The sequence below is a fragment of the Caballeronia sp. RCC_10 genome, assembly GCF_041360715.1.
In the GTDB taxonomy this organism is placed as follows: Bacteria; Pseudomonadota; Gammaproteobacteria; order Burkholderiales; family Burkholderiaceae; genus Caballeronia; species Caballeronia grimmiae.
In genome coordinates, this window is record NZ_JBFUPT010000005.1 from 100,481 (window position 1) to 147,860 (window position 47,380).

General features: G+C 64.3%; 46 protein-coding genes and 2 tRNA genes. 33 read left to right on the forward strand and 15 right to left on the reverse strand.

From position 1 onward, the window contains the following. From AB6804_RS12000 to fdxA, 3 genes are all read right to left on the reverse strand, one after another. Positions 1–68, reverse strand: a tRNA-Asn gene (locus AB6804_RS12000). 78 nt (positions 69–146) lie between these two features. Then, a tRNA-Asn gene (locus tag AB6804_RS12005) sits at positions 147–222 on the reverse strand. A gap of 132 nt (positions 223–354) precedes the next feature. Then, entirely contained in the window at positions 355–678 is a 324-nt protein-coding gene (gene fdxA, locus AB6804_RS12010) for a ferredoxin FdxA (RefSeq protein ID WP_035959621.1), read from the reverse strand. A 253-nt stretch (positions 679–931) separates the two neighbouring features. On the opposite strand from fdxA, the gene pncB reads away from it, so the two are divergent. The 5 genes from pncB (at position 932) to AB6804_RS12035 (ending at position 6,775) form a co-directional block, all read left to right on the forward strand. Continuing rightward, positions 932–2,122 carry a nicotinate phosphoribosyltransferase gene (pncB, locus tag AB6804_RS12015; protein ID WP_244794333.1) on the forward strand — a complete coding sequence of 397 codons (1,191 nt, stop codon included), beginning with the start codon at positions 932–934 and terminating at the stop codon, positions 2,120–2,122. 122 nt (positions 2,123–2,244) lie between these two features. Further along, entirely contained in the window at positions 2,245–2,916 is a 672-nt protein-coding gene (locus AB6804_RS12020) for a lactate utilization protein C (RefSeq protein ID WP_370886647.1), read from the forward strand. A 5-nt stretch (positions 2,917–2,921) separates the two neighbouring features. Next, complete coding sequence (locus tag AB6804_RS12025) at positions 2,922–4,331, forward strand: sodium:proton antiporter (protein WP_370886648.1); 1,410 nt, start codon at positions 2,922–2,924, stop codon at positions 4,329–4,331. A 9-nt stretch (positions 4,332–4,340) separates the two neighbouring features. Further along, complete coding sequence (locus AB6804_RS12030; RefSeq protein ID WP_370886649.1) at positions 4,341–5,321, forward strand: 2-hydroxyacid dehydrogenase; 981 nt, start codon at positions 4,341–4,343, stop codon at positions 5,319–5,321. Further along, positions 5,318–6,775, forward strand: a complete 1,458-nt coding sequence (locus AB6804_RS12035; RefSeq protein WP_244794337.1) for a DNA recombination protein RmuC — start codon at positions 5,318–5,320, stop codon at positions 6,773–6,775. The genes AB6804_RS12030 and AB6804_RS12035 overlap by 4 nt, the downstream gene beginning before the upstream one ends. 7 nt (positions 6,776–6,782) lie before the next feature. Here the strand turns inward: AB6804_RS12035 and AB6804_RS12040 are convergent, their stop codons facing one another. The 6 genes from AB6804_RS12040 to AB6804_RS12065 form a co-directional block, all read right to left on the reverse strand. Next, complete coding sequence (locus tag AB6804_RS12040; protein ID WP_370886650.1) at positions 6,783–7,271, reverse strand: N-acetyltransferase family protein; 489 nt, start codon at positions 7,269–7,271, stop codon at positions 6,783–6,785. Next, a complete protein-coding gene (locus AB6804_RS12045) occupies positions 7,268–7,543 on the reverse strand; it encodes a hypothetical protein (protein ID WP_035959615.1) in 276 nt (91 codons plus the stop codon). Before AB6804_RS12045 ends, AB6804_RS12040 begins: the two co-directional genes overlap by 4 nt. A gap of 70 nt (positions 7,544–7,613) precedes the next feature. Next, on the reverse strand, positions 7,614–8,918 hold the full coding sequence (gene glp / locus AB6804_RS12050; protein ID WP_370886651.1) for a gephyrin-like molybdotransferase Glp: 1,305 nt from the start codon (positions 8,916–8,918) through the stop codon (positions 7,614–7,616). Positions 8,919–9,007: 89 nt separating this feature from the next. Then, positions 9,008–9,562, reverse strand: coding sequence for a molybdenum cofactor guanylyltransferase MobA (gene mobA, locus AB6804_RS12055; RefSeq protein WP_370886821.1), 555 nt, complete (start codon positions 9,560–9,562; stop codon positions 9,008–9,010). Between the two features lie 81 nt (positions 9,563–9,643). Next, the gene (gene moaA, locus AB6804_RS12060; protein WP_370886652.1) at positions 9,644–10,750 is read right to left on the reverse strand and encodes a GTP 3',8-cyclase MoaA; all 1,107 of its coding nucleotides are present in this window, start codon (positions 10,748–10,750) and stop codon (positions 9,644–9,646) included. Positions 10,751–10,946: 196 nt separating this feature from the next. Beyond that, a complete protein-coding gene (locus AB6804_RS12065) occupies positions 10,947–14,426 on the reverse strand; it encodes an Rne/Rng family ribonuclease (protein WP_370886653.1) in 3,480 nt (1,159 codons plus the stop codon). A gap of 893 nt (positions 14,427–15,319) precedes the next feature. Here AB6804_RS12065 and rluC point away from each other — a divergent pair. Genes rluC through AB6804_RS12085 form a run of 4 tightly spaced genes read left to right on the forward strand, consistent with a single transcriptional unit; the run spans position 15,320 to position 18,382 of the window. Beyond that, positions 15,320–16,315, forward strand: coding sequence for a 23S rRNA pseudouridine(955/2504/2580) synthase RluC (gene rluC / locus AB6804_RS12070; RefSeq protein WP_035959608.1), 996 nt, complete (start codon positions 15,320–15,322; stop codon positions 16,313–16,315). Beyond that, on the forward strand, positions 16,316–16,975 hold the full coding sequence (locus AB6804_RS12075; protein ID WP_244794341.1) for an HAD-IIIA family hydrolase: 660 nt from the start codon (positions 16,316–16,318) through the stop codon (positions 16,973–16,975). Then, positions 16,972–17,367, forward strand: a complete 396-nt coding sequence (locus tag AB6804_RS12080; protein ID WP_370886654.1) for a Rieske (2Fe-2S) protein — start codon at positions 16,972–16,974, stop codon at positions 17,365–17,367. The genes AB6804_RS12075 and AB6804_RS12080 overlap by 4 nt, the downstream gene beginning before the upstream one ends. Positions 17,368–17,413: 46 nt before the next feature. Next, positions 17,414–18,382: a S49 family peptidase gene (locus AB6804_RS12085; RefSeq protein WP_370886655.1), complete on the forward strand. Its 969-nt coding sequence runs from the start codon at positions 17,414–17,416 to the stop codon at positions 18,380–18,382. A 3-nt stretch (positions 18,383–18,385) separates the two neighbouring features. Here AB6804_RS12085 and AB6804_RS12090 read toward each other — a convergent pair whose 3' ends face one another. Both AB6804_RS12090 and AB6804_RS12095 read right to left on the reverse strand, forming a co-directional pair. After that, positions 18,386–19,105: an SAM-dependent methyltransferase gene (locus tag AB6804_RS12090; protein WP_370886656.1), complete on the reverse strand. Its 720-nt coding sequence runs from the start codon at positions 19,103–19,105 to the stop codon at positions 18,386–18,388. Beyond that, positions 19,102–19,737, reverse strand: a complete 636-nt coding sequence (locus AB6804_RS12095) for a Maf-like protein (protein WP_370886657.1) — start codon at positions 19,735–19,737, stop codon at positions 19,102–19,104. Before AB6804_RS12095 ends, AB6804_RS12090 begins: the two co-directional genes overlap by 4 nt. 366 nt (positions 19,738–20,103) lie before the next feature. Here AB6804_RS12095 and AB6804_RS12100 point away from each other — a divergent pair, with 366 nt between their 5' ends. From AB6804_RS12100 to nagZ, 22 genes are all read left to right on the forward strand, one after another. Continuing rightward, positions 20,104–20,724 (forward strand): DUF177 domain-containing protein, encoded by a 621-nt coding sequence (locus AB6804_RS12100; protein WP_244794346.1) that lies wholly within the window; start codon positions 20,104–20,106, stop codon positions 20,722–20,724. 133 nt (positions 20,725–20,857) lie between these two features. Further along, positions 20,858–21,037 (forward strand): 50S ribosomal protein L32, encoded by a 180-nt coding sequence (rpmF, locus tag AB6804_RS12105; protein ID WP_035959600.1) that lies wholly within the window; start codon positions 20,858–20,860, stop codon positions 21,035–21,037. 138 nt (positions 21,038–21,175) lie between these two features. Continuing rightward, complete coding sequence (gene plsX, locus AB6804_RS12110; protein ID WP_035959598.1) at positions 21,176–22,324, forward strand: phosphate acyltransferase PlsX; 1,149 nt, start codon at positions 21,176–21,178, stop codon at positions 22,322–22,324. Continuing rightward, entirely contained in the window at positions 22,324–23,313 is a 990-nt protein-coding gene (locus AB6804_RS12115) for a beta-ketoacyl-ACP synthase III (RefSeq protein WP_370886658.1), read from the forward strand. The genes plsX and AB6804_RS12115 overlap by 1 nt, the downstream gene beginning before the upstream one ends. Before the next feature lie 132 nt (positions 23,314–23,445). Continuing rightward, positions 23,446–24,378 (forward strand): ACP S-malonyltransferase, encoded by a 933-nt coding sequence (gene fabD / locus AB6804_RS12120; protein WP_370886659.1) that lies wholly within the window; start codon positions 23,446–23,448, stop codon positions 24,376–24,378. Positions 24,379–24,391: 13 nt separating this feature from the next. Then, the gene (fabG, locus tag AB6804_RS12125) at positions 24,392–25,132 is read left to right on the forward strand and encodes a 3-oxoacyl-ACP reductase FabG (RefSeq protein WP_035959595.1); all 741 of its coding nucleotides are present in this window, start codon (positions 24,392–24,394) and stop codon (positions 25,130–25,132) included. A 240-nt stretch (positions 25,133–25,372) separates the two neighbouring features. After that, positions 25,373–25,612, forward strand: coding sequence for an acyl carrier protein (gene acpP, locus AB6804_RS12130; protein ID WP_004197638.1), 240 nt, complete (start codon positions 25,373–25,375; stop codon positions 25,610–25,612). 146 nt (positions 25,613–25,758) lie between these two features. After that, positions 25,759–26,997: a beta-ketoacyl-ACP synthase II gene (gene fabF / locus AB6804_RS12135; protein ID WP_244794350.1), complete on the forward strand. Its 1,239-nt coding sequence runs from the start codon at positions 25,759–25,761 to the stop codon at positions 26,995–26,997. 308 nt (positions 26,998–27,305) lie between these two features. Further along, on the forward strand, positions 27,306–27,494 hold the full coding sequence (locus tag AB6804_RS12140) for a hypothetical protein (protein WP_370886660.1): 189 nt from the start codon (positions 27,306–27,308) through the stop codon (positions 27,492–27,494). Positions 27,495–27,589: 95 nt separating this feature from the next. Then, positions 27,590–28,189: an RNA polymerase sigma factor RpoE gene (gene rpoE, locus AB6804_RS12145; RefSeq protein WP_035959593.1), complete on the forward strand. Its 600-nt coding sequence runs from the start codon at positions 27,590–27,592 to the stop codon at positions 28,187–28,189. Between the two features lie 84 nt (positions 28,190–28,273). Beyond that, entirely contained in the window at positions 28,274–28,912 is a 639-nt protein-coding gene (locus tag AB6804_RS12150; protein WP_370886661.1) for a sigma-E factor negative regulatory protein, read from the forward strand. A 57-nt stretch (positions 28,913–28,969) separates the two neighbouring features. After that, the gene (locus AB6804_RS12155; protein WP_370886662.1) at positions 28,970–29,956 is read left to right on the forward strand and encodes a MucB/RseB C-terminal domain-containing protein; all 987 of its coding nucleotides are present in this window, start codon (positions 28,970–28,972) and stop codon (positions 29,954–29,956) included. A 22-nt stretch (positions 29,957–29,978) separates the two neighbouring features. After that, positions 29,979–31,517 carry a DegQ family serine endoprotease gene (locus AB6804_RS12160; RefSeq protein ID WP_370886663.1) on the forward strand — a complete coding sequence of 513 codons (1,539 nt, stop codon included), beginning with the start codon at positions 29,979–29,981 and terminating at the stop codon, positions 31,515–31,517. Positions 31,518–31,526: 9 nt separating this feature from the next. Further along, the gene (locus AB6804_RS12165; RefSeq protein ID WP_370886664.1) at positions 31,527–31,787 is read left to right on the forward strand and encodes a glutaredoxin family protein; all 261 of its coding nucleotides are present in this window, start codon (positions 31,527–31,529) and stop codon (positions 31,785–31,787) included. Positions 31,788–31,909: 122 nt separating this feature from the next. Beyond that, the gene (lepA, locus tag AB6804_RS12170) at positions 31,910–33,700 is read left to right on the forward strand and encodes a translation elongation factor 4 (RefSeq protein WP_035959587.1); all 1,791 of its coding nucleotides are present in this window, start codon (positions 31,910–31,912) and stop codon (positions 33,698–33,700) included. 60 nt (positions 33,701–33,760) lie between these two features. After that, on the forward strand, positions 33,761–34,654 hold the full coding sequence (lepB, locus tag AB6804_RS12175; RefSeq protein WP_370886665.1) for a signal peptidase I: 894 nt from the start codon (positions 33,761–33,763) through the stop codon (positions 34,652–34,654). Between the two features lie 141 nt (positions 34,655–34,795). After that, positions 34,796–35,860 carry a ribonuclease III gene (rnc, locus tag AB6804_RS12180; protein WP_370886666.1) on the forward strand — a complete coding sequence of 355 codons (1,065 nt, stop codon included), beginning with the start codon at positions 34,796–34,798 and terminating at the stop codon, positions 35,858–35,860. 61 nt (positions 35,861–35,921) lie between these two features. Next, positions 35,922–36,821, forward strand: coding sequence for a GTPase Era (era, locus tag AB6804_RS12185; RefSeq protein ID WP_244794358.1), 900 nt, complete (start codon positions 35,922–35,924; stop codon positions 36,819–36,821). A 16-nt stretch (positions 36,822–36,837) separates the two neighbouring features. Beyond that, positions 36,838–37,740, forward strand: coding sequence for a DNA repair protein RecO (recO, locus tag AB6804_RS12190; protein ID WP_370886667.1), 903 nt, complete (start codon positions 36,838–36,840; stop codon positions 37,738–37,740). After that, positions 37,737–38,510 (forward strand): pyridoxine 5'-phosphate synthase, encoded by a 774-nt coding sequence (pdxJ, locus tag AB6804_RS12195; RefSeq protein WP_370886668.1) that lies wholly within the window; start codon positions 37,737–37,739, stop codon positions 38,508–38,510. Before recO ends, pdxJ begins: the two co-directional genes overlap by 4 nt. A gap of 10 nt (positions 38,511–38,520) precedes the next feature. After that, positions 38,521–38,925, forward strand: coding sequence for a holo-ACP synthase (gene acpS / locus AB6804_RS12200; RefSeq protein ID WP_370886669.1), 405 nt, complete (start codon positions 38,521–38,523; stop codon positions 38,923–38,925). A 39-nt stretch (positions 38,926–38,964) separates the two neighbouring features. After that, positions 38,965–39,993: a beta-N-acetylhexosaminidase gene (gene nagZ, locus AB6804_RS12205; protein WP_370886670.1), complete on the forward strand. Its 1,029-nt coding sequence runs from the start codon at positions 38,965–38,967 to the stop codon at positions 39,991–39,993. Positions 39,994–40,068: 75 nt separating this feature from the next. Here the strand turns inward: nagZ and AB6804_RS12210 are convergent, their stop codons facing one another. The 4 genes from AB6804_RS12210 to earP all read right to left on the reverse strand — a co-directional run bounded on the left by AB6804_RS12210 (position 40,069) and on the right by earP (position 44,192). Further along, entirely contained in the window at positions 40,069–41,457 is a 1,389-nt protein-coding gene (locus tag AB6804_RS12210) for a sigma-54-dependent transcriptional regulator (protein WP_370886671.1), read from the reverse strand. Positions 41,458–41,641: 184 nt separating this feature from the next. Further along, positions 41,642–42,208 (reverse strand): BON domain-containing protein, encoded by a 567-nt coding sequence (locus tag AB6804_RS12215; RefSeq protein WP_370886672.1) that lies wholly within the window; start codon positions 42,206–42,208, stop codon positions 41,642–41,644. 77 nt (positions 42,209–42,285) lie between these two features. After that, positions 42,286–42,843, reverse strand: coding sequence for an elongation factor P (gene efp, locus AB6804_RS12220; protein ID WP_370886673.1), 558 nt, complete (start codon positions 42,841–42,843; stop codon positions 42,286–42,288). A 182-nt stretch (positions 42,844–43,025) separates the two neighbouring features. Continuing rightward, entirely contained in the window at positions 43,026–44,192 is a 1,167-nt protein-coding gene (gene earP, locus AB6804_RS12225; RefSeq protein WP_370886674.1) for an elongation factor P maturation arginine rhamnosyltransferase EarP, read from the reverse strand. A gap of 110 nt (positions 44,193–44,302) precedes the next feature. On the opposite strand from earP, the gene uvrC reads away from it, so the two are divergent. Both uvrC and pgsA read left to right on the forward strand, forming a co-directional pair. Then, positions 44,303–46,513 carry an excinuclease ABC subunit UvrC gene (gene uvrC, locus AB6804_RS12230; protein ID WP_370886675.1) on the forward strand — a complete coding sequence of 737 codons (2,211 nt, stop codon included), beginning with the start codon at positions 44,303–44,305 and terminating at the stop codon, positions 46,511–46,513. A 114-nt stretch (positions 46,514–46,627) separates the two neighbouring features. Then, complete coding sequence (gene pgsA, locus AB6804_RS12235) at positions 46,628–47,224, forward strand: CDP-diacylglycerol--glycerol-3-phosphate 3-phosphatidyltransferase (protein ID WP_035959573.1); 597 nt, start codon at positions 46,628–46,630, stop codon at positions 47,222–47,224. Positions 47,225–47,380: the final 156 nt, after the last annotated feature.

A 47,380-nucleotide genomic window follows, 5' to 3' on the forward strand; every position in this document is an offset into this window, starting at 1 on the left:
CCCGACCTGGGCTCGAACCAGGGACCTACGGATTAACAGTCCGGCGCTCTACCAACTGAGCTATCGGGGAACATCTACCACATGAAACTGATTAAAAAGCCCAGCAATCCGACTGGGCTTTTTGGAAACTGCGTGCTGGAGTTTTTTGGCTCCCCGACCTGGGCTCGAACCAGGGACCTACGGATTAACAGTCCGGCGCTCTACCAACTGAGCTATCGGGGAACATCTACAGCAGAGAAGCGGAATTATAGGGAGCGTCTGCTACCCTGTCAACGGCGAATCTTCACTCGATACGACTTGTTTCATTGCGTCGAACTTCTCCCAAGACCATTCCCCTGGCCGACGCACAAGCCCTCAACGCTCGAGCAGATTCAGCTTGTCCTTCACGTCCTTGAACTCTTCGGCTTCGGGCAGCGGCGCCTTCGTCTTGGTGATGCTCGGCCAGTTGCGCGCAAGTTCGGCGTTCAGCTCGGTGAAGTGCTGCTGGTCGCCCGGCACGTCTTCCTCGGCGTAAATGGCATTCACCGGGCATTCGGCCACGCACACGGCGCAGTCGATGCACTCGTCCGGATCGATCGCGAGAAAGTTGGGACCTTCACGGAAGCAATCCACCGGGCACACATCCACACAATCGGTGTAGCGGCACTTGATGCAGCTTTCGGTCACAACGTGAGTCATTCAGGCTCCTGCATGCGAAATTCGTGGGGGCGCCGCCGGGCGGGCTGCATGGGCGCGCCGGGTCGTTCGTCGAAACGCATATTGTAGCGTAACGGTAAAAAGCGGCGCGAGGGCCACGGCGTATGGCTTATATCGATTCGCAATGTATGTATGCCCGGTTCTTAAAAAGGGCGCGCATTCGGGTAACATGGACCAAAGGCTCGCGGCGCGTCGTCGCGCGGTCTGCTCGCTTCGATGTGTCCTAGTCAGAACCATGATCATCAATTCGCTGCTCGATACCGACCTCTACAAGTTCACGATGATGCAGGTCGTGCTGCATCACTTCCCGGCCGCGCATGTCGAGTATCGCTTTCGCTGCCGCACGCCCGAGGCCGACCTCGTGCCGTATATCGACGAGATTCGCGATGAAGTGCGCCAGCTCTGCAGCCTGCGCTTCAGGGAAGAAGAGCTCGACTATCTCCGGCGCATGCGCTTCATGAAGAGCGATTTCATCGACTTCCTCGCGCTCTTTCATCTCAACGAGAAGTCCATCCGTATCTCGCCGTCGCCGAAGAACAATGGTGAGATCGACATCATGATCGAAGGGCCGTGGCTGCATACGATTCTCTTCGAGATTCCGGTGCTCGCGATCGTCAACGAGGTGTACTTCCGCAACACGCAGCGCAAGCCGGAGTACGAAACCGGGCGCGAGCGCCTGCGAGACAAGATCAAGCTGCTCGCCACGCCGCCCGAATACTCCGATTGCAAGATCGCCGATTACGGCACCCGCCGCCGTTTCTCGAAGCAGTGGCACGAGGAAGTCGTGCTGACGCTGAAGGAGCGGCTCGGCGAGCAGTTCGCGGGCACGAGCAACGTCTTCTACGCGATGAAACACGGCCTGCGTCCGCTCGGCACGATGGCGCACGAATATCTGCAGGCGTGTCAGGCGCTCGGCCCGCGCCTGCGTGATTCGCAGATCTTCGGCTTCGAGATGTGGGCGAAGGAGTATCGAGGGGATTTGGGTATCGCGCTGTCCGACGTGTACGGCATGAAGGCGTTTCTGCGCGACTTCGATATGTACTTCTGCAAGCTCTTCGACGGCGCGCGCCACGATTCGGGGGATCCGTTCGACTGGGGCGAGCGCCTCATCAAGCACTACGAGGAGAATCGCTGCGATCCGCGCACGAAGGTGCTCGTGTTCTCGGACGCGCTCGATATCCCCAAGGTGCTGCAACTGTACGAACGCTTCCGCGGGCGCTGCCAGCTCGCGTTCGGCGTCGGCACGAACCTTACGAACGATCTGGGTTATCAGCCGCTGCAGATCGTCATCAAGATGGTTCGCTGCAACGGGCAGCCGGTCGCCAAGCTCTCCGATTCGCCGGGCAAGAACATGTGCGACGACAAGGCGTATCTTGCCTATCTGCGTCAGGTGTTCGGCATCGAGCAGCCCGTCGGGGAAGGCTGAAGCGCACGCGGCCTATGCCGTTCGGCCGAGGTCCGCGCGCGCGGACCGGTCGATATAATCGGCTCCTCATCGCGGATTCATCGCCGCGAACGTTTCCCCGCACGCAACATGAGGACGGCACCATGGATACATCGGCCGCGCGCCGCAACATTCTCGCGCGCATTCGCAGCGCGCAGGGCAGAAAAGGCGCGCCGACGGACGCCGAACGCGCCGCCGCCGACGACTACGTGCAGCGGCATCCCGCCGGTCCCCGTTCGCCGCTTCCCGCTACCCGCGACGAACTGATCGCGCGTTTTACTCTGGAGGCCGAACGGCTTGCGACGACCGTGGCCGAAGTCGGCACGCTCGACGAAGCACCGGCCGAAGCGGCGCGCTATCTCCACGCGCTCGATCTTTCCTGCGATGCCGTCGCGTGGCCCGCGCTCGCCGAATTGCCGTGGGCGCAGGCGGGCATCGCGGCGTCGCTGCGCAAGCCGGCGGACGCGGACCTCGTCGGCATCACCGGATGCTTCTGCGCAACCGCCGAGACTGGCTCGCTCGTGTTGCTTTCGGGAGCCGACACGCCCGCATCCGGCGCGTTGCTGCCGCAGACGCATATCGCCATCGTCCCGGCATCGCGCATCGTCGCATCGCACGAAGATGCGTTCGCGCTGATCCGCGCGGAGCGGGGCGAACTGCCGCGCGCCGTCAACTTCGTGTCGGGACCGTCGCGCACGGGCGATATCGAGCAGACCATCGTGCTCGGCGCGCATGGGCCGTATCGCGTGCATGTGATCGTCGTGCGGGGAGCGTGAGCGGCATGCGGCGTTTCGTTTTTGGCTTGCTGTCGCCGTTGCTCGCGATGTCCGGCGCATCGGCGGCCACGCTCGATGGCGCGTCGCTGTCGGCGGCGTGGGGCATTCCGTTCACCGGCGTTCTGCTTTCGATCGCGGTATTTCCGCTCGTCGCGCACCGGTTCTGGCATCACCATTTCGGCAAGATCGCGGCCGCGTGGGCGCTTCTGCTGCTCGTGCCGTTCGCGTTCGCATTCGGCGCCAGCGCGGCGTTCGGCTTGCTCGTCCACGCGATGCTCGAGGAGTACGCGCCGTTCATCATCCTGCTCGCGTCGCTTTATACGGTGGCGGGCGGCATCTGCGTGCGCGGCAACCTGCACGGCTCGGCGCGCGTCAACACGGCGCTGCTCGCGCTCGGCACCACGCTCGCGAGCGTCATGGGAACGACGGGCGCGGCCATGCTGCTCATCCGTCCGCTTCTGCGCGCGAACGACAATCGCAAACACGTGGTGCACGTCGTCGTGTTCTTCATTTTTCTGGTGGCGAACGCGGGAGGCTCACTGTCGCCGCTCGGCGATCCGCCGCTCTTTCTCGGCTTTCTCAACGGTGTCGGCTTCTTCTGGACGACGCTGCATCTCGCCCTGCCGATGCTGTTCATCTGCGGCATCCTGCTCGCGCTCTTCTATGCGCTAGATAGCTATTACTGGCGCAAGAAGGAGGAAACGCGATCCGGCTTTCTCGATCCGACGCCCGATACGCGCGGCTTCAGCATCGACGGCAAGGTCAACTTCGTGCTGCTCGCGGCGGTCGTCGCGCTCGTGCTGATGAGCGGCGTGTGGAAGCCGGGCGTCGAATTCAGCGTGTTCGGCGCGCACGTCGCGCTACAGAACATCGTGCGCGACGCGGCGCTGGTCGCCGTGCTGGTTGCATCGCTCATGCTGACGCCTCGAAGCGCGCGCGCAGGCAACGCGTTCGACTGGGCGCCGATCCAGGAAGTCGCCAAGCTGTTCGCCGCCATCTTCGTGACGATCGCCCCGGTCATCACGATCCTGCGCGCGGGCGAGGCGGGTGCGCTCGCGGGCATCGCGCACGCGGTATCGGATGCGAACGGCAAGCCGATCGACCTCGCGTACTTCTGGGCGACCGGCCTCTTGTCCTCGTTCCTCGACAACGCGCCGACGTATCTCGTGTTCTTCAATCTCGCCGGTGGCGACGCGCAGACGCTGATGAGCTCCGGCGCCACGACGCTCGCCGCGATATCGGCGGGTGCGGTCTTCATGGGCGCGAACACGTATATCGGCAATGCGCCGAATTTCATGGTGAAGGCGATCGCGGAATCGCGCGGCATCCGCATGCCGGGTTTCTTCGGTTATATGGGCTGGTCGTGCGTCGTCCTGTTGCCGCTCTTTGCTGTTTCCGGCTGGCTATTTTTCTAGGAGCAATCGATGAAGAAGGTACTTGTCGCACGTCCCACCTTTCCCGATGTGATCGAGCGCCTGAAGCAGTATTTCGAAGTCGATCTGAACCCGGGCGACGTGCTTGCGCAAGACGAGTTCGCGCGGCGTCTTGCCGACAAGGACGGCGCGTTCACGGCCGGTGAGATGGTCGGCGAGAAGGAACTGGCGGGCGCGCCGAACCTGAAAGTGGTCGCCAACATGGCGGTCGGCTACAACAATTTCGCTATGCAGGCATTCGACGCGCACAAGGTGCTCGGCACCAACACGCCGAACGTGCTGAACGAAACCACGGCCGACTTCGGCTGGGCGCTGATGATGGCGGCGGCGCGCCGCATCACCGAGTCCGAGCACTTTCTGCGCGCGGGCAAGTGGCAGAAGTGGTCGTTCGATTCCTTCCTCGGCGCGGACGTCTACGGCTCGACGCTCGGCGTGATCGGCATGGGACGCATCGGGCAGGCGCTCGCGCGGCGCGCAAGCGGCTTCAACATGCGCGTGATCTATCACAACCGCTCGCGCGTCGCGCCGGAGATCGAGGCCGAACTGAACGCCGAGTATGCGTCGAAGGAAGACCTGCTGAAGCGCGCGGATCACGTCGTGCTCGTCGTGCCGTATTCGAAGGAAAGCCATCACACGATCGGCGCGGCCGAACTCGCGCTGATGAAGCCGTCGGCGACGCTGACGAACATCGCGCGCGGCGGCATCGTCGATGATGCCGCGCTGATCGAAGCCCTGCGCGAAAAGCGCATCGCGGCGGCGGGCGTCGACGTGTTCGAAGGCGAGCCGAATCTGCATCCCGGTTTTCTCGCGCTGGAGAACGTCGTGCTGACGCCGCATATCGCGAGCGCGACCGAAGCGACGCGCCGCGCGATGGCCAATCTCGCCGCCGACAACCTGATCGCCGCATTGGGCGAAGGGCCGCGCGCCGGCAATCCGCCGAATCCGATCAACCCTGGTGTGCTCGCGAAATGATCGAAGTGCTGTATGGCGCGGTCGCCGTGCTGGCGGTGGCGCTGGTCATCGTGCTGTTCGCGCTGCTGTCGATGATGCGGCGCGGATCGAACGTCGATATCGAAGAGGAGTTCGCCGCGCTCACCGATCGCGTCAACGACATGGGCGAAGCGCACGCGCGCGCGCAGGAGCGGCTCGAACGCGGCTTGCGCGGCGACATCGCGGAGAGCGCGCGCGTGTCACGGATGGAATCGCAGGGCGGCTTCGCGCAGTTCCATCAGACGCTGGCGACGCAACTGGCGAGCACGTCGAGCGTGCAGAACGCGCAGTTCGACGCGCTCGCGCAGCAACTCGCCCAGCAGAGCCAGCAGGCGCGCGAGGATCAGGGCAACGCGCTCAAGCGCTTCGCCGATTCGATGACGCTGCATCTCGCGCAAATGTCCGAGACGAACGATCGCCGGCTCGCCGAAGTGCGCGCGACGCTCGAAGCGCGTCTCAAGGACATCGAAGCGAACAACGCCGCGAAGCTCGACGAAATGCGCCGCACCGTCGACGAAAAGCTGCACGCGACGCTGGAGCAGCGGCTTGGCGAATCGTTCAGGCTGGTATCGGAGCGGCTGGAGCAGGTGCATCGCGGACTTGGCGAGATGCAATCGCTGGCAGCGGGCGTCGGCGATCTCAAGAAGGTGCTCACCAACGTCAAGACGCGCGGCATCTGGGGCGAAGTGCAACTCGAATCGTTGCTGGAGCAGTTGCTGACGCCCGATCAGTACGCGAAGAACGTCGCGACGATCCCGAACAGCACCGAGCGCGTCGAGTTTGCGATCAAGCTGCCGGGCCGGCACGACGCGCCCGGTGTAGCGGGTTCATCCGGCGATGTCGCCACGCCCGTGTGGCTGCCGATCGACGCGAAATTTCCGCGAGAGGATTACGAGCGCCTCATCGATGCACAGGAGCGCGCGGACCCGGTTGCGGTGGAAGAGGCGTCGCGTGCGCTGGAAGGGCGCTTGCGCGCCGAGGCGAAAGTCATCGCGCAGAAGTACGTCGCGCCGCCGCATACGACCGACTTTGCCTTGCTCTTCCTGCCGACCGAGGGTCTGTATGCGGAAGTGCTGCGTCGTCCGGGGCTGAGCGACTTTCTACAGCGCGAACATCGGGTGACGATCGCCGGTCCGACGACGCTGACCGCGTTGCTCAACAGCCTGCAAATGGGCTTCAGGACGCTTGCCATCGAGAAGCGTTCGAGCGAGGTGTGGCAAGTGCTCGGCGCGGTCAAGACGGAATTCGGCAAGTTCGGCGACGTGCTGGCGAAAACGAAGGCGCAGCTGGAAACCGTCACGCGGTCGATCGAGGCGGCGCAGACGCGCACGCGTCAGATGGGCAAGCGCCTGCGCGACGTCGAAGCGTTGCCGCACGAACAGGCGGCGGGGCTGCTTGGGGATGCGTCGTCGCCCGAAAGCGACGACGAAGTCTGAGCGGCGTTCAATCCGCTGCGTTGGCGAGGCGATTCAACGAATCGCCTGTCACGCGCACGACGCGCCAGTCGGGCAGCACGGTCGCGCCCATCTTCTCGTAGAAGTCGATCGCGTTCTGATTCCAGTCGAGCACCGACCACTCGAATCGTCCGCACTGCCGTTCGACCGCGAGGGCGGCGAGCTTCTTGAGCAGCTTCGTGCCGAGGCCGCTGCCGCGCAGCGCGGGGCGCACGTACAGGTCTTCCAGATAGAGGCCGCGCTTTGCGAGGAAGGTCGAGAAGTTGTGGAAGAAAAGCGCATAGCCGACGACTTCGCCTGCCTGTTCCACAACGAGCGCTTCCGCTGCAGGCCGGGTGCCGAAGAGCGCGTCGTGCAGGCTGCTTTCGGTCGCGACGAAGAGATGCGTGAGCTTCTCGAATTCGGCCAGTTCGTACATCAGCGCGAAGACCGCGCCCACATCGGCGGGTTTGGCCGCGCGGATCGACGCGGCGCTCATGCTTCCTCCGGCGCGTCGGACAACACGATCTCGATGCCGCCGAAGCGCGACGCCACCCAGTTGTACGCGTGGCACGCGATCCACAGCAGGATGAAGCCGAGAATCGCGTTCAGCAGCAGGGCGCTCGTGACCGTGCTGAATTCGACGGAGCCGTATCGCACGAACGCGACCACCACGCCGAGCAGCACGATCGGCACGCTGAACGTGAGGTACACGAGGATCAGCGCCTTCGCGGTCTGCCCCGGCGCGATGAAAGAAATCTGCTTTTTCATGAAAGGAAAGCCCCGTCTGTCGATGATTGGGAGTGAGTGCCGCGGCGGCGCGTGCCAGTCTTGCCCGCCGTCAGATGAGTCCGTCGAAGGGAACGATGTTCACTTCGTCGCCGGCGGCGACGTCGGCGCGGTCGTGTTCGAGCACGATGAAGCAGTTCGCTTCGCTCATCGAACTGAGCACGCCCGACCCTTGCGGGCCGGTCGTGACGACGCGCCAGAGGCCGGCGTCGTCACGCGTCGCGATGCCGCGCTGAAATTCAGTGCGGCCTGAGCGCTTTTTGAGCGGCTCGTCCGAACGCGCGCGGATGGTCGTCAGCGTTTGCTGCGTCGCGCCCGACATCGCGAGCAGCGCCTCGCGCACGATGAAGTAGAACGTCGCCATGACCGCGACCGGATTGCCCGGCAGCCCGAAGAACAACGCCGGCTTGCCCGCACCCGCGCGCTCGCCCGACCACAGGCGGCCGAACGCGAGCGGCCGTCCGGGGCGCATCGCGATCTTCCAGAACGCGACGTCGCCGAGCGAATTCATCAACTCGCGCGTGAAGTCCGCATCTCCGACCGATACGCCGCCCGAACTGATGACGACATCCGCCGCTTCCGTCGCACGGCGCAGCGCGCTTTCGAGCGACGCACGATCGTCGCGGACGATGCCGAGGTCGACCGTCTCTACGCCGAGGCGGCGGAGCATCGCAAAGAGCGTGTAGCGGTTGCTGTCGTAGAGGCTGCCTGGAGTCAGCGGTTCGCCGACCGAGCGCAACTCATCGCCGGTCGAAAAAAACGCGACGACGACGCGCTTCTTCACCGCCACATCCGCGATGCCGAGCGATGCGAGCAAGCCGAGATCCGACGCGCGCACGACGCGGCCCGCGCGCAACGCCGGTTTGCCGCGTGCGAGATCTTCTCCCGACAGCCGCCGGTTCTGGCCCGCGCGCACGGCGGCAGCGGCAAAGCGGATCGAATCGCCTTCGCGCGTGACGAGTTCCTGTTGGATAACCGTGTCGCAACCGGGCGGCATCAGCGCGCCCGTCATGATGCGCACGCATTGACCGTCAGTTGGCTGCGCGGTGAAGGGCTGCCCGGCGAGCGCGGCACCCGCGACGCTCAATTCGACGGTCTTCCGCGCGGAAGCCAGCGCCGCGCCGGAGAACGCGTAACCGTCCATCGCGGAGTTGTCGAAGGCGGGGACATCGATGGGCGAAATCACGTCTTCCGCGAGCACGCGGTCGAGCGCATCGAACAGGCTGACCCGCTCCACGCGCCCGTCGTGCGCAAGCGGCAACGCCCATTGACGCACGATTTCCTGCGCTGCTTCGACGGGCAACGCGTTCGGATCGTAATGAGCGACGCAACCGGAAAGTGGCTTCAACGTGATCATGAATCGGAGAGAGGCGCGACGAACGCGGGCGAGGGACCGGTTGCGAAGATGCCAGGGCAAGCGGGACAAGCGGGCGCCGATGTCTTCGACTAGCGGCGCTCCAGCTCCGCTAGCTGGCGCAAATCATTGATATTGTAAAACGCACGGTCATCGTCAAATGGCACTTGCGCCGCCTTGTGGCGTGCGTACCACGCGCGCACTTTGCGCTCGCCGGATGCGAGCCAGGCGTCGAGATCGTCGGCGAGGGACGCGCGCACGAGCGCGAAAACCGGATGCGCGATGCGCTCGCCCGAAGGCTCCGTCGTCGCGGCATAGGCGATATCGACTTGCGCTTCGTCGAGTGCGCGTGCGAGCAAAAGGCCGAGCCGCTCATTGACGAAAGGTGCATCACACGGAGCGGTCAGCACGAACTCTGTCTGCGCGGCGCGCAAGCCCGCCGCGATGCCCGCGAGCGGGCCGGGATAATCGCCGAGCGTATCGGCGATTACGCGGGCATCGAACGGCGCAACGAGCCGCTCGTACGCCTCGATGTTGCGGTTCGCGCTGACGAGCATCGCGCCGGCTTGCGGCGCGAGCCTGCGCAGCGCGTGCAGCGCGAGCGGCTCGTCGCGATACAACTGCATGCCCTTGTCGACGCCGCCCATGCGCGAGCCGCGTCCGCCCGCGAGCACGAGACCGGTGATATCGGAGCGGGAAGTGCCAGCACTCACGAGCGGCGCGTCCGTTCAGCCGCCGATATACGACATTTCGACGCGCGGCCCGTCTTCGCGCACCGCCGCCGAAGCGCTGCCGCGCAACTGCGAGTAGCGGTCGCCGCGCGCTTCCCACACTCGCGCGATTGCGGTCGCGACGGTCTCGTCGCTTGCGCCGCCGCGGATGAGTCCGCGCAGATCGTGGCCGGACGTTGCGAAGAGGCAGAGGTACAGCTTGCCTTCGGTCGACAGCCGCGCGCGCGTGCACGAGCCGCAAAACGCACGCGTCACGCTCGAAATCACGCCGATTTCGCCGCCGCCATCGCGATAACCCCAGCGCTGCGCCGTTTCAGCGGCCGTGTGTGCTTCGAGCGGCACGAGCGGAAAATGCTCCGCGATCCGCTCGACGACCTGCGCCGACGCCAGCACTTCGCTCATGTTCCAGCCGTTCGACGCGCCGACATCCATGTATTCGATGTACCGCAGAACGGCGCCGCTTCCCTTGAAGTGCCGCGCCATCGGGACGATTTCCTGATCGTTCGTGCCGCGCTTCACGACCATGTTGACCTTCACAGGCGCGAGTCCCACCGCTTGCGCAGCCGCGATGCCGTCGAGCACGTCGGCGACGGCGAAATCGGCGTCGTTCATGCGGCGAAATAGCGCATCGTCGAGCGCGTCGAGACTGACGGTGACGCGCGACAAGCCCGCATCCTTGAGCGACTGGGCCTTGCGCGCGAGCAGCGAACCGTTGGTGGTCAGCGTGATGTCGAGCGGGCGGCCTTCGGGCGTGTGCAGGAGCGCCAGGCGTTCGATCAGGAATTCAAGGTTCTTGCGCAGCAGCGGTTCGCCGCCCGTGAGCCGTACTTTCTCGACGCCATGCGCGACGAACACCCGCGCGAGCCGCTCGATTTCCTCGAACGACAGCAGCGCCGAATGCGGGAGAAACTGGTAATCCTTGTCGAATACTTCGCGCGGCATGCAGTAGACGCAGCGGAAGTTGCACCGGTCCGTCACCGATATGCGCAAGTCGCGCAAGGGGCGCGCGAGCGTGTCCGTCAGCAGCCCGGAAGGCGACGATGCATCGCCGGAGTAATCCGGAATCGCGCTGACATCGGCGAGAGGGATGATGCGTCGGGACATAAGGCGTTGGAACTCGGTGGGAACGATGCGGAATCATTTCATTTTAGCGGAAGCGCGCCTGCCGGGTCGGCGCCGCCCGCGACGCGTCGCCTCGGGCTTTCCACTATCGCTGCGCAATAAAAAACGCCATCGACCGAAATCGATGGCGTTTTCGTTACTGCTCACACAGCCGGCGTTGCCGGCGGCGTGATTGCGCTCAGTGCGCGTCCTTGCCGGTTTCCACTTGCTGCATCGGCGCGGAGTCGAGCGGCGGGAGCGGCTTGCGCTCGCGCGGCACGCGCGCCGGCTGCGGCTCGCTCGCGGCTGCGGCGCTTGCTTCGCGCAGCTTGTTCGCGTCCGTGCCAACCCACACGAGGCCGGCGGTTTCGAGCATCGGCTTCAGGGCGTCCGTTCCCGTCGACGTTGCCGGCGCTGCCGGCTTTTCCGTCGGCGCGGGCGTTGCAGCCGTTGCGGGCGTTGCAGCCGTTGCAGCCGATACCGCCGTGGCCGCCGGCGTCGGTTCGACCGCTTCGCTCTTCACCGGCTCGGCTTCGATCGCCACCGGTTCCGCGCGCTCCGTCGCTGCCGCTGCCGGATCGGCCTTGATCGGCTCGACTGCGGTCGCTTCCGGCGTGCTGGCGATGGCCGCCGGCTTCAGCGGTTGCGACAGCTCCGCAGCTTCCGGTTCGGCTTCGGCGGCCGCCTGAGCAGGCACGGACGCTTCTGCCGGAGCAGAGGCGAAGGGGTCGGCCGGCTTCGTTTCCGACATGTGCGGCGTCGGACCGAACGGGTTTTCGACTGCCACAGCGGGCGCGGGCTTCGCGAAGATGTCCACCGTCGACGCGACGGCTTGCGGCGCTTGCACCGGTTCCGGCTTCGTCTCAGGCTTCGTTTCGGCGTTTGCCTCAGCCGCACGCTCGGCCTGCGCGGGCGGCACTTCGGCGATGACCGGCGCGGATTCCACCGGCTTCACGTCGCGGCTTTCCGTAACCGGCTTGTCGGCGGCGGCAGGACGCGGTTCGCGACGAGCGGACGCTTCCTGCGCGGCTTCGGCGTCGAACACGCCGGCTTGCGCGGACATGCTGTCGGCTGCGCCTTCGGCTTCCGCGACATCGGCGGCGTGATTCACCGTCGTGCCTTCTTCGTCACGATCGCGGCGGCCGCCACGACGGCCACGGCGACGACGGCGGCGCTCTTCGCCATCGCGTGCGGCGGCCTGATCCGCGAACGCGTCGACGCCTTGCTCCGCATCGGCGTTGAATTGCGCTGCATCGACGATATCGGAATCGATCGGCTCCGACGGCGTCAGCGCCTCGACGGCTGCTTCGGGCTGAGGCTTGCGGCGCTCGCCGCGCTCCGGACGCTCGGCGCGCTCAGGGCGTTCCGCGCGCTCGGCTCGTTCCGTACGCTCCGTGCGTTCCGTACGTTCCGTACGTTCCGTACGTTCGACGCGCTCACCGCGTTCCGCACGTTCCGCACGCTCGGGGCGCTCCGCACGCTCACGGCGTTCCGGACGCTCGGCGGCTTCAGGACGCGCTGCGCGTTCGGCGTTGCGATCCTGTCCGCGTTCGCGGGTTTCACGCGGCTCGCGCGCCTCACGCGGCTCGCGGGCCTCGCGCGGTTCACGCACTTCGCGCGGTTCGCGTGCTTCACGCGGTTCACGGGCCTCGCGTGCTTCGCGCGGCTCACGCACTTCACGCAGCTCGCGGCCTTCGCGTCCGCTGCGCACTTCGCGGTCTTCGCGACGCGCGCCTTGACGGCCAGCGCCATTGCCGCCGGTCGCGGCGCCAGCGGCGCCCGCCGCCGCGCCTTCGCGTGCGGCGCCGCCACGGCGATTGCGATTGCGGTCGCCGCCGCCTGTGCGCTCGCCACGCTCACCGCGTTCCGTGCGTTCACGTTGCGGACGCGTCGCCGGTTGAGCTTCGACGGGTGCCGGAGCCGGCTTCGCTTCCGGCTGAATGCCGAACAGGTTCTTGATCCAGCCGATGAAACCGCCGCTCGCCGCAACCGGGGCCGGCGCAGGCGCGGGGGCCACGGCTTCGACAGGCGCGGGCTTCACCGGCGCGCTCGGCGCCGGCTTTTCGGGCGTGATGCCCTTGACCGCCGCTTCCTGCTTCGGCTTCACTTCCTCGCTGCGCTTGCTGTAGCCGGTTTCCGACTCGAGTTCGCTCGCCGCTTCGACGGCCATCTTCCACGACGAGCGCGGCTCGTCGAGGCGGGCATCGTCGTGACGCAGACGTTCCAGTTTGTAATGCGGCGTCTCCAGATGCTTGTTCGGGATCAGCACGACGTTGACCTTGAAGCGCGACTCGATCTTGTTGATCTCCGAGCGCTTCTCGTTGAGCAGGAAGGCGGTCACTTCGACCGGCACCTGGCAGTGAATTGCCGCGGTGTTTTCCTTCATCGCTTCTTCCTGAATGATCCGCAGCACTTGCAGCGCGGACGATTCGGTATCGCGAATGTGGCCCGTTCCGTTGCAGCGCGGGCAGGTCACGTGGCTGCCTTCCGACAGTGCCGGACGCAGACGCTGGCGCGACAGTTCCATCAGGCCGAAGCGCGAAATCTTGCCCATCTGAACGCGTGCGCGGTCGTGTTTCAGCGCGTCTTTCAGGCGCTGCTCGACTTCGCGCTGGCTCTTCGCCGACTCCATGTCGATGAAGTCGATCACGATCAGACCGCCGAGGTCGCGCAGGCGCAACTGGCGCGCGACTTCGTCGGCGGCTTCGAGATTGGTGCGCGTGGCGGTTTCTTCGATGTCCGCGCCCTTGGTCGCGCGGGCCGAGTTCACGTCGATGGCGACGAGCGCCTCGGTGTGATCGATCACGATCGCGCCGCCCGACGGCAGCGGCACCGTGCGCGAGTACGCCGTTTCGATCTGATGCTCGATCTGGAAGCGCGAGAAGAGCGGCACGTCGTCGTGATAGCGCTTCACCTTCGAGAGGTTGTCGGGCATCACGATGTCCATGAAGGCGCGCGCCTGGTCATGGATTTCGGTCGTGTCGATGAGAATTTCGCCGATGTCCGGCTGGAAGTAATCGCGAATCGCGCGGATGACGAGGCTCGATTCGAGATAAATCAGCATCGGCTGGCCGGCGACGCCGCTCTGCGACGCAGCTTCGATCGCGCGCCACAGTTGCATCAGGTAGTTCAGGTCCCACTGGAGCTCTTCCGCCGAACGGCCGATACCCGCCGTGCGCGCGATGATGCTCATGCCTTCCGGCAAATCGAGCTGCGCCATGGTTTCGCGCAGTTCCTGCCGCTCGTCGCCTTCGATCCGGCGCGACACGCCGCCGCCGCGCGGGTTGTTGGGCATCAGGACGAGGTAACGGCCGGCCAGCGAAATGAACGTGGTCAGCGCCGCGCCCTTGTTGCCGCGCTCTTCCTTTTCGACCTGAACGATGAGTTCCTGGCCTTCGCGCAGCGCGTCCTGGATACGCGCGGAGCGCATGTCGACGCCATCGCGGAAATACTGGCGGGCCACTTCCTTGAACGGCAGAAAGCCGTGGCGATCCTCGCCGTAGTTGACGAAGCAGGCTTCGAGCGACGGCTCGATGCGGGTGACGACTCCCTTGTAGATGTTGCCTTTGCGCTGTTCGCGCCCGGCGGTTTCGATGTCGATATCGATGAGCTTCTGCCCATCGACGATGGCGACGCGGAGTTCTTCCTGCTGCGTCGCATTGAACAGCATGCGTTTCATTGAACGGCTCCAGAGCAGCTCTGCCGTCCCTCGTCTTGCGAATCGCCGCCGGTGAGTCGACATCGGGCGCGCGAAGCGGGAGGGCGTGCATGCCACGCTTTTTGTGTGTTGTCACAAAGCACGCTGGAGCGGAATTTCTGGCGGGAGAATTGCCGAAAGCTGGCTGCGGCGCCGGAAAGCGGCGGCGAAGCCATGGGGCACATGCGACAACAGAGGCGCCGAGGGCGATGCAGCCCGCGCGAGGATGACGGCGGCGCGGAGGTTCCGCGTCTCAAAATGGACGCGCCGAAGCCGCTGCGCTCTTGATACAGAGCCTTTCTTCCTCCCGACAGCGACCACGATGCAAAGAGCGGCCGAGGCAGTCCCGCGCAACCGGCGCGATGCTTCGTTGCCCATCTTCACCATCGCGGCCATGCCGCGCCGGCCGCCGCAGGCCAGGTGCTCCCGGCGGCGTGCCGTGTCTCGCCTCATGCGACGCTTATTTCGCCTCTCGCGCTTCGCCGGAATCAGCGCAGCAGCGGGTTGCGTCGTCAGTTGTTCGCAAACCGGCGAGCCGCGATGTGCCGTTTTCGCCCCATGCGCGATGGCAGGGCTGAATCGGGCGGGCAACCGGGTGTACGTCCGGACGCCAATCGCTTCTCGCCGATGAAATTCTTTTTGACCAGAAATCCGTTACCGTCGGCGATCGACACGACCGAACGCGCCTGTGGGCTCCGTCCCTGCCGGTGATATCGCCGTGCGTGCAACTCGTCGCTCTATTTTCCGGGCGAGCAACTGACCCTGGGCGCAAGTAAAATAATGATTTATTGCTTGCACCGGAACAGTCTGAACAATCTCGATTGCGGTATTCGTCTACCGCGCCCGTTTCAGGCTGCTCGCAAATTATATTCAGAATGAATGAGTTAGGCAAAAAATCCCATAAACCGGTCGCAAGTGAGCAGGTGTCGATGATCGAAATCGACGAAAACGCCGCCGGTCAGCGCATCGATAACTTCCTTTTACGCGTCTGCAAAGGCGTCCCGAAAAGCCATATTTATCGCATTCTTCGCAGCGGCGAGGTGCGGGTGAACAAAGGCCGCATCGACGCCGCGTACCGCCTGGAACTGGGCGATCTCGTGCGCGTGCCGCCGATCCGCGTCGCCCAAGCCGACGAAGCGCCGGTGTCGTCCAATGCGCCCGCCGCCGAATTTCCGATTCTTTTCGAAGACGACCATATGATCGTCATCGACAAACCGTCGGGCGTGGCGGTGCACGGCGGCAGCGGCGTCGCGTTCGGCGTCATCGAACAATTGCGCAATGCGCGGCCGCACGCGAAGTTTCTGGAACTCGTGCATCGGCTGGACCGGGAAACGTCCGGCGTGCTGATGCTCGCGAAAAAGCGCGCGGCGCTCGTCAATCTGCATGAGCAGATTCGCGAAAATCGCATGGACAAGCGTTATTACGCGCTCGGGCACGGTGACTGGCCGAGCGACTGGGGACGGCGGCGCATCGTGAAGGCGCCGCTGCACAAGTACGTCGCGGCCGACGGCGAGCGGCGCGTGCGCGTCCAGGAAAACGGATTGCCGTCGCACACGGTCTTCAACCTGATCGAGCGATGGGACGATTACGCGTGGGTCGAGGCCGAACTCAAGACCGGGCGCACGCATCAGATTCGCGTGCACATGGCGAGCATCGGGCTGCCGATCGCGGGCGACGCCAAATACGGCGACTTCCCGCTGAACAAGGAACTCGCGCGGCCGAGCGCGAATCCGTCGCTCAAGCGCATGTTTCTGCACGCGTATCGCCTGAAAATCACGCATCCGGCGACGGGTGCGCCGCTGCAATTCGAGGCGCCGCTTCCGGCGGAGTGCCGGCGCTTTATCGAACAACTCAAAAATCGAGAGACATAAATGGCGCGGCAGCAATTCGATTTGATCGTATTCGACTGGGACGGCACGCTGATGGATTCGACCGTCCACATCACGCGCAGCATTCAGGCGGCCTGCCGCGACCTGGGGCTGCCGGTTCCGGCCGATGAGTCCGCGAGCTATGTCATCGGCCTCGGGCTCAAGGACGCGCTGCAAATCTGCGCGCCGACGCTCGATCCGAAGGACTATCCGCGTCTCGCGGAGCGTTACCGCTTTCACTTCCTCACGACGGGCCAGCAAACCGAGCTGTTCAAGGGCGTGCGTGAACTGCTGCAGGAATTGCGCGACGAGGGCTATTTTCTCGCCGTCGCAACCGGCAAGAGCCGCGTCGGTCTGAACCGGGCGCTGGATCAGTCGCGGCTGACGAGCCTGTTCGACGGCACGCGCTGTGCCGACGAAACCTTCTCGAAGCCCCATCCCGCGATGCTCCACGAACTCACGCGCGAACTCGGGCAGGACTTGTCGCGCACGGTGATGATCGGCGACACGACTCACGACCTGCAAATGGCGATCAACGCGGGGGCGGCGGGCGTGGGCGTCGCGTATGGCGCGCACCCGGCGAATTCGCTCACGGCGTTGCAGCCGCGTTTTTGCGCGGATAGCGTCGCGTCGCTGGCGGGCTGGCTGCGGGAGCACGCATGAACGAATCGCTGCAGCCTGGACATGAAGCGGTGCGCGTCTGCGCATCGGACGAACTGGCCGATGGCGGCGCGGGCGTGCGCGTGGCGGCCAGGGAAGCGAGCGGCGAGGCCGTGGTCTTCTTCGTGCGCTACGACGGCAAGCCGTACGGCTATCTCAATCGTTGCGCGCACGTGCCGATGGAACTGGACTGGAACGAGGGCCAGTTCTTCGAAAGCTCGGGCCTATACTTGATGTGCGCGACGCACGGCGCCATCTACGAGCCCGACAGCGGCAAATGCGTCGGCGGACCGTGTCGCGGCGCGCGCCTTCGGCCCGTGAGCGTGGAAGAGCGCGAAACGCCGGAAGGCCGCGCGGTCTTCTGGCTGCCCGATGACACGCTTCGCCCCGCCTGATTTCCTTCTTTCTTTTTGACGCGGCTGCACGCCCGGAAGACCACGCATGTCCGATAACCTTTCTTCCAACCCGCGCGGCAACGACCACTGGGAGCGCGACGCGCTCGAGCGAATCGCGCTCGCCGCCATCCGAGAGCAGCGCGCGGCGCGGCGCTGGCGCATCTTTTTTCGCTTCGTGTTTCTGGCGGTGATCCTCTTCATCGCGTGGGGCGTGTTCGACTTCACCGGCGATCACGTATCGAAAACCGCGAAGCACACGGCGCTGATCGACCTGCAAGGGGAAATCTCCGCCAACAGCGACGCCAGCGCCGACAACATCGGCGCGGCGCTCGAAAGCGCGTTCGAGGACGAAGGCACGGCCGGCGTGATCCTGCGCATCAATAGCCCGGGCGGCAGTCCGGTGCAGGCGGGCATCGTCAATCGCGAGATCGGGCGGCTGCGCGCGAAATATCCGAAGACGCCGCTTTACGTCGTCGTCGACGACATGTGCGCGTCGGGCGGTTATTTCATCGCGGCGGCGGCGGATCGTATTTATGTCGATCGCGCGAGCATCGTCGGGTCGATTGGCGTGCTGATGGACGGCTTCGGCTTCACCGGCCTGATGGACAAGCTGGGCGTCGAGCGCCGCATGCATACGTCGGGCGCGAACAAGGGCGCGTTCGATCCGTTCTCGCCCGAGACGCCGCAGATGACCGCGCACGCGCAGGACATGCTGAACGCAATCCACAAACAGTTCATCGACGCAGTGAAGCAGGGCCGCGGCAAGCGTTTGAAGGACGATCCGGAGCTCTTCTCCGGCATGTTCTGGACGGGCGAGAAGAGCGTGGAGCTCGGTCTTGCCGATGGTTTCGGCGACGCGAATTACGTCGCGCGGGAAGTCATCAAGCAGCCGGATATCGTCGATTACACGCAGAAGGAAAGCATCGGCGAGCGCGTGGTGCGGCGCTTCGGGGCTTCCGTCGGCGATGCCGCCGTGCGCGCGCTGACGCTCGGCGGCAAACCGCAACTGCGCTGAGAGTTACGAAGCCAGCAGCAGGAAGATCGCCGGGCGCTTGTGCAAATCGGGCGCGGCGGCTTTCTTCCAGTCCGCCGCCGTGCGCGTGACGATGGTTTCGCCCGGCAGCGTCAGATCGACCGCGACGGATATCAGCGTCGACGGCGCGCAGGTCGCAATCAGCGTGTCGAGCATCGCGCGATTGCGGTAAGGCGTCTCGATGAAAATCTGCGTCTGGTTCGCCTTGCGCGACAGTTGCTCCAGCTCGCGCAGGCGCTTGCCGCGCTCGCTTGCATCGACTGGCAAGTAGCCGTTGAACGCGAAGCTCTGGCCGTTCATGCCCGATGCCATCAGCGCGAGCAGAATCGAACTCGGGCCGACGAACGGCACGACCTTCACGCCACGCTGATGCGCGCGCCGCACGAGCAGCGCGCCGGGATCGGCGACAGCGGGGCAGCCCGCTTCCGAGACGAGGCCGGCGTCCGCGCCCGCGAGAATCGGCGCGAGCAGCTTGTCGATTTCGGCGGGCGGCGTGTTCCCATTCAGCTCGCGGATTTCGATTTCCTGAATCGGCCGCTCGGTGCCAACTTTTTTCAGAAACGCGCGCGTTGTCTTCGCGTTCTCGCCGATGTAGTAGCCAAGCGCTGCGGCGCGCGCACGCACCGGCTCCGGCAAGACTTGCGCGAGCGCGTCGGCGTCGCCTTCACCCAGGGTGTTGGGGATCAAATAGAGGACGCCGGTCATGCCGCCTCCAGCGGTGAAAAACCGGCGGCGCGCAGCATCTTCGTCAGCGCGATGAGCGGCAAGCCGATGAGCGCGGTCGGGTCGTCGGACTCGATGGCATCGAGCAGCGCGATGCCCAGTCCCTCCGATTTCGCGCTTCCCGCGCAGTCGTATGGCGTTTCCGCCCGCAGATAGGCTTCGATCTCGTCGTCGGTGTAGTCGCGAAAGCGCACGCGCGTCACGATGTCGGCGGATTGCACGCCGCCCGTGCGCGCGTCGAAAACGCAAAGCGCGCTGTGGAAATCGACGGTGCGTGCGCGCATCGCCTGAAGCTGTGCGACGGCGTTCTCATGCGTGCCGGGCTTGCCGATCTGGCGGCCGTCGAACGTCGCCACCTGATCGGAACCGATCACGATGGCGTCGCGCGTATCGCCGATGCGATCCGCCGCTGCACGCGCCTTCGCGATGGACAGCCGCACGGCCGTCGCCTCGGGCGTTTCGCCGGGAAGCGGCGTTTCGTCGATATCGGGCGATATGACGTCGAAGGGGACTCGAAGGCGTTCGAGCAACTCGCGCCGGTAGGGCGAGCTCGACGCGAGAACCAGGCGCACTGGACGCTTCGGTGAAAGGGGCGGTGAATCGGTAGCCGGCATGAGCGAAATCAGCAAGAAGTCAGCGGAAGTGGGAGAAAAAGCGGCGGGACGCCGGTGCAACAGTGGCGCACCCTTAAGTGTTTGACTCGAAAGAACAAAGCCTATATGATTTTGGGCTTTTCATCGGCTGGCGGTTAGTCATCGCTCGATGAAGCGAGCCGGGAAGGCCGGAGCAGGCGCAAGCAGGCCGGAAGAGCGCAGCGGAAAAGTCATGCGAGCCTCGCGTTGCTTTATCCGGGCAAGCCAGGCCTGCCCTCCGGCTTCGGACGGTGCCATACTGAGCGCCACGGCATGTCCGGCGCGCCGGACATGCAGAAGACGTACGAACCCACGCAAGATTAACGAACGGCATAAGCAGGAGCGCACATGACTCAGAATCCTGGCAAACCTGCGAGCCCCGCCGATCTGCGCGCGCTCGACCTTTACGACTGCGCCGAGAACAAACGGCAGGCGGCGGGCGCGCTGCGCGTTTCGCAATTGCCGCGCATGTTAGCCGAAGTCCCGGCGGATGCGCCAGATCGCGACACGGTGTTCACCTGGCAGGGCGAGGGTTCGACCCAGCCGGAATTGCAGGACGACGGCACGGAAGCGCCGCAGCCGTATCTGCGCCTCGCGGTGCACGGTTCGGTGTGGCTCATGTGCCAGCGCTGTCTTTCTCCGTATTCGCAGCATCTCGACGTCGATGCGACGTATCGGATCGTCGCGACGGAAGAAGAAGCGGACGAATATCCGCTCGAGGACGATGAAGTCGAAGTGATCGTGGGCTCGCGCCAGTTCGATCTCGTCGACTTGATCGAAGAGGAGTTGTTGTTGTCGTTGCCGCTCGTGCCAAAGCACAACGTCTGTCCCAAGGTGCACGAGAGCCTGCTCTCGGGCGGCGAAGAGGACGAGGCGGCCGAGGGCGGCGAGAACGACGTCGAGAAACCGAATCCGTTTGCCGTGCTGGAGAAGCTCAAAAAGAGCGATCCGGACGACAAGAAGCATTGATGTGGCGGTGTGGCCAGGCAATGGCCGCACGGCGACCTCCCGCTTCAGGCGGTTGGCCAGACGGCCCGGCAGTTCCTTCGCGAACGCGAAATTGGGCCTGTGTTAGAATTCGCAAAATTTTTCTGGAGTAATCATGGCAGTTCAGCAAAACAAGAAGTCGCCGTCGAAGCGCGGCATGCATCGTTCCCACGACTTCCTCCCGTCGGCTCCGCTGGGTGTCGAGCCGAGCACGGGTGAAGTGCATCTGCGTCACCACGTGAGCCCGAACGGCTACTATCGTGGCAAGAAAGTCGTCAAGACGAAGAACGACTAAGCGTTCGTTCTGCGCATTGCTGCGGGCGCGCTGCCGGTCTTCGGCCGTGCGCGCCTGGCACGCTTTGACACTTTCCCGGTACGACAAGAAGGCGGCATTTCACTGCCGCTTTTTTGTGCCTGAAATTCGTCGCTTTCCATGACCGTAAAGATAACCATTGACTGCATGGGAGGCGACCACGGTCCGGCCGTGACCGTTCCCGCCGCCGTCAATTTCGTGCGCTCGCATCCCGACGCGCATCTGATGCTCGTCGGCATCGAGCAAGCAATCCGCGCCCAGCTGAAAAAAGCGAAGGCGGTCGACGAGCCCCGGCTGACGGTCGTTTCCGCGACGGAAGTGGTCGCCATGGACGATCCCGTCGAAGTCGCGCTGCGCAAAAAGAAAGATTCATCGATGCGCGTCGCGTTGAACCTCGTGAAGGACGGCGAGGCGCAGACCTGCATTTCCGCCGGAAATACCGGCGCGCTCATGGCCGTATCGCGCTACGTGCTCAAGACGCTGTCGGGCATCGAGCGTCCGGCCATCGCGTTTGCCATGCCGAGTCAGAAGGGCTATACCACCGTGCTCGATCTCGGCGCGAACGTCGATTGCGAGCCGGAGCATCTGCTGCAGTTCGCGGAGATGGGGCACGCGCTCGTGTCGGCGATCGAAGGGCGCGAGCGGCCGACCATCGGGCTGCTCAATATCGGCGAAGAAGTCATCAAGGGCAATGAGACGATCAAGCGCGCCGGCGAACTGCTGCGCGCGAGCACGCTCAACTTCTACGGCAACGTGGAAGGCAACGACATCTATAAAGGCACCACGGATGTCGTCGTCTGCGATGGTTTCGTCGGCAATGTCGCGCTGAAGACCTCCGAAGGTCTCGCGAAGATGCTCTCCGACATGATCAAGGAAGAGTTCACGCGCTCGCTGTCCAGCAAGCTGATGGCGCTCGTCGCGATGCCGGTGCTCAAGCGTTTCAGAAAACGCGTCGATCCCGCGCAATACAACGGCGCGGCGCTGCTCGGCTTGCGCGGCCTCGTCATCAAGAGTCACGGTTCGGCGGAAGCCTACGGTTTTGAGTGGGCGATCAAACGCGGGTATGATGCGGTAAAAAATGGCGTGCTTGAACGCCTGGTGCGCGCGATGGAAGAGAATGCTCAGCCCGCGCGCGACGCCGGCGCGAGCACAACGGCTGCCCATGCCGCCAGCCCCGCCGATTCAGCGGGCGCCGCCGCGGCGTCTCAGCCAAACTCCCTGCCAAACCCGCCGGACACGTCCGGCACCGCGCTACCCACGAAGGCATAATGGCTCACTCCAATCTTTACGCTCGCGTGCTGGGCACCGGCAGCTATCTGCCGTCCGAGCGCATTACGAATCAGGCATTGGCGGATCGTCTCGCGACGCAAGGTGTCGAGACCAGCGATGAATGGATCGTCGCGCGCACTGGCATCCACGCGCGCCATTTCGCGGCGCCCGACCAGACGACGAGCGATCTCGCGCTCGTCGCATCGCAGAAAGCGATTCAGGCCGCGGGCATCGATCCTCAGTCGATCGACCTGATCATCGTCGCGACTTCCACGCCCGATTTCGTGTTTCCGAGCACGGCCTGCCTGCTGCAGAACAAGCTCGGCATCAAGAACAATGGCGCGGCGTTCGACGTGCAGGCCGTTTGCTCCGGTTTCGCGTACGGCATGGCGACGGCGGACAGCTTCATCCGCAGCGGGATGCACCGCACGGCGCTGGTCGTCGGCGCTGAAACCTTCTCGCGCATTCTCGACTTCAAGGACCGCACCACCTGCGTGCTGTTCGGCGACGGTGCGGGTGCGGTCGTGCTGCAGGCATCGGAAGAGCCGGGCGTTCTGGCGAGCGCGTTGCATGCTGACGGCAGTTACGCGGACATTCTCTGCACGCCGGGCAACGTGAACGGCGGCGTGGTCGCGGGCAGCGCGTTCCTGCACATGGACGGCCAGGCGGTGTTCAAGCTCGCGGTGAACGTGCTGGAGAAGGTGGCCATCGAGGCGCTGCAGAAGGCGCAACTGACGCCGCAGGACATCGACTGGCTGATTCCCCATCAAGCCAATATCCGCATCATGCAAAGCACTTGCCGCAAGCTGCATCTGCCGCAGGAGCGCATGGTGGTGACGGTCGGCGAACACGGCAATACGTCGGCGGCATCGATTCCGCTCGCGCTCGACGTCGCGGTGCGCGACGGCCGCATCAAGCGCGGACAGAACGTGCTGATCGAAGGCGTGGGCGGCGGCTTCACGTGGGGCGCGTCGATCTTCCGCTATTGATTCGTTCAGCCATCCCCTCTACTCATTCGTAACTGATCCCCTTTACGGCAGCCGCCGCGCGCCACACGAGCGCGCGGCCCGTGCGCAAGCCGTGTAGCCATACGGGATCATTCCAATTCAAACGAGGACGACATGAAATTCGCGTTCGTTTTTCCGGGCCAGGGCTCGCAATCGATCGGGATGCTCAACGCATTCGCCGATCACGCCGTGGTGCGCGAAACCGTGCAACAGGCATCCGACGCGCTTGGCCAGGATCTGGGCAAGCTGATCGCCGAAGGCCCGGCAGAAGAGCTCAATCTCACGAGCAACACGCAGCCGGTCATGCTGACCGCCGCTTACGCGATCTATCGCGTGTGGCAGACGGAAACGGGCCTCACGCCGGCGCTCGTCGCGGGCCATAGCCTCGGCGAATATACGGCGCTGGTGGCGGCGGGCGCGCTTGCTTTCGCCGATGCCTTGCCGCTCGTGCGTTTCCGCGCCCAGGCGATGCAGAACGCGGTGCCGGTGGGCGAGGGCGGCATGGCGGCGATCCTCGGTCTCGACGACGACACGGTGCGCGCGGTGTGCGCCGAAGCCGCGTCGGCGGGAGTGGTCGAAGCGGTCAACTTCAATGCGCCCGCGCAAGTCGTGATCGCCGGCGCGAAGGCCGCAGTTGAAAAGGCGTGCGAAGTGGCGAAGGCGAAGGGCGCAAAGCGTGCATTGCCGCTGCCTGTGTCCGCGCCGTTCCATTCGTCGCTGCTCAAGCCCGCGTCCGACCAGTTGCGCGAGTATCTCGCCAAGGTCGAAATCAGGACGCCGGCCATTCCGCTAATCAATAACGTCGATGTCGCGATTGTCTCCGATCCCGCCGCCATCAAGGACGCGCTCGTGCGTCAGGCTGCCGGTCCGGTGCGCTGGGTCGAATGCGTTCAGGCGATGGCGCGAGAAGGCGTCACGCACGTCATCGAATGCGGGCCGGGCAAGGTGCTCGCCGGGCTGACGAAGCGTATCGACGGCAATCTGGTCGGCGGCTCGATCTTCGATCCGGCTTCGCTCGAGGAAACGCGCAAACTGATCGCTGGATAAGAGAGAGAACGACATGAACTTGGACAATCAGGTAGCGATCGTCACCGGCGCATCGCGTGGCATCGGACGCGCGATCGCGCTCGAACTGGCGCGTCAGGGTGCGACGGTGATCGGCACGGCCACGAGCGAAAGCGGCGCGGCGGGCATCAGCGACGCGCTGGCGCAAGCGGGCGGCAAGGGCCGCGGCGCGGTGCTGAACGTGAACGACGCCGCAGCCGCCGATGCCTTCATCGACGCAACCGTGAAGGAATTCGGCGGCCTCAACGTTCTCGTGAACAACGCGGGCATCACGAAGGATCAGCTCGCGATGCGCATGAAAGACGACGAGTTCGACGCCGTCATCGACACGAACCTGCGCGCCGTCTTCCGCCTGTCGCGCGCCGTTCTGCGTCCGATGATGAAGGCGCGCGGCGGCCGCATCATCAACATCACGTCGGTGGTCGGGTCGTCGGGCAATCCCGGTCAGGCCAATTACGCGGCGGCGAAAGCCGGCGTCGCGGGCATGACGCGCGCGCTTGCACGCGAGATCGGCAGCCGCGGCATCACGGTGAACTGCATCGCGCCGGGCTTCATCGATACGGACATGACCAAGGTCCTGCCGGAAGAGCAGCGCACCGCGCTGACCGCGCAGATTCCGCTCGGCCGGCTCGGCAGCCCGGACGATATCGCGCATGCGGTCGCCTTCCTGGCGTCGCCTTTCGCCGGTTACATCACGGGCACGACGCTGCACGTGAACGGCGGCATGTACATGTAATAGGCATTTCGCCGAAATTCGCTTAATATCCGCGCGGCAGACGGGCGCGCGAAATGCTCTGACGGCCATGCGCGCACGGTCGACAGCGTGACCGCAACAAACGATGCAACCCGCCGCGAGCGCCTTGATGAAGCGCAGCAGGCGGCGGAGCACGGAACAGAAGCGCCGTATTTTGCGGGACCAAACCTGATAAAATGCGCGCACTTGTATTTTTGAACTTTTATTCCCTCGGAGGGTTGCATGGACAACATCGAACAGCGCGTGAAGAAGATCGTCGCCGAACAACTGGGCGTGGCCGAAGCCGAAATCAAGAACGAAGCATCGTTCGTGAACGATCTGGGCGCTGACTCGCTCGATACCGTTGAACTGGTGATGGCGCTGGAAGACGAGTTCGGCATGGAAATTCCCGATGAAGAGGCCGAAAAGATCACCACGGTTCAGCAAGCGATCGACTACGCTCGCGCGAACGTCAAGGCCTAAGGCCGGACGCGCCGGCGACTCGTCGCTTTTCAAGCTTGAAGCACCGTCGCTGCGAAAACCGATTTAACAGCCACAGGGCACACAGGGCGGTTTCCTGTGGCCGCTGTGGCTTTTGCTTTTTGTCATTCTATGGATAAGGGGTTACCGTGAGCCGTCGTCGAGTTGTTGTTACAGGCCTTGGGCTCGTTTCGCCTGTCGGCAATACCGTTGCCGACGGCTGGGCCAATCTGGTGGCGGGCAAGTCCGGCATTGCCAATATCACGAAGTTCGATGCCACGAACTTCTCGACCCGTTTCGCGGGCGAGGTGAAGGGCTTCAACATCGAGGACTACATGCCCGCGAAAGAAGCGCGCCACATGGATACCTTTATCCATTACGGCTTCGCGGCGGGTGTCCAGGCCATGCAGGACAGCGGTCTCGAGATCACCGAAGAGAACGCGGAGCGCGTGGGCGTCGTGGTCGGCTCGGGCATCGGCGGGCTGCCGATGATCGAAGTCACCCAGACCGAGCTGCTCAATCGCGGCCCGCGCCGCATTTCGCCGTTCTTCGTTCCCGCGTCGATCATCAACATGATCTCGGGCCATCTGTCGATTCGCTTCGGCCTCAAGGGCCCGAACCTGTCGATGGTCACGGCGTGCACGACCGGCCTGCACTGCATCGGCGAGGCGTCGCGTCTGATCGAATACGGCGACGCCGACGTCATGATCGCGGGCGGTGCGGAAGCGACGGTATCGCCGCTCGGCATCGGCGGCTTCGCTGCGGCGCGCGCGCTCTCGCAGCGCAACGACGATCCCGCCACCGCCAGCCGCCCCTGGGACACGGACCGCGACGGCTTCGTGCTCGGAGAAGGCGCGGGCGTGATGGTGCTCGAAGAGTACGAACACGCGAAAGCGCGCGGCGCGAAGATTTACGCGGAAGTGCTGGGCTACGGCATGAGCGGCGACGCGTACCACATGACGGCACCGCCCGAGGACGGCGACGGCGGCCGCCGCGCGATGGTCAACGCGCTCAAGAACGCGAAGGTCAACGCGGACGAGGTCAACTACGTGAACGCGCACGGCACGTCGACGCCGCTCGGCGACATCGCGGAAACGATCGGCATCAAGCGGGCCCTCGGCGACCACGCTAAGAACGCCGTCGTGAACTCGACCAAGTCGATGACCGGCCACCTGCTGGGCGGCGCGGGCGGCCTGGAGTCGGTGTTCACGGTGCTTGCCATTCACAACCAGATCTCGCCGCCGACCATCAACATCTTCAACCAGGACCCGCAGTGTGACCTGGACTACTGCGCGAATACCGCGCGGGAGATGAAGATCGATGTCGCGGTGAAGAACTCGTTCGGCTTCGGCGGCACGAACGGCTCGCTCGTGTTCAAGCGTCACTGAGCGCAACGCGCTCGGCGGATCGGGGACCGTGATGACGGGCGCGCAGCAGCATCGGCCGCATCGGGAAGCAGGCAATCTGCCGCGCATCCCGATGCGGTCGTCTCGTTTCGTACTGGTCGCGCTCGTTGTGTTCATGGCAGTAGCGGGCGCGGCGGTTTTCGAGTGCATCGCAGGGCATTTCGGCGCTTTCGATGGCACCGTCGCGGCGCTCGTCGTGACCGCGCTGTTAGGGTTCGCAGCGTCGCGCTGGCGGCGTCGCCAGCCGGTGGCGATCGCGCTGCGCGCCGACGGCCTGACCGTCTGGGACCGTGCGGGGCGGTGCGCAGTATTTCTCCATCATCGGCTGCGCGCAATGGAGCGGGCGGCTGCTGGCGCTGACCTTGTCGTCGGGGAAAAACGGGCGGCGCACGCTGCTCGTCGCCGCCGATGCCGTCGATTCCGACACCTTCCGCCAGCTTGCAGTGCGCGCCCGCCGCGCCGCGAGCGCATACCTGTAACGACTGTAACGGTGCATGAGCATCGGGGATAACGCGAAGACGGTAACGCTACAATAGCCGTCCGCGAACAGCCCCCATGTCAAACGGATTTCCAGGTGAGCGAAAAAGAAATCGACCAAGTGCTGGTCGAGCGCGTGCAGAAGGGCGACAAAGCCGCGTTCGAACTGCTGGTCGCCAAATACCACCGCAAGATCATTCGACTGATCTCTCGCCTCGTGCGCGACCCCGCCGAGGTCGAGGACGTCGCCCAGGACGCCTTCATCAAGGCTTATCGCGCGCTGCCGCAATTTCGGGGCGAATCCGCGTTCTACACCTGGCTGTACCGGATTGCCGTCAACACGGCAAAGAACTATCTTGCCACGCAGGGCCGCCGCGCTCCGACTTCTACCGAAGCAGATGCCGAAGAGGCGGAAACTTTCTCCGACGCCGACCAACTAAGGGATATCAACACGCCCGAGTCGATGTTGATGAGCAAGCAGATTGCCGAAACGGTCAATGCTGCGATGGCGCTGCTGCCGGAAGAACTGCGCACCGCCATCACGCTCCGGGAAATCGAAGGGTTGAGCTACGAAGAAATCGCCGAGATGATGAATTGCCCGATCGGCACCGTCAGATCAAGAATTTTCCGTGCTCGGGAAGCCATTGCGGCAAAATTGCGTCCGTTGTTGGACACTCCCGAAGGCAAGCGCTGGTAGGCGGCGAAAAACCACGGGACAGGGACGCGATATCTGGGTTAGTTGGTGTCACTACGGGGTGGTATCACAGGATTGGGGAGCATCATGGGGTCGGTCTCGATGCAAGCGCACGGAAATTCGCAGTCAAATTCTCAGGCGGGCACGCGCGGCGAGCGCTTGTCGGCGTTCGTCGACGGTGAGTCGCTCGACGAAATTCAGAACATCAGCCAGTTCCTTGCGGGACTGACGAGCCAGGACCGCGCGTCGTGGTCCGACTATCACCTGATCGGCGATGCCCTGCGCTCCGACGATCTCGTCGAAAGCCCGGGGCGCAGCATCGCGTTCATGTCGGCGTTCTCCGCGCGCTTCGAAGCCGAAGCGCACGTGCTCGCTCCGGCGGCGCAGAAGGCGCGCGGCGGCATGCTGCGCCGGCGCGTCGTGCCGGCTTTCGCGGTGGCCGCCGCTGCCGCGACGCTGACGTGGATCGTCGTGCCGCAGTTGCAGGGCGTCGGCAGCCAGCCGGTCGCGCAAGTGGCGAGCGTCGCGCAGACGGAGCCGGTGCAGCGCGTCGCGCTGGCGTCGGTGCCGGCGGTGAGCACGGCTTCGCCCGTCGTGGAGGCGAACATCATCCGCGACGCGAGTCTCGATCAATATCTCGAAGCGCATCAACAGTTTTCGCAGCAACCTGCGATGCCCGGCTCGATGCCTCTGATTCGTGCGGCCGCGACTTCGCAGGGCCAATAACCGAGGGTAAGTGTGCGGTTGAATAAAACTAGAACCTGGGGGCGGCTGCCGGCATTCATGTTGTGCGCAGCCGCATTGTTGTCGGCGGCATCGAGTTCGTTTGCCGACACTACCGACGCCGCACAGCGCAAGACCGCGGCCAGCCTGCTCAATCGCATCCACGACGCGGCCCAGCAGCAGAACTACGAGGGCACGTTCGTCTATCAGCGCGGCACCACGGTGCAGTCGTCGCGCATCACGCACGTCGCGACGCGCGGCGACGGCGAATACGAATCGCTCGAAAGCCTCGACGGCGCGCCGCGCCGCATGCTGCGCCATGACGACGACATGGTCACGTTCGTCCCCGAGCGGCATTTGCTCGTGATGGAGCATCGGCAGAGCCGGGACTCGTTCCCGTCGCTGCTCGCGACGAGCGGGGATCAGGTGCTGAATTACTACGAGCCGAAGTTGCTCGGTAACGACCGCGTGGCGGGCGTCGACAGCCAGGTCATCGAACTCGATCCGAAGGATACATACCGCTTCGCCTACAAGCTTTGGGCGGACGCCAAGACCGGCCTTTTGCTGCGCGCCCAGACGCTCGATCCGGACGGCGAGGTGCTGGAGCAGCTTTCGTTCTCGCAAGTGCGGATCGGCGGGGCGATCGACAAGACGTCGATTGCGAACGCCATGCGCAGCACGGCGGGCTGGACCATCGTGCGGCCGCCCGTGCAGCCGGTCGACATGGAAGCGCAGGGCTGGCAACTGAAGCCGAACATTCCCGGCTTCAGGAAGATTCGCGAGCTGCGCCGGCCGATGGCGTCGAGCCAGCAGGGCCAGGCGCCGATTCCCGTCGATCAGGCCGTGTTCTCGGATGGCCTCGCCGCCATTTCCGTGTTCGTTGAGCCGGTCGAGAAAAGTTCGCGCAAGGAAGGCGCGGGCAACAGCGGCGCGACGCATGTGCTCGTGAAGCGCCGTGGGGATTTCTGGATTACCTTGCTCGGTGAAGTGCCGCAAAGCACGTTGCAGCAATTTGCCTCTACCATAGAATACAAGCCTTCCCGGTAATCGAATCCCTCGCCTCCAGCCTATGAGCTACTACTCGCTGCGCAAGTTCATCGCGGCCGCGGCGCTCGCCGTGTGCCTGCCGCTCATCTCGCATACGGCAGTGGCGGCGGCGCCAGCGGTGAACCTGCCGGATTTCACCGTGCTCGTCGACCGAGTCGGGCCTTCGGTCGTCAATATCCGCACGACCTCGCGCGTCGGCACCGCCAACGACTTGCGCGGTCTGCCGCCCGGTATGGATGAGGGCGACATGTCCGAGTTCTTCCGCCGCTTTTTCGGCATTCCGATGCCCGGTCAGCCGGGCTCGCCGCGCGGCGGTGGCGGAGGAGGCGGTGGCGGTGGCGGCGGCGATCAGGGCAAGGGCGGCAGCCGCAGCGCTCCCGATGACAACCAGGACAACTCGGAACAGAGCAGCGGCGTCGGCTCGGGGTTCATCCTGTCGACGGACGGCTACGTGATGACGAACGCGCACGTCGTTGACGACGCCGACACCATCTACGTCACGCTGACCGACAAGCGCGAGTTCAAGGCGCGTCTCGTCGGCGTCGACGAGCGCACGGACGTCGCGGTGGTCAAGATCAGCGCGTCGAGCCTGCCGGCGATCACCATCGGCGATTCGAACAAGGTGCGCGTCGGCGAATGGGTGCTTGCGATCGGCTCGCCGTTCGGCCTCGACAACACGGTGACGGCGGGCATCGTCAGCGCGAAGGGGCGCGATACGGGCGACTACCTGCCGTTCATCCAGACCGATGTCGCCGTCAACCCCGGCAATTCCGGCGGTCCGCTCATCAACATGGCGGGCGAGGTCATCGGCATCAACTCGCAGATTTATAGCCGCACCGGCGGCTTCATGGGCATCTCGTTCGCGATTCCGATCGACGAAGCCATGCGCGTCGCCGATCAACTGAAGACGTCGGGCAAGGTCGTGCGCGGCCGGATCGCGGTGGCGATCGGCGAGGTGACGAAGGACGTCGCCGATTCGCTCGGCTTGCCGAAGGCGCAGGGCGCTCTCGTCAGCAGCGTCGAGTCGGGCGGTCCGGCGGACAAGGCGGGGATTCAGCCGGGCGACATTATCCTGAAGTTCAACGGGACGAACGTCGAGACGGCGACTGATCTGCCGCGCATGGTCGGCGAAAGCAAGCCGGGCTCGAAGGCAACCGTCACGATCTGGCGCAAGGGTCAGTCGCGCGATCTGCCGATCACCATTGCCGAAATGCAGCCGGACAAGGTCGCGAAGGCCGAGCAACGCCGCGCCCCGCAGCCCAAAGAACGTGCGAGCAACTCGCTCGGACTTGCCGTGAGCGACCTCTCCGCCGAACAAAAGAAGGCGCTGAAGCTCACGAGCGGCGTGCTGGTCGATGCAGTCGAAGGACCGGCCGCGCGCGCGGGCTTCCAGAAGGGTGACATCATCATGCGGATCGGCGATACGGACATCACGAGCGCCAAGCAGTTCGAAGCCATCGCGCAGAATCTCGATGCCAGCAAAATGGTCGCGGTTCTCGTGCGTCGCGGCGACAACACGCAGTTCGTGCCGTTGCGTCCGCGCGTGCCGTCGCAGAAGTGAGGTTCAGCGTTGAGTGATGCGAGCAGCGCGCCTTTCGTCCTGTACGGGCGCGCCTGGTGTCATCTGTGCGAGGACATGCGCGCGGCGCTCGAGCCGATCGCCGCGCGCTTCGGCGTGGCGATTGAATGGATCGACATCGACGAAGATGCGGATCTCGAAGCGCGCTACAACGAGCGCGTGCCGGTGCTGATGCTCGACGGCGTCGAGTTGTGCCATTACCGGCTGGACGAAAACGCCGTCCACGCGGCGTTGGAGAAACGCCGCCGTTGATCCGTCGGACGCCGAAAACGCCTGTACACCCCCTTTTCGGCTAAAATGCAGAAGTTTTCCCAATTTTTCAAGGCGTGCTCCGCGTATGTGAGGGCGCGCCTTTTTCGCTTGATCGGCACTGAATGAATCATATTCGTAACTTCTCGATCATTGCGCACATCGATCACGGCAAGTCGACGCTCGCGGACCGCATCATCCAGTTGTGCGGCGGGCTCTCCGATCGTGAGATGGAAGCGCAGGTGCTCGATTCGATGGACCTGGAACGCGAGCGCGGCATCACGATCAAGGCGCAGACGGCGGCATTGACATACAAGGCGCGCGACGGTCAGGTCTACAACCTCAATCTGATCGACACGCCCGGACACGTCGACTTCTCCTACGAAGTCAGCCGCTCGCTGTCGGCGTGCGAGGGTGCGCTACTCGTCGTCGACGCCAGCCAGGGCGTCGAAGCGCAGACCGTCGCCAACTGCTACACGGCGATCGAACTCGGCGTCGAAGTCGTGCCGGTGCTGAACAAAATCGACCTGCCGGCTGCAAACCCGGACAACGCGATTTCCGAAATCGAAGACGTGATCGGCATCGACGCGACCGACGCCGTGCATTGCAGCGCGAAAACGGGGCTTGGCGTCGAGGACGTGCTGGAATCGCTGATCGCGAAAGTGCCGCCGCCCAAAGGCGACACGGAAGCGCCGCTGCAGGCGCTGATCATCGACTCGTGGTTCGACAATTACGTCGGCGTCGTGATGCTCGTGCGTATCGTCAACGGCACGTTGAAGCCCAAAGACAAGATCAAGATGATGGCGACCGGCGCGCAGTATCCGGTCGAGCATCTCGGCGTGTTCGCACCGAAGTCCACGAACCTCTCGCAGTTGTCGGCGGGGCAGGTGGGCTTCGTGATCGCGGGCATCAAGGAACTGACGGCCGCGAAGGTCGGCGATACCGTCACCGTCGCGAATCGTCCGGCGCAAGAGGCGCTGCCGGGCTTCAAGGAAGTCAAGCCGCAGGTGTTCGCGGGCCTTTATCCGGTCGAAGCGAATCAATACGACGCGCTGCGTGAATCGCTCGAAAAGCTGAAACTGAACGACGCCTCGCTGCAATACGAGCCGGAAGTCTCGCAGGCGCTCGGCTTCGGCTTCCGCTGCGGCTTTCTCGGCCTGCTGCACATGGAAATCGTGCAGGAACGGCTCGAGCGCGAATTCGACATGGACCTCATCACCACGGCGCCAACGGTGATCTACGAGGTCCTGCAGCGCGATGGCACCACGATCACCGTCGAAAATCCGGCCAAGATGCCGGAGCCGCCGAAGATCGAGGAAGTGCGCGAACCGATCGTCACGGTGAACCTGTACATGCCGCAGGAGTACGTCGGCTCGGTCATCACGCTGTGTACGAACAAGCGCGGCCAGCAGATCAACATGCAGTATCACGGCCGTCAGGTGCAACTCACCTATGAAATTCCGATGGCGGAAATCGTGCTCGATTTCTTCGATCGACTGAAGTCGACGTCGCGCGGCTATGCGTCGATGGATTACGAGTTCAAGGAATATCGCGCGGCGGATGTCGTTAAAGTCGACATGCTCATTAACGGCGACAAGGTCGATGCGCTCTCGGTCATCGTGCACCGTTCGCAAAGCCAGCATCGGGGCCGCGAAGTGGCGTCCAAGATGCGCGAGCTGATTCCGCGCCAGATGTACGACGTGGCGATTCAGGCGACCATCGGTTCCAACATTATCGCTCGTGAAAACATCAAGGCGTTGCGCAAGAACGTGCTCGCGAAGTGTTATGGCGGCGACATCAGCCGCAAGAAAAAGCTGCTCGAAAAGCAGAAGGCGGGCAAGAAGCGCATGAAGCAGGTCGGATCGGTCGAGATTCCGCAGGAAGCCTTCCTCGCGATCCTCCGCGTGGACGAATGATGTCCGCGCGCCGCGAGGCGCAGAACAACAACAACCGACGATAACAACCGGAAGCGTTTGATGAATTTCGCACTGATTCTCTTGATCCTCGTCCTGGTGACGGGTATTGCATGGGTGCTCGACAAGCTGGTCTTTCTGCCGGGACGCCGCCGCGCGGCGGAAGTCGCAGTGGCCGACTTCGACCGCCAGCAGGAACGCGTCGGCGAGCGTTTCGCCGATGAAAACGCGGCCGAAACGCGCGCCCGCCTGCGTGACGAGCGGCTGCGCCAGCCGTGGTGGCTCGAATACACGGCGAGCTTCTTCCCGGTGATTCTCGCGGTGTTCGTGGTGCGTTCGTTCATCGTGGAGCCGTTCAAAATTCCGTCGGGCTCGATGGTGCCGACGCTGCTGGTCGGCGACTTCATCCTCGTGAACAAGTACGAATACGGCCTGCGCCTGCCGATCACCAACACCAAGCTGACCGAGGGCAAGCCGCTCACGCGCGGCGACGTCGTGGTGTTCCGCTATCCGAAGGACGAATCGGTCGACTACATCAAGCGCGTGATCGGCCTGCCGGGCGATACCGTCGCGTACGAGAACAAGCAGCTCACGATCAACGGCAAGCCGGTGCCGGAAGCGCCGCAGCCGGACTATTTCGACGACGAGCGCATCGGCTATGCGAAGCAGTTCATCGAAGATCTGGACGGCCGCAAGAACGCCATCCTCAACAATCCGCAAGTGCCGCCGTTCGTCGTCGGCGCGGACGATTTCCCGTACCGCGACAACTGCGTGTACAACGCGCAAGGCGTGACGTGCAAGGTGCCGCCGGGCCATTACTTCATGATGGGCGACAACCGCGACAACAGCGCCGACAGCCGCTACTGGGGCTTCGTGCCGGACAAGAACATCGTCGGACGCGCGTTCTTCATCTGGATGAACTTCAGCAACCTGAAGCGCATCGGCTCGTTCCAGTGATGCACTGCGCGCGCTGCCGTCACAACGCCGGCGCGCGCTTCGAAACGGCGTGAAGAAGCGCGGCTAACACCGTCTCGCCACGCGTTTTCCTGGCCCGCCAGGCGGAATCAGCCGCCTTGGCGGGCGCGTTATACTCTGTCCATGCCCTCTTCTCCGTTGGAAAGCCGGCTGCGGTACGAATTTCGCAATGCGGAATTGCTGCGCCAGGCGATGACCCACCGCAGTCACAGCGCCACGCACAACGAACGGCTCGAATTTCTCGGCGATTCCGTTCTCAATTGCGTGGTGGCTGCCCTTTTGTTCCAGCGTTTCGGCAAGCTCGACGAAGGCGATCTGTCGCGCGTCCGGGCGAATCTGGTCAAGCAGCAATCGCTCTATGAAATCGCGCAGGCGCTGAACGTCTCGGAAGAACTGCGTCTCGGCGAAGGCGAATTGCGCAGCGGCGGTTTCCGCCGCCCGTCGATTCTCGCGGATACCCTCGAAGCGATCTTCGGCGCCATCTTCCTCGATGGCGGTTTCGACGCCGCTCACACCGTCATCAAGCGTCTGTACACGCCGGTGCTCGATCACATCGATCCGCGCACCATCGGCAAGGACGCGAAAACGCTGCTGCAGGAATATCTGCAAGGGCACAAGATCGCGCTGCCGACTTACACGGTCGTGGCGACGCACGGCGCGGCCCACAACCAGCAGTTCGAAGTCGAATGCTCGGTGCCGAAGCTCGACGTGAAAGTGTCGGGCTCAGGCGCGAGCCGTCGTGCGGCGGAACAGGCCGCGGCGAAAAAGGCGCTCGACGAAGTGGCCGCCGCTGCGCCGTCGCTCGGCGTGAAGCCGAAGCGCAAGGGCGCGCGGGCGGCGAAGCTCGCCCAGGCCGACATGATGCCGGACGGAATCGGCGTGCAAGCCGCGCTCGATTTGCGCTCGCCGGACCGGCGCGAGCGGGATCGTCATCGCAGCCACGCGGCGGACGAATCGCACGAAACCGCGCCGCTCGCCGTGATCCGCGCGACGCACGTCGAACCGTCCGCGGGGGCCTTCGCCGCCGCCGACAAGCCCGAACGGCACGTTATTCATCGTCCGGAGAAGGCGGCGAAGGGCGAAGCGGCAGAGTCATCCACGGAGCGCGGCGAGTCCGAAACGAACAGCGGCGCGAGCCCCGACGCACCGGCCAGCCGAGTCGTGCGCGCCGCCGACGCCGGCCACTGACGCGCGCACGCGCATTGCGTCTTTCGCTTAGACGCGCCAACGAATCCAGGCTGCACACACTATGAACGCTCCCACATCTTCCGGTTTCCGCTGCGGCATGGTCGCTATCGTCGGCCGGCCCAACGTCGGCAAATCGACGCTCATGAACGCGCTCGTCGGCCAGAAGGTGAGCATCACCTCGCGCAAGGCCCAGACGACGCGCCATCGCATCACCGGCATCAACACGATCGACGACGCGCAGTACATCTTCGTCGATACACCCGGCTTCCAGACGCGCCACAGCGGCGCGCTCAACCGCTCGCTGAATCGCGCGGTGACGTCGACGCTCAGTTCGGTCGATGCGATTCTCTTCGTCATCGAAGCCGGCCGCTTCGGCCCCGACGATCAGCGGGTGCTCGACCTTATTCCGGCCGGCACGCCCACGCTCTTGATCGCGAATAAGCTCGACCGCGTCGGCGATAAAGATTCGCTCTTTCCGTTCATGCAGCAGATGTCGGCGTTGCGCGAGTTTCGCGAGATCGTGCCGCTAGCGGCGAAGCATCCCGAGGACATCAAGCGCCTGATGTCGGTAATCAAGCCGTATCTGCCGGAAGGCGAGCCGATCTACGGCGAAGACGACCTCACCGACCGCAGCGAGCGGTTCCTCGCCGCCGAAATCCTGCGCGAGAAAGTGTTCCGCTGGACCGGCGACGAGTTGCCGTACACGAGCACCGTGCTCATCGACAAATTCGAAACCGAAGGCCGCCTGCGCCGCGTGTTCGCGACGATTCTCGTCGACCGCGACGGCCACAAGGCGATGATCATCGGCCAGAAGGGCGCGAAACTGAAGCAGATCAGCACCGAGGCGCGGCTCGACATGGAGAAGCTCTTCGACGGCCCTGTGTATCTCGAAACCTTCGTCAAGGTGAAGAGCGGCTGGGCGGACAACGAAGCAGGCTTGCGCGCATACGGTTACGAATGACGCATGGACCGAAATCATGGACGCCGGCACCACCGACGCGTGGATGACTCCGCCCGCCGACGGTCGTCCTGACGACGACCTGGACGCCACCGCGCAACCCGAGCGGCCCGCGCGGGCCACGCGGGCCGTGGCGAAGCGCCGCCGCGCGCCTTCGTCCGCTGCCGGCAGCGCGGACAAGCCGAAACCGCGCGCCGCGCCGCGCTCCGACTTTCGCGTCAACGAACAGCCGGGCTTCGTGCTGCATAGCTATCCCTATCGCGAGACGAGTCTCGTCATCGATGTCTTCTCGCGCGATCACGGGCGTGTCGCGCTCGTCGCGAAGGGCGCGAAGCGTCCGCATTCCGCGCTGCGCGGCGTGCTGCAGACCTTCCAGCCGCTCGGACTCTCGTGGACGGGCAAGGGCGAAGTCCGCACGCTGACCACGGCGGAATGGGTCGGCGGCATGCTGCCTTTGACGGGCGACGCGCTGCTCTGCGGCTTCTATGTCAACGAGCTGCTCGTGAAGTTCTGCGCCCGCGAGGACGCGCATCCCGCGCTCTTTAATCACTACGTGCTGACGCTCTCGCGCCTCGCGCACGGCGAACCGGCGGTGCAGGTGCTGCGCTCGTTCGAGCGCGTGCTGTTGCGCGAAACCGGTTATGCGATGGCGCTCACGCGCACCGTCACGCGCGAGAGTGTGGTCGCGGAAGGCCGCTACACGTTTGATCCGGAACGCGGCGTGCGCGAAGCGTCCGACGATTTTCCTCCGCAATGGCCGGTCATCGCCGGGCAGACGCTGATCGACATGGAGCGCGACGACTACGGCAGCGCCCAGACCGCCGTGCAAAGCAAGACGCTGATGCGCTTCCTGCTGAACTATCACCTGGGCGGCGCGCCGCTCGCCACCCGTCAGATTCTGATCGACCTGCAAAATCTATGAGCTTCTTTCTCTCTTCGCCCGCGAGCGTGATCGATCTCGGCGTGAACATCGATCACGTCGCCACCTTGCGCAATGCACGCGGCACGTCCTATCCCGATCCGATCCGCGCCGCGCTCGCCGCCGAGGAAGCAGGCGCGGACGCGATCACGCTGCATTTGCGCGAGGACCGCCGTCATATCGTCGATGCCGATGTCCGCACGCTGCGTCGGCTCCTCAAGACGCGAATGAACCTCGAATGCGCGGTGACGCGCGAGATGCTCGACATCGCGTGCGAGATCGGGCCGCACGATGTCTGCCTCGTGCCGGAGAAGCGCCAGGAGCTGACGACCGAAGGCGGCCTCGACGTCGCCGGCCAGTTCGAATCGCTGAAGGCCGCGTGCAAACAGTTGGCCGATGCGGGCATCCGCGTGTCGCTGTTCATCGATCCGGACGAGACGCAGATTCGCGCGGCGAAGGAAGCGCAGGCGCCGGTCATCGAACTGCATACGGGCCGTTATGCCGAAGCCCACGACGAAGCCGCGCAGCAGCGCGAATTCGAGCGCGTCGCGAAGAGCGTCGATTTCGGCAACTCGCTCGGGCTGAAGGTCAACGCGGGCCACGGCCTGCACTATACGAACGTGCAGCCGATCGCCGCGCTCGATGGCATCGTCGAACTGAACATCGGCCATGCGATCGTCGCGCACGCGATCTTCGCCGGCTGGGATAACGCGGTGCGCGAGATGAAGGCGATCATGGTCGCATCGCGGCTCGCGTCGCAAACGAAACGCTGAGCGCGGCATCATGGCGATCTACGGAATCGGCACGGACCTCGTGCAAGTAAGCCGCGTCGCGGCGGTCATGGAGCGCACGAAAGGGCGCTTCGCCGAGAAAGTGCTCGGCCCCGACGAACTGCGCATCTATCACGCACGCCGCGCCCGCTCGGAAGTGCGCGGTCTCACGTTTCTCGCGACGCGCTTTTCCGCCAAGGAAGCGTTCTCGAAGGCGATCGGCCTCGGCATGCGCTGGCCGATGACATGGCGCGCGCTGCAGACGCTCAACGAGCCGAGCGGCAAGCCGGTCGTCGTGGCGTCGGGCGAACTGGCCGAATGGCTCGCGCAACGCGGCATCACCGCGCAAGTTACCGTCACCGACGAGCGTGACTACGCGGTGACCTTCGTCGTCGCGGAAGTCGCGGACAAGGCGTGACAGCACAATCCACCACCACAAGAAAGCCAATTGAATCCGATGAAACGCACTCCCGGCCCCGTCATGCTCGACGTCGCCGGCACGACGCTCTCCGACGCGGATATCGAGCGCCTCACGCATCCAATGACGGGCGGCATCATCCTTTTCAAGCGCCATTTCGAGGACCGCGCGCAGCTCGTCGCGCTCACCGATGCGATCCGCGCGGTGCGCGATGACATCCTGATTGCCGTCGATCACGAAGGCGGGCGCGTGCAACGCTTTCGCACCGATGGCTTCACAGTGCTGCCCGCGCCCGGCAAACTCGGCGCGTTGTGGGACAAGGACGTGCTCGCGGCCACCAAAGCGGCGACTGCGTTCGGCTACGTGCTCGCGTCGGAGTTGCGCGCGTGCGGCATCGACATGAGCTTTACGCCGGTGCTCGATCTCGACTACGGCCAGTCGCAGGTGATCGGCGATCGCGCGCTGCACAGCGATCCGCGCGTGGTGACGATGCTCGCCAAGAGCCTGAATCACGGCCTCGCGCTCGCCGGCATGGCGAACTGCGGCAAGCACTTTCCGGGGCACGGCTTCGCATCGGCGGATTCGCATGTCGCGCTGCCGACCGACGATCGCCCGCTCGATGAAATCCTCGCCGCCGACGTTCGTCCCTACGACTGGCTCGGGCTGTCGCTTGCGTCGGTGATTCCGGCGCACGTGATCTACACGCAAGTCGACGACAAGCCCGCCGGCTTTTCGCGCATCTGGCTGCAGGACATTCTGCGCGCCAAGCTGGGCTTCACTGGCGCAATCTTCAGCGATGATCTCTCGATGGAAGCCGCGCGCGCGGGCGGCACGCTTACCGAAGCCGCGACGGCCGCGCTGACGGCGGGCTGCGACATGGTGCTGATCTGCAATCAGCCGGAGGAGGCGGGCAAGGTGCTGGAGCAACTGCGCTTTACGCCGTCGAAGGCATCGCAGCAGCGCATCCGGCAGATGCGTCCGCGCGGCAAGGCGTTGCGCTGGAGCAAGCTGCAGAATCAGCCGGAGTATCAGGCGGCGCGGACGTTGATCGCGAGGGCGTTGGGCTAAAGTCCGTCGGATGGACACAAAAAAACGCCACGGCATGCAAACTGCCGTGGCGTTCTTTCTTGGCGGCTGTGAAGCCTACGGTTCCAGCTTCATCCGCTGCAGCTTGTTGTAGAGCGTCTTCGGGCTGATGCCGAGCAGCGTCGCCGCGCGGTGCCGCGTCCCGCCGACCGCTTCGAGCGTCGCGCGAATCAGCATGTCTTCGACATCCGCGAGCGCCGTGCCGACGGTCACCTGAACGCTGCTGCCGTTGAGGCCGCGCCCGCCCGGACCGCCTTGCTCGTCGGCGCGCAGTGTTTCGATCGTCTCGCCCGATGCGTGATACGCGCGCCGCACGCGATCCCGCATTTCGCGCACGTTGCCCGGCCAGTCATTCGCGATGCACTCGCGCAGGAACGACGGGCTGATGCGCTTCGGCGATCCGCTCGTGATTCCGGCGATGTGATTCTCGCGATTGAGCTCATCGACGAATTGCTCGGCCATCAGCGCGATGTCGTCGTCGCGTTCGCGCAGCGGCGGCAGCACGATCGACGACACGGACAGCCGCTGGAACAGGTCCTCGCGCAGCGCGCCGCTCGTCACGGCATCGCGCGCCGGCGTGCGCGACGATGCGATCAGACGGAAGTCGGTCATGATGCGATTGCTGCCGCCGACGCGCATGAACGTCTGCGAATCGAGCGCGCGCAACAGCGCTTCCTGCTGCGGGGCGGGCAAAGAATCGATCTGGTCGAGGAAGAGCGTGCCGCCGCCGGATTGCTCGAGCAGGCCCGGCTCGCGATTCTCCGCTCCCGCAAACGCATTGCGCTCGTGGCCGAACAGAATGCTTTCCATCGAGCGGTGCGTGCCGTCAGCGCGCGCGGTCGAGCAGTCGAAGCTCACGAACGGTCCCTTGCGGCGGCGGCTCAACTGGTGAATGGTGCGCGCCGCCAGCTTCTTGCCCGTGCCCGGCTCGCCGCAGATCAGCACGGCGGCTTCGGTCGGCGCAGTGTGCTCGATCTGATCGTAGACCTGCTGCATGACTGCGCTGCGGCCGAGCATGTCGCCGAAATGGCCGAGTTCGCGCAGCGTCGAGCGCAGCGACTGCACTTCCTCGGTCAGCTCGTAGGGACGGGGAATCCGCGCGAGCAGGCTGCGCAAACGCGGGATGTTGACCGGCTTCAGCAAGTAATCCCAGATGCCGTGCCGCAGCCCTTCGATCGCGCTTTCGACCGTCGCGTTACCGGTCATCACGATGACGGGCAGCGCTCCGTCAGGCGGTTGCGACGGCAGGCTCGGCAGCAGATCGAGGCCGCTGCCGTCGGGCAGGTTAAGGTCGATCAGTACGACATCGGGGATGAAGCGCGTCAGCGCGGCGCGCGCCTCGGCGAGCGTGGTCGCGGTATCGACGGAAAAGCCGTCCGCCGACAGGATCGCGGACAGGCCGGACAGGCTGTTGGGATCGTCTTCGACAATCAGTGCGTGTGGCATGGCAGACACAACGTATCAAAAGAGACTGTAATTGCCGTTGCAGCATGCGTCGCCGGTCAAGGGCGATGCTTGGAACTCGGGCGCTCGTGGGCGGGCTGCGGCGCGTTGTCATGCTTCGACTGCGCGGCGCGTTGGATCCCGCTGCGGTTTGTTCTTGTCCTGCGCTTGGGTATCGACTACTGCGTCACTGCGGCTTGATGTGCAGATCGTTGCTGATGGATTGCACGCCCGACACGCTGCGGGTTACGGCGACGGCCTTCTGAATCTGTTCCTCCGAATTCACGTTACCGGACAACTGAACGACACCGCGATAAGTCGCCACGCTGACCGCGAGCGATTTCAATCCCGGATCGGCAAGCAGCGCCGCTTTCACGCGCGCAGTCACCGAGGCGTCCGATGCGTAATCTGCGGCCGGCTCGCCGGTCGAAGCGGTCTGGCATCCCGCGGTCAAAGCGAAAGCAGGTAGCGCAAGCGCCGCGACGATCGTCCATTGGCTAAAGCGGAAGCGCTGGAAGTGCATCTGATGCCGTGGTTTAGTCCCGATGCGCGGATAAAGCAGGAATTGTGCCAAATTGTAAAAAGCAGCTCGCGCGGCAAGGTACGGCCATGTAGTTACAACAAAAACAGCAACATAGGCGAGGAGAAGGCCCGCTTGCTGCATCAAGACAATTGCTTCCAAGCGGTAAAGTTTGCCTGAATTTGCCAAAAAATTCATGCAAAAGAAAAAGCGCCCGCGATGGGGCGCTTTCATTGACAGCCTTGACCGGCGGTTCCGTCACCGCCGCCCTGCGCCGGGCGTGGCCGGCGTAAGGCTTACGCGCTGCCGCTTTAGGCGCGGCTGCGGTATTCGTTCGTGCGCGTGTCGATTTCGATCTTGTCGCCGATGTTGCAGAAGAGCGGCACTTGTAGTTCAAAGCCGGTGTGCAGCTTCGCGGTCTTCAGCACCTTGCCCGAGGACGTATCTCCCTTGACGGCCGGTTCCGTGTAGACGATTTCGCGAACCAGCGTGGTCGGCAGTTCGACCGAAATGGCCTTCTCGTTGTAGAACACAACTTCGCAAGCCATGCCGTCTTCGAGATAGTGGAGCGCGTCGCCCATCATTTCGGCTTCGACTTCGTACTGGTTGTAGTCGGCGTCCATGAAGACGTACATCGGATCCGCGAAGTACGAGTACGTCACTTCCTTGCGGTCGAGCACGACGACGTCGAACTTGTCGTCGGCCTTGTAGACCGTTTCCATGCCGGCGTTCGTCAGCAGGTTCTTGAACTTCATTTTCACGACCGCTGAGTTACGGCCGGACTTGTTGTATTCGGCACGTTGCACGACCATGGCATCGTTACCGATCATGACGACGTTGCCGACGCGGAGTTCTTGTGCGGTCTTCATAAAAACTGGGTCCTTACGATTGAATTTGGCTTCAGTGTTGCCGTGGATTGCTGATCTGCGGATTGGATCGATTCGGGTGGAGCGCCGTCCGCGGTAACAAAACTGCGGCCTGCGCTCGGATAACCGCTTATTTTAACTGAGCTTTTGCTGATTTGGCCAGCCGCCGGGCAGGCGCGCCTGCGTCAGCCGCCCATGCGCGCAGCCACGTGCGCGACCAGGTTGCCCGCCAGATCGCCGACGTCCGCGAGTTCATTGGCCCATCGCGACGCACGCGCCTCTAATTCCCGTCGATGCCGCCAGAAATCTGCCCAGTCCGGCGTGCCCGCGCCGTTCCACGCATGCCAGAAGCGATTGATCGCATCGCGCGCCAAGGGCGAAAGTCCGCTGGAGTAATGGGCGAGGGCGGCATCGAGTTTCGGCAGATGCGCGTCGTCGGCTTGCGGGTAGATGTGCCACGCGAACGGCTTTTGCGCCCATTGCGCGCGCACGAACGAGTCTTCGCCGCGCACGAAGTTGAAATCGGCGGCCCAGAGCAGTTCGTCGAAACGCGGCTGCTCGACGAAACCGAGCGCGTGCGCCCGCAGCGCGCCCGCACGCGCCGATGCTCCCGCAGCGAACTTCGGCAGGCCGAAGAAGCGCGCGACCGCGCCGGAAATGCGCCCCTCCGGCACCAGCAGCACGACGGGCGACGCGCCATCGCGCCACTGCGCGAGCAGCGCATCGACGGCGGGATTCTCGTAGGCGAACAGCGAGATCACCGTCGATGCCGCGTCCGGCCGCTCGATGCCCACGCGCTCCCGCCACCACGTTGCGGCATCGAAGCGTTCGCGGGCGGCATCGAGGCCGCGCTCCTTCAACACGCCGCCCGTGCCCGCGCCGAGGCCGGGGAAGAAGAAGCTTTTTTCGAGCGGATAACGCGGATGCGGCGACGGCCGCAGGTGGAAATCCGCGACCCAGTCTTCGCCGCTCAGATACTCCAGGTTGACCCACACGGGTTTCGGCTTGCGACGCGCCATCGCGGCGATGTACGCATGCGGAATCTCGCACGCGAACGCTTCGACGACGACATCGGCGATCTCGAGCGCGTCGCCTACATGCGCCGGTTCGCGCCAGTGTTCGATGACGACGCCCGCCGCTTCCTGCCGCGCGAGCGACGTATCGACGGCGGGGCAGAGCGCGTGGAAGACGGCGAGATCGTCGACGAAGAGCCGCACGCGCCAGCCGTGCTCCGCGCGAAGCTGACGCGCGAGCCGCCAGCACACGCCGATGTCGCCGAAGTTGTCGACGACCGCGCAGAAGATGTCGCAGGCGAGTTCCGGGCCTGCTTGATGCGACGGGAGCGTGGACATGGCGGCATGAGCGGCGGCGAGACCGCGTCGTAATGTTCTAAACTGGCGATTCTAAGACACGGTGCGCCGCCTGCCTTGTCCCTTCCGCGCATCGTCACGATATTCGCTGCATGACTCAGACCGACGCCCCCGATCCGACTTTCGACCCAAAGAAGACGCTTGTGCAGTTGCCGCATCTGCCGGGCGTGTACCGCTATTACGACGGCGACGGCAACGTGCTCTACGTCGGCAAGGCGCGCAATCTGAAGAAACGCGTGTCGAGCTACTTCACGAAGACGCTGCATTCGCCGCGCATCGCGATGATGGTCACGCGCATCCGCAAGATCGAGACGACCGTCACGCGCTCCGAAGCCGAAGCGCTGCTGCTCGAAAACAACCTGATCAAGGCACTCGCGCCGCGCTACAACATCCTCTTTCGCGACGACAAGTCGTACCCGTTCCTCAAGCTGACCGGGCACGCGTTTCCGCGCATGGCGTATTACCGCGGCGCGGTCGACAAGAAGAATCAGTACTTCGGGCCGTTTCCGAGCGCCTGGGCGGTGCGCGAGAGCATTCAAATCTTGCAGCGCGTATTTCAGTTGCGCACGTGCGAGGACTCGGTGTTCAGCAACCGCACGCGTCCGTGTCTTCTGCATCAGATCGGGCGATGCACCGCGCCTTGTACCGGTCTCATCAGCAAGGAGGATTACGCACGCGATGTATCGAACGCGTCGCGCTTTCTGCTTGGCCGGCAGGGCGAAGTGATGAAGGAGCTAGAAGAGAAAATGCATGCGTTCGCAGCCGAGCTGAAGTTCGAGCAGGCGGCGGCGGTGCGCAACCAGATGAGTTCGTTGTCGACGGTGCTGCATCAGCAGGCCATTGAAGTCGGCGGTGAAAGCGATGTCGATATCCTCGCGGTCGTCGCGCTGGGCGGCAAGGTGTGCGTGAATCTGGCGATGGTGCGCGGCGGTCGCCATCTCGGCGACAAGGCGTATTTCCCGGCGCACGTGGAAAGCGCGATGCCGCTTCCCGAGGACGACGAAACGGGCCTCGAAGACGACGAAGCGGGCCTCGAAGACGATGAAGCCGTTGAAGCCGTCCAAGCGGTCGAAGCGGATGCGACAGCACTCGTCGATGTTCCCGCGCCGGAGATCGAAGCAATTGCGCAAGCCGCACGAGACGAGGCACAGGCGCAAGACGGCGTGCAGTCGACGACGGAAGGCGATGCTGACGCGGCGCGCGTCGAAGCTCAGCTGGACGTCGAAGACCAGACCGAACCCGCCACGCGCGAAGGCGCGCTCGAATCCGAAGTGCTGGAAGCGTTCATGGCGCAGCACTACATCGGCAATCGCGTGCCGCCGGTGCTCGTCGTGAGTCATGCTCCGGCGAGCCGCGAACTCGTCGACCTGCTGATGGAGCAGGCCGGGCACAAGGTCACGCTGCTGCGTCAGCCGCAAGGTCAGAAGCGCGTCTGGCTGTCGATGGCCGAACAGAACGCGAAGCTCGCGCTCGCGCGTCTCCTGTCGGAGCAGGGCTCGCAGCAGGCGCGCACGCGCTCGCTCGCGGAAACGCTCGGGCTCGACATGGACGACCTCGCGCTGATGCGCATCGAGTGCTTCGACATCAGCCATACGATGGGCGAGGCGACGCAGGCGTCGTGTGTGGTGTATCACCATCACAAGATGCAGTCGGGCGAATATCGGCGCTACAACATCACCGGCATCACGCCCGGCGACGACTACGCCGCGATGCGCCAGGTGCTCACGCGCCGCTACGAGAAGATGGTCGCGCAGGCGGCGGCGAACGCGAACGAGGAAGCCGCGACGATGCAGCCGGATGACGCCGCCGATCCCAACGTCACGCCCGACGCCGCGCCGGCCGTGGCGGCGGGCGGGACGCTGCCGAATATCGTGCTGATCGACGGCGGCAAGGGGCAGGTGGAAATCGCGCGGCAAGTGTTTTCGGAGCTTGGACTCGACCACGGCATGCTGGTGGGCGTCGCGAAGGGCGAGGGGCGCAAGGTCGGCCTCGAGACGCTGATTTTCGCGGATGGCCGTCCGGCGCTCGAACTCGGTAAGGAAAGCGCGGCGCTGATGCTGGTCGCGCAAATCCGCGATGAAGCGCACCGTTTCGCGATTACCGGCATGCGGGCGAAGCGGGCGAAGACCCGCCAGACATCGCGGCTGGAAGAACTCGAAGGCGTCGGCGCGAAGCGGCGTCAGCGCCTGTTGTCGCGGTTTGGCGGCTTGCGCGGCGTGCAGGCGGCGAGCGTCGAGGACCTGGCGAGCGTCGAGGGCATATCGCTTGCGCTCGCACAGCAGATTTACCGGCAGTTGCATTGACGAGCGGCCCCGCTGCGCGCCGCTTCGGGGCCTTCAACCGCGCCTTGTGAGCGTCGGATCGACGCGGCACAATGGCGCCTCCAACCCCTCACGCACTCGATCTCACTTTCGCCCATGCCGTTCAACCTACCGATCTTCCTGACGTGGCTGCGAATCGTGCTGATTCCGCTCGTCGTGGGCGTGTTCTATCTGCCGGACATGATGTTGAGCCTCGAGCATCGCAACCTGCTCGCGATGGTCATCTTCGTGCTCGCCGCGCTCACCGATTGGTTCGACGGCTTCCTCGCGCGCAAGCTCAATCAGACGTCGGCGTTCGGCGCGTTTCTCGATCCGGTCGCCGACAAGCTGATGGTCACCGCCGCGCTGCTCGTGCTCGTTCAGAGCGCGCGGCTCAACGCGGTAATCGCGCTCGTGATCGTCGGACGCGAAATCACCATTTCGGCGCTGCGTGAATGGATGGCGCAGATCGGCGCATCGAAGAGCGTGGCGGTGAATTCGCTCGGCAAGTTCAAGACGGTCTGCCAGATGGTCGCCATTCCGATGCTGCTGTTCTACGGTCGCCTAAATATCCCGGGCACGCAGTGGGTGCTCGACTCGCGCGTGTGGGGTTTGTGGCTTATCAATGTCGCGGCGTTTCTCACCGTCTGGTCGATGTTCTACTACATGAAGCTGGCCTGGCCGCAGATTCGTGAGCGTGGCGGCATGCTTTGAAACAGTCGGCAGGGTAAGCGCAAAAAATTGCGTCGAAGCCGAAAAAACCGCAGACAAAACAGTTGACAGGTCTCTTTGGCTTCTACATAATCTCGTTTCTCTGATGCGCGACGCGGAGCAGCAACGAAGCGAAGCAGTCAGTTAAGCAGCAAATGC

Bases quoted from the DNA above. Each gene is read 5' to 3' on its own strand.
- fdxA (WP_035959621.1), bottom strand. From the start codon at position 678: ATGACTCACGTTGTGACCGAAAGCTGCATCAAGTGCCGCTACACCGAT.
- pncB (WP_244794333.1), top strand. From the start codon at position 932: ATGATCATCAATTCGCTGCTCGATACCGACCTCTACAAGTTCACGATG.
- AB6804_RS12020 (WP_370886647.1), top strand. From the start codon at position 2,245: ATGGATACATCGGCCGCGCGCCGCAACATTCTCGCGCGCATTCGCAGC.
- AB6804_RS12025 (WP_370886648.1), top strand. From the start codon at position 2,922: ATGCGGCGTTTCGTTTTTGGCTTGCTGTCGCCGTTGCTCGCGATGTCC.
- AB6804_RS12030 (WP_370886649.1), top strand. From the start codon at position 4,341: ATGAAGAAGGTACTTGTCGCACGTCCCACCTTTCCCGATGTGATCGAG.
- AB6804_RS12035 (WP_244794337.1), top strand. From the start codon at position 5,318: ATGATCGAAGTGCTGTATGGCGCGGTCGCCGTGCTGGCGGTGGCGCTG.
- AB6804_RS12040 (WP_370886650.1), bottom strand. From the start codon at position 7,271: ATGAGCGCCGCGTCGATCCGCGCGGCCAAACCCGCCGATGTGGGCGCG.
- AB6804_RS12045 (WP_035959615.1), bottom strand. From the start codon at position 7,543: ATGAAAAAGCAGATTTCTTTCATCGCGCCGGGGCAGACCGCGAAGGCG.
- glp (WP_370886651.1), bottom strand. From the start codon at position 8,918: ATGATCACGTTGAAGCCACTTTCCGGTTGCGTCGCTCATTACGATCCG.
- mobA (WP_370886821.1), bottom strand. From the start codon at position 9,562: ATGGGCGGCGTCGACAAGGGCATGCAGTTGTATCGCGACGAGCCGCTC.
- moaA (WP_370886652.1), bottom strand. From the start codon at position 10,750: ATGTCCCGACGCATCATCCCTCTCGCCGATGTCAGCGCGATTCCGGAT.
- AB6804_RS12065 (WP_370886653.1), bottom strand. From the start codon at position 14,426: ATGAAACGCATGCTGTTCAATGCGACGCAGCAGGAAGAACTCCGCGTC.
- rluC (WP_035959608.1), top strand. From the start codon at position 15,320: ATGAATGAGTTAGGCAAAAAATCCCATAAACCGGTCGCAAGTGAGCAG.
- AB6804_RS12075 (WP_244794341.1), top strand. From the start codon at position 16,316: ATGGCGCGGCAGCAATTCGATTTGATCGTATTCGACTGGGACGGCACG.
- AB6804_RS12080 (WP_370886654.1), top strand. From the start codon at position 16,972: ATGAACGAATCGCTGCAGCCTGGACATGAAGCGGTGCGCGTCTGCGCA.
- AB6804_RS12085 (WP_370886655.1), top strand. From the start codon at position 17,414: ATGTCCGATAACCTTTCTTCCAACCCGCGCGGCAACGACCACTGGGAG.
- AB6804_RS12090 (WP_370886656.1), bottom strand. From the start codon at position 19,105: ATGACCGGCGTCCTCTATTTGATCCCCAACACCCTGGGTGAAGGCGAC.
- AB6804_RS12095 (WP_370886657.1), bottom strand. From the start codon at position 19,737: ATGCCGGCTACCGATTCACCGCCCCTTTCACCGAAGCGTCCAGTGCGC.
- AB6804_RS12100 (WP_244794346.1), top strand. From the start codon at position 20,104: ATGACTCAGAATCCTGGCAAACCTGCGAGCCCCGCCGATCTGCGCGCG.
- rpmF (WP_035959600.1), top strand. From the start codon at position 20,858: ATGGCAGTTCAGCAAAACAAGAAGTCGCCGTCGAAGCGCGGCATGCAT.
- plsX (WP_035959598.1), top strand. From the start codon at position 21,176: ATGACCGTAAAGATAACCATTGACTGCATGGGAGGCGACCACGGTCCG.
- AB6804_RS12115 (WP_370886658.1), top strand. From the start codon at position 22,324: ATGGCTCACTCCAATCTTTACGCTCGCGTGCTGGGCACCGGCAGCTAT.
- fabD (WP_370886659.1), top strand. From the start codon at position 23,446: ATGAAATTCGCGTTCGTTTTTCCGGGCCAGGGCTCGCAATCGATCGGG.
- fabG (WP_035959595.1), top strand. From the start codon at position 24,392: ATGAACTTGGACAATCAGGTAGCGATCGTCACCGGCGCATCGCGTGGC.
- acpP (WP_004197638.1), top strand. From the start codon at position 25,373: ATGGACAACATCGAACAGCGCGTGAAGAAGATCGTCGCCGAACAACTG.
- AB6804_RS12150 (WP_370886661.1), top strand. From the start codon at position 28,274: ATGGGGTCGGTCTCGATGCAAGCGCACGGAAATTCGCAGTCAAATTCT.
- AB6804_RS12155 (WP_370886662.1), top strand. From the start codon at position 28,970: ATGTTGTGCGCAGCCGCATTGTTGTCGGCGGCATCGAGTTCGTTTGCC.
- AB6804_RS12160 (WP_370886663.1), top strand. From the start codon at position 29,979: ATGAGCTACTACTCGCTGCGCAAGTTCATCGCGGCCGCGGCGCTCGCC.
- lepA (WP_035959587.1), top strand. From the start codon at position 31,910: ATGAATCATATTCGTAACTTCTCGATCATTGCGCACATCGATCACGGC.
- lepB (WP_370886665.1), top strand. From the start codon at position 33,761: ATGAATTTCGCACTGATTCTCTTGATCCTCGTCCTGGTGACGGGTATT.
- rnc (WP_370886666.1), top strand. From the start codon at position 34,796: ATGCCCTCTTCTCCGTTGGAAAGCCGGCTGCGGTACGAATTTCGCAAT.
- era (WP_244794358.1), top strand. From the start codon at position 35,922: ATGAACGCTCCCACATCTTCCGGTTTCCGCTGCGGCATGGTCGCTATC.
- recO (WP_370886667.1), top strand. From the start codon at position 36,838: ATGGACGCCGGCACCACCGACGCGTGGATGACTCCGCCCGCCGACGGT.
- pdxJ (WP_370886668.1), top strand. From the start codon at position 37,737: ATGAGCTTCTTTCTCTCTTCGCCCGCGAGCGTGATCGATCTCGGCGTG.
- acpS (WP_370886669.1), top strand. From the start codon at position 38,521: ATGGCGATCTACGGAATCGGCACGGACCTCGTGCAAGTAAGCCGCGTC.
- nagZ (WP_370886670.1), top strand. From the start codon at position 38,965: ATGAAACGCACTCCCGGCCCCGTCATGCTCGACGTCGCCGGCACGACG.
- AB6804_RS12210 (WP_370886671.1), bottom strand. From the start codon at position 41,457: ATGCCACACGCACTGATTGTCGAAGACGATCCCAACAGCCTGTCCGGC.
- AB6804_RS12215 (WP_370886672.1), bottom strand. From the start codon at position 42,208: ATGAAAGCGCCCCATCGCGGGCGCTTTTTCTTTTGCATGAATTTTTTG.
- efp (WP_370886673.1), bottom strand. From the start codon at position 42,843: ATGAAGACCGCACAAGAACTCCGCGTCGGCAACGTCGTCATGATCGGT.
- earP (WP_370886674.1), bottom strand. From the start codon at position 44,192: ATGTCCACGCTCCCGTCGCATCAAGCAGGCCCGGAACTCGCCTGCGAC.
- uvrC (WP_370886675.1), top strand. From the start codon at position 44,303: ATGACTCAGACCGACGCCCCCGATCCGACTTTCGACCCAAAGAAGACG.
- pgsA (WP_035959573.1), top strand. From the start codon at position 46,628: ATGCCGTTCAACCTACCGATCTTCCTGACGTGGCTGCGAATCGTGCTG.